Genomic DNA, 57,671 nt, shown 5'->3' on the forward strand with positions numbered 1-57,671 from the left:
CTGTTCATCACCTTATGCGATGGCGGGATTACTGGCGCTTAAAGATGACTACGATTTAGCATTTGGTAATGACCCAGATTATGACCGTCACGGTATTGTGACGCCAAAAGGCCTAATGAACCCGAACCACTATTTGGCTGTTTGTATCGACTATCTGTACCGTCATCGTAGTCAGTGGCGTGACGATGTGGCAGTAGGTAAGACGCTAGTATCGAGTGCGCTAATTGACCGTGTGGTTGCCGACCTTGGCCGCACACTGTGTGAAGTACCTGTGGGCTTTAAGTGGTTTGTAGATGGTCTGTATAACGGCGAGTTTGGCTTCGGTGGTGAAGAAAGTGCTGGTGCGTCCTTCTTACGTAAAGACGGAACGCCATGGTCAACGGACAAAGACGGTATCATCCTTTGCTTGCTAGCTGCTGAAATTACCGCGGTAACGGGTAAGAATCCACAAGAGTACTACGAAGAGCTGGCAGCGAAGCACGGTGAATCTAAGTACAACCGTATTCAAGCTGTTGCCAACACTGAACAAAAGAATGTACTTAAGAAACTGTCTCCAGAAATGGTAGCGGCAGAAACGTTAGCTGGTGATGCCATCACAGCTCGTTTGACGCACGCTCCAGGTAACGGTGCTGCAATCGGCGGTCTGAAAGTGACGACAGAAAACGGCTGGTTTGCGGCTCGTCCGTCAGGCACAGAGGACATCTATAAGATTTATTGTGAAAGCTTCAAAGGTGAAGAGCATTTGAAACTGATCGAGGCAGAAGCGCAAGAAATCGTCAATCAGGTGTTTGCCGCGGCAGGTCTGTAATCTTAATCTGACAGATTAACGATTAGTTCTACTATTAATAATATTGTAATAAGCGGTCGCAAATTGCGGCCGTTTTTTTATGCAATAGTTTCGAATAAAACGCAGATAAAAAAACACCGCCATTTAGGCGGTGTAAGAAAATTTGACAGACAGGTCAAAAATACAGGAAGTACACACATCGACTAGGGGATAACTAGCCAAAGTGTGGTGGTAGAATCTACCTAACTCGAAAATCGAGATTGCAAACACAACATCGCAAGCGCAAGTCAATTGATTCTACAGAGAATCAAGCCGTTCAGACTCGCGTTTGCGGGATGAAATATAGAATTTCTCTGGCTGTTCGGCAATGGACAATTTATAATGTTTCAGATTAAAAAAACTAATGCTTTAGAGAGTCGCTATGTCTAGACGTTTGCCTCCACTTAACTCGCTAAAAGTTTTCGAAGCTGCAGCGCGCCATTTGAGTTTTACTCGCGCAGCCGAAGAACTGTTTGTGACCCAAGCTGCGGTCAGTCATCAGATTAAAGCCCTTGAAGAATTCTTGGGATTAAAACTGTTTCGTCGCCGTAATCGTTCATTATTACTTACCGAAGAAGGGCAAGGGTATTTTCTTGATATCAAAGATATATTTACCTCTTTAGCCGAAGCGACAGATAAGGTGTTAGAGCGAAGCGAAAAAGGTGCGTTGACCATCAGCTTACCGCCGAGCTTTGCGATTCAGTGGTTGGTTCCTAGGCTTGCTGACTTTAATGAGCAAGAACCTGACATTGATGTGCGCATAAAGGCGGTGGACATGGATGAGGGTTCGCTAACGGATGACGTTGACGTAGCGATTTACTACGGTCGCGGCAATTGGCCTGGTTTACGTGCTGATAAGCTCTATCAGGAGTTTTTGGTGCCACTCTGCTCTCCAGCACTGTTACTTGGCAATAAGCCTTTAGATGCGCTATCCGATTTGTCAAAACACACCTTATTGCATGATACCTCTCGTAAAGACTGGAAGCAGTTTGCGAAACAAAACGAGATTGATGGCGTAAATGTGAATCATGGCCCGATATTCAGTCACTCGACTATGGTGCTGCAAGCTGCGGCACATGGGCAAGGGATTGCTTTAGGGAATAACGTATTAGCCCAACCCGAGCTTGATGCTGGGCGATTGATTGCTCCGTTTGATGAAGTGCTGGTCACCAAGAATGCGTTTTACGTCGTGTGCCATGATAAACAAGCAGATATGGGACGTATCGCGACCTTTAGAGATTGGATGTTAGCTAAGGCACAGAGTGAGCAAGAGGAACTTCTGGATGAATAATGTTGTGTTTGATGGCCCAGAAAATGGACCACTGTTCTTATTTGCTCATGGTGCGGGCGCTGGAATGGACCACGAGTTCATGCAAGATGTCACCACGCGTTTGGCTGAAAAAGGGGTTCGCGTTGCTCGTTTCAATTTTCCTTATATGGAAAAACGTGCAATAGATGGCAAAAAACGCCCACCTGATCGAGCGCCTAAACTGTTAGAGGCGATGACAGCAGTCATCGAGGAAGTTGCTGATGGTCAGCCGATAGTGATTGGTGGTAAGTCGATGGGAGGACGTATGGCATCCATGCTATCTAAACATCCCATGGTTCAATCCATTGCTTGTTTAGGTTTCCCATTCCATCCTCCTGGTAAACCAGAGAATTATAAAGGTGCACATTTAGCGACGATTGATAAACCGATTCTTATTATCCAAGGAGAGCGAGATACGTTTGGGAAATTTGAAGAATTCGAACAGTTCGAGTTTTCAGACCAGGTCTCAACCAGCTTTATCCCCGATGGTGATCATAGCTTTAAGCCTCGCAAGTCTTCGGGGTTCACGGAAGCCCAAAATAGACAGTTAGCCGTAGATCGTCTCGCGTTGTTTATCAAAGGGATCTCTGATGTCTAGCCGCTTTCTTGTCATAGTCGCTTCCATCTCAGGGCTGTTGAGTGTTGCGCTTGGGGCGTTTGCTGCCCACGGTTTGAAAAAGATACTGTCGCCTTATCTTATTGGCGTTTTCGAAACGGGCGTGACTTATCAGTTTATTCATACTTTAGCTATCCTACTGTGTGCTTTGTTGGCAACGATCGTTAGCAACCCTAATTCTCGAAAGGCATTTCATCGTGCTGCGATTTGCTTTATCATCGGCATCCTTTTCTTTAGCGGTAGTCTATACGCCTTAGCGCTAACAGGGGTGAAGTGGTTTGGACCTATCACTCCAATGGGCGGCGTGATGTTTATGGTAGGTTGGGTATTTCTCGCCTACGCTGGATATCAGATGACTGACGAAACAACCAAAGATGGAGTCAATCAGTGAAACAAGTAATGCTTTATTGCCGCTCTGGATTCGAGAAAGAGTGTGCAGGTGAGATTCAAGACAAAGCGAATGCCATTGAAGTATTCGGCTTCCCTAGAGTGAAGAATAACTCTGGCTATGTGAGATTTGAATGTTACCAAGCAGGCGATGCAGATAGATTGATTCGTGAGATCGATTTCCAATCACTGATTTTTGCTCGTCAAATGTTTGCCATCGCGAGTGAACTAGAGTCACTCCCAGCAGAAGACCGTATTACGCCGCTACTTGAATCATTGGAGTCCATTGAGCAATTTCCTCGCTGTGGGGATTTACGTATTGAAACTCCTGATACTAATGAAGCGAAAGAGCTTCTTAAGTTCTGTCGTAAGTTCACGGTGCCGGTTCGCCAAGCGATGCGTGGTAAAGGTTATCTGTTCAATAAAGAGCATAGTAAGAAGCCAGTGCTGCATATTTGCTTTATTCGTTCAGGACACTGCTTTGTTGGTTACTCCTATCCAGAAAATAGCTCAGCGTTTTTCATGGGTATCCCTCGTCTTAAGTTCCCGGCGGATGCGCCAAGTCGCTCAACATTAAAGCTTGAGGAAGCATTCCATGTCTTTATCCCTAAAGAAGAGTGGGATACTCGATTAGCATCAGGCATGTGGGGCGTTGATTTAGGTGCTTGTCCAGGCGGTTGGACGTATCAATTAGTGCGTCGTTCGATGTTTGTTCATGCTATCGATAATGGCATGATGGCAGACAGCTTAATGAATACTGGTCAAGTTAAGCATCATCAAGTCGATGGTTTTAAGTTTGAGCCACCACGTAAAAACGTTACTTGGTTGGTGTGTGATATGGTTGAGAAACCAGCTCGTGTTGCTCATCTGATGGGCGAGTGGTTGATTCGTGGTTGGGCGAAAGAGACTATCTTTAACCTGAAGTTGCCAATGAAAGGTCGCTATGACGAAGTTCTTCAGGATATTGAAAACCTTAAGGTATTCTTAATCGAGAACAAGGTGAAGTTTAAGCTTCAAGCTAAGCACTTGTATCACGACCGTGAAGAAATCACAGTGCACGTCCAAGTGCTATCCAACATCTCACCTCATTAAAGCGTATTGGGGGCTTAAGGCTGAGCGCTTGAGCCCTCGAATCTGATATCTTGTAAATTAAAGCCTAACTCAATGTCGGTTTTGAGTGCGGCAACCTGCTTACACTTTCTCGCCATTTCAATATGCTCATCTAACTTCTTACGGTATTTAGCTGCGAGGTCCTCTGAGGCATAAGCCGACTCGATATCGTCGAACTGATTAAGGATTTCCTTGGCCGCTTTAGGTCCTACCCCGGCAACCCCGGGTACTTGTGATGAGCTGATTCCGGTTAACCCCCAGTAGTCGGCAAGTTGCTCCGGTTTGACCCCAAATTCTTGCTCAACAAATGGTGCGTCTAGCCAACGGTGTTGGAAATAATCGCGAATTTGTAATGTTGGCGAAAGTATCTGGCAATAGCCTTTATCGGTAGAAATAATGGTGACTTTCTCGTTGTGACTGGCTACTTTTACCGCCAAGGTCGCGACCAAGTCATCAGCTTCATCACCTTCAGAAAGCAAGGAATCGATGCCTAATTGCCACCAAGCATCTTGTATTTTTTCCAAACCATTGAATAAAGGCTCAGGCATGGGTTTACGGTTTTGCTTGTATTCAGGAAGGATGTCAGCGCGCCAACCTCGATCCTGTTCATGATGGTCAAACACGGCAATGATATGCGTGGGTTTGGACTCGTCTAAAATGCGATGTAAGGTTCTCGACGTGGTTTGAATGGTTCTGTCGATATCTGTTGGGTCGGGTTGAACCGCATGTACTCGGCGGATGAGGTTGAGTGCATCAATGATAACGAGATGAATTGACATAAATTTAAGGCCACTTGAGAACGTGGCCTTATTGTAAATAATCTTCAGTTGAGTTTCAGTGTTTTATTCGCCGTTGGCGATTCGATAACATGGAACATACTCAGAACCCGGTAATTTCATGCGTTGTTGCGCCACGAAATCACCTAACAATCGGTCCATTTTCTTCATTAATGATTTATCACCGTCAATGATAAATGGTCCATGTTTCTCTATCTCTTTGATGCCTTCAGCTTTAACGTTACCAGCCACGATGCCGGAAAACGCTTGGCGCAGGGCGGCTGCTAGGTTTTCAGGTCTTTGGTTAAGATGTAAATCTAACCCTGCCATATTTTCATGAGTAGGGTCGAACGGAAGTTGGAACTCAGGTTCAATATGCAGTGACCAGTTGTAGCTGTATGCATCGCCCGTTTTTTTACGATGTTCTTTTACCGTTGGCATCGCCTGCTTCATGATTTGTGCAGCTTTCTCTGGATTATCAATAATGATCTGATAATACTTCGTCGCTTCTTCGCCAAGGGTCGAACGGACAAACTCGTCAATGGAGCGGAAGTAGGCTTCGCTCTCTTTCGGACCTGTCAGGACGATTGGCATTGGCTGGTCGGCATTATTCGGATGCATCATGATACCAAGGATATATAGCAGTTCTTCTGCTGTCCCTGGACCACCTGGGAAAATAATAATGCCGTGGGCAATTCGAACAAACGCCTCCAAGCGCTTTTCAATGTCAGGCATGATGACCAGTTCATTGACGATTGGGTTTGGTGGCTCGGCGGCAATAATTGATGGCTCGGTTAAACCAAGATAACGCTGCTCAGTATAACGCTGTTTGGCGTGACCAATCGCAGCTCCTTTCATTGGGCCCTCCATCGCGCCTGGACCACAACCAGTACAGATATTAAGTTCTCGTAGGCCAAGTTCGTTACCGACCTCTCGAGTGTACTGGTATTCTGTTGGGTTTATGGAGTGTCCGCCCCAACAGACAATCAAATTAGGCTCGATACCCGGAATCAATGTGCCCGCATTACGCAAGATACCAAACACTAAGTTAGTGATATGGGTAGAGTTGGTCAGGTTAAGTCGCTGACTATCGGCCAAGTGCATGTTGACGTATACGATGTCACGTAACACAGAGAAGAGGTGTTCTTGGATACCTTTGATAATATGACCATCCACGAATGCATGTTCTGGTGGATTGGCTAGTTCAAGTTTGATGCCGCGCTCACGACGCATGACATTAACATCAAAAGTCTGATACTTGTCGAGCAGCTCTTTTGAGTTGTCGGTGTGGCTGCCGGAATTGAGTACCGCTAAGGTACAGTTGCGATACAGTTGGTAAAGGTCACTAGATGCGGTTTTTTTAAGACGCTCTACTTCTAGCTGAGACAGCAGGTCCATACTCCCTGCTGGGCTAATATGCGTGATCATAAGCATTTCCTTTTCTAGAACCGAAAGCGATTCGTGTCTCGCTACTGTCTGTATTTATTGATTGAAAGCTTAAGAGTCAAATATCAGACAGTGAACCAATCGCCTTAGTCATTCGTGTTGTTATAGTTATTTGTGTTGCTATAGTTACTCGCGCTTTGCAGTTGGTCGCGTAGTTTTAGTTATTGGCTGTGGACTTAGCTCCAGCAATAGCTACGGTTAAGTACACAGATAACTATTAGATTAGCAAATGTGACACAAGTTTCTATAACTATTTGAAAAATAAAAGAGGACTAGGGCTTCCAAGCCAATTGGTTAGGACCGAGTTTTTGAGTGTGGGCGATCGTTTTGTGCAAACGCTCAAGCACTTCATCGGGGGTGTCATTGTGGCTAAAGGCTGTGCTTGCTGCTGATAGAGTGATTGTAATCAGTTGGTCACGGAATTTGAATGGTAAGTTGCTGATTTTAGTTTGTATTTCTCTAACTTTAGCTTGGCAGTGAGCTTCATTTTGTTCAGGCATAATCAGTACAAACTCTTCGCCAGAGAAGCGAGCAACGGTATCAGTATTTGAAACTGAACTTGAAATGGTTTTGGCAATGATTTTAAGAGCCTTGTCTCCAGCGCTATAGCCAAAGTTGTGGTTTATGCTCTTGAACTTATCAATATCAAAGATGATAACCCAGAGCGGATGCTGATTTTTAAGCCAGCGACGATATTCGATCTCAAGTTTATCCAGCAAAGCGGTACGATTGTAGACCTTAGTAAGAGGGTCTAACAGCATGCGTTTGGATTGATCCTCTAGGCGGCGTCGATAGTCTTGAGTGACATCGTAGAGTGACTCAAGTTGATTATTGCTATGCGTCATTCTTTCTAACAAGGCTTGTTCACGAGCTTCGGCATGTTGCAGGCGCTCGGTTAGGGAAGCTAGTTGAGCAAACAATGGATTCATGGTTCGCTTAGCATCTTCTAAGTCTTGCAAGTTGGCGATACTGTTTTGTCCCGTAGTCACTAAATCACTGAGTTCTTTACTCATGATTTGTCGCTGCTCAAAGTAGATTTGATTCTGATCGAGGTTTTGAGCATTGCTTTTTAGTGAGGATGAAAGTGACGTATTTACTCGTTCTAAAAATTGCTCTGAGGTGCGACGCTCATATTTGGTGGCATCAATAACCAAACGTAGTACTTGTAAGGTCAGCTCGAGCAAGTTATTGCCGGAGGCGTCAGTAAGCAGCTTAGAGCGAATTTCAAACAGCTGCTCCCCAGGCTCACCGTCAAAATCAAGTTCTGTAATCAGGTTCTGAAGCTCGTCACCTAAGGTTAACAGTAAAGCGGAATCCGCACTGATTTCTGGTTCTTTGGAGGTTAACGCAGAGTTTGAGGTAATAATCTTGATGGCACGTTCATAAATCGCCAGTAGCTTCACCGCGTTATCAGTGAGTTTTAGCGAATTGTTGTCGTTGTAAGCAAGAATAGAGCGCAGGTCACGCTTGATTTGAGCGGGTAGGCCGGCAACGCGCTGCAATGTTTCGCCACTGCGTCGAGTCTGCTCTTCCAATGAGCTTTGTTGTTTTTCCATGGCAACTGCCTTTTGACCGATAAGGCGCTCCAAAATAGCAAACTTTGGCACCAAACTACTGATGTCTTTGTTATGCTCTAACTCATGGCGTAATTCAATCAGTTTGTCATCAATTCGCGAGTGCGAACCAATATGGGCGTGACTTAAGGTACCAATAAAGCGTTTTAGAATAGTTTGCTCACGACGAGATTTCAGCGATGCATCTCGTTGAGCAACGCGTAATTGCTCCAACTGCATTCTAAGCTGATGGAGATTCTCCATTGTCTCGCTATCCTGTGAGCCCATAAATCCTATAAAAACAAACTAGTTGTCAAACTTATTGATGTATTGATTGATAATATCAAAAAACATCACAACGTCACGTAATCTTGCGTTCAAGTGCCGTATTTTTACTCACTAGTCAGTATTTTTTTGAACCCGTCCTCATTCTGAGAGGATGAGTGCACTTTTATTAGTCCTTGTTTTATAGCGGTTCGGCATGCTTGTCGGATATCTTCAGTCGCTAAACTTGCGGCAGGTGCATTATCTATTGCCTTCAAATAAACCCAATGACTTTTACTTTCTTTTATACTGACATCTCGCGCCATATGTGTAGCGATGAGTAATATGTCAAGCAGCTCTTTATCATTGATGGCGGTGTAGGCTCGCGGCAAGAATGGGTAGTTGGCCATGCCGACACGGACGATACGATTGATGTTTCGATTTGGCTCAAATTCGTCCACCCAACTTTGAATTTCTTCGAATAAGCTCTCTGCAGTTCGTGGCTTAATGCTCGGTTCAATATAGAGTAAGTTCGCGTCTGAGAAATGATAGATACGAGCAGGGCTTTCTATTTTGCTGCGGATAAATTCACCAAATGCACGTTCTAGTTCGAGACCCGATTTATAACCGTTTTGAAGGTACATATTTCTTAGGAACGGTACATCGATCATGACAAAACGAAGACGATCGCTTAAAGGCTCGTTAATAAGCTCACCAACCTGCCACTGTTCAAAGTAGCTTTGGGTGCGCTGCAACGAACTTGGTAAGTTAGCGTTTAATAAACGTAGGTTCGGCAAACCAGAGCGAGCATGGGTAAATAGCGTGTCATTAAGCTCTTTTAACTCGGCTTTGTTACGTCGATAAACATAGAACAATCTCAGTCCCATCAGCGCCATGACAGATAGGGCACAGAACAGACCAAAAGCGACTTTCTGGAACTTTTTCTGTTGCATCAGAGCATCTTTGAGCTCTTGTTTTTGTGTCTCGTAATGTAGGCCCTGCTCAACAAATTGCTTTTGCTGTCTAAAGGCATCTTCACTTATTTGGTTAAGCTGATCTTGCTGGTAAATGCGCAGCGAATTGGCCTTCTTAATTTCATCGAGTGCTTGTTGGTAGTGACCTTGCTGTTCATGGCCCAACGCTAACAACTGGTATGCTTGCTGTTCTAGTGACGTTTGATTCAGAGATTTACTTAGCTCAAGTGCCTTGGTGGCATGTTCAATGACTTTGTCATTTTCTTGCTGGTGGTAAGCCAGTCCTGCGTAAAGTAGTGATGCACGTGCCTTAAGCGCGGGATAATCTGCATAACTTAATAAGTTTTCTGCTCGAGTAAGATACTGCTCGGCAAGCGGATAGTTGTAGAGTTGCAAATACGTGGATGCCAAACTAATTCGAATATCGATGACTTTTTCGATATTTTTATCGGTTGCTTGGTGGTCAATAACATTAAAGTAATGCACTAAAGCCAAGTTGTATTTCCCTTGAAGGAAATAAATATCCCCCATGAGCTTTAACACATCCGCGAGGATGGGGGATTCAGGGTAATTGCCATAAAAATCGGCGGCTTGTGACAAGTGTTCAAGCGCTTTATCCAGTACCTGACGTTGCATGAATAACTGCGCTAGCAATTGGTTAATATGTGCCAGCTGATCACTACTGTTCAGCTCGATTGCGGTCCAATAAGCGAGCAAGAGCTCAGATAGCGCTTCATTATAGCGTCGGTAGCGAAGGAAGTGGGTACCATAAGCGGTATGGTATTCAACTTCCCATTTCGAAAGTTTATCTTGCGGTACGAATTCATTCGCCTTTTGATACATATGATTAGCGAGATCATATTCATTTTCCGCCGAGGCAATCTCTGCTTGTAAGATTTTGATGCGGTAGCTGGTGCGGTTAGCAATGCTTTGGCCTTTACGAATCGCCTCAAGGTCTTTTTCTATAGCCTTGAGCGCATCTAACGCTTTTGCCCCTTCGCTGTCTGTCAGCCACAGTAAACGTGTCTTGAGAATACGTACATCCAGCTCTAAGAACAGCAAGTGATATTGCTTGGTCATTGACTCGGCCTTATCCAAGCCTTGCAAAGCCTCGCGGACTCGCCCCAAGTTAAACTGGGCTTGAGAAGCGATGATTAACGCATTCACCGTACTTAATGGCGTTCGAATGCGTTGGTCGGTATCGTCACGAGATAGGTTTGGAAGGCGATCATCATTGGGCTCTGCAAAACTGCGGTTTGTCAGGTAGTCGGTCGCGATTTCTAGCGCTTTGCTTGGCTCAATTTCGACCAACTTATCCGCCTCAACCAAGAGGGGAGAAGTAAAAGACGACGTTGCATTCGCCATACTACTTAGAAGCGCTGCAAAAATCCCTAATACAACCCAAAATTTAGAGCCCATGAAAGTGTCCATTTCCTGATGTTTAAAGGTTACTGTCTTGCCATACGAGCATTGTGCTCAGGTGCTTGATATTGATTAGAACGGTATGGGTTGATGTCTAAACCACCGCGACGAGTGTATCTTGCATACACAGTTAACTTAGTTGGATTACAGTATTGCATCAAATCAGTGAAAATACGTTCGACACACTGTTCGTGGAATTCGTTGTGCTCGCGAAAGGACACTAAGTAACGAAGTAACGCTTCTCGATCTATCTTTGCGCCTTGATATTGTATTTCCACGCTGCCCCAATCTGGCTGATTAGTGATCAAGCAGTTTGATTTTAGCAGGTGGCTATGAAGCGCTTCCTCAACGATTTCATCACCCGCAGCGTCTTTAAGAAGCTCTGCATCAAATTCGTAGTTATCGATGGCAATATCCTGGTCATCAATACATTCGCCTGCCATACCTACGATTTTGGTATTTTCGAAATCCGCGACAGGGATCAGTTTGACACTGACCGTTTCGCCTGCGCAGTTAGACAGATCAGTTGCAATTGTGGACTGCACTTGCTCCCAAGTTGCAAATCGCGTTTGATTGTAGCTATTCAAATACAGTTTGAATGACTTCGACTCGATAAGGTTTGCACTCGTAGCTGGAATGGACACTTCACCGACCGCGACTTGAGGTAAACCTTTAGCATTGAGCCATGAGATTTCATATAGCGTCCAAATATCACACCCTTGGAATGGCAGAGTTTCCCCTAGTTCAAGGTCATCACGATTTAAGCTTCTCGGCACTGGTTGCAATAAAGTGGCATCGTAGTGATTGGCGTACTCGGTTTTTTGGCCGAGGGTGAGACCTGAAAGCTCTTTAGCGTTGGAATATTTGCTCATAATTGTGTGATATTTCGATTAGAATAAGCTGAATTTTACGAGATCCCTGAATAGCTGTCATCCTTTGTCGTGGTAAAACGCGTTGCAAGTGAAGGATAACTGGAGAGAATATGAATCAAAGTGTACAACAAGCTTTGGAGGCGTTTTCAAAACGCTATCAACAAGCATGGCAAGAAAAACATCAAACACTTCCTGCTAGTGAAGAATTGCATGGATTAGTTTCCCCATGTATTGATAGCAAAGACGAGCAACAGGTTTATTGGACACATTGTCTTCGCGATGCCCCTGAGACGCTCGAAAACATCGAGCAAGGTATTGAGTTGAGCCTTCACGATGACATTAAAGGTTTTTACGGCCATCAATATAGTGCTGATATGGAAGCAACTTGGCAGGGTAACGAACTGACCTTACTGCAAGTTTGGAGTGACGATGATTTTACTCGTTTGCAAGAAAATATCTTGGGCCACTTGGTGACACAAAGAAGGTTGAAGCTTAAGCCTACGGTATTTATCGCGGCAACCGATGCCGATATGGACGTGATTTCAATTTGCAACATCACTGGAAATGTCATTCTGGAGCGTTTGGGTACCGATAGAAGAGATGTGATTGCTGAAGATATCGTCACTTTCCTCGATGGATTGGAGCCTAACGTTTAATTATGTATGTTGTTGAGCTTCATTTTGAGTGTTTTGATAACACCACCATCAGCGCAGTAGAAAAAGGCATTAATGGCCTGATGGATGCGCTGCGATATAACGGTCAGGTATTAGGGCGTGAATTTCCCATAGTGATGGGAGAAGGGGAGTTTTTTGTACGAGCTGTGTGTCCTGAACAAGAAAGCCTGCATCCCAAACATCACTCTGATTTTGTGAAAGTCTGCCTTAAGCGCTTATCAGAGGCATGCCTGCTCGCACCTAAAGTAAGATTGTTGGGGCGCGATATTAACTCAGAGCAAGCGGCAGAAGATGAAGTGCCAAGTTGGCAGGTGCTTTATACCACCTATGTGCACACTTGTTCTCCACTTCGAAGTGGTGAGACATTATTGCCCATTCCGCTCTATCGAAACCCTCCGACTTTAAATGGAGACCATAAGTCGGTCATTAAATGGCAAACCGAATGGCAAGCTTGCGATGAGATTCAGATGGCAGGGGGATGTAAAGCGGAGCATGCCGCATTACGAGAACTATCGGACACTGGCAGTGATATTTTCCGTCGTGGTTGGGATATACGTGGCCGCATTGAGTACATTACACAAATTCCAACCTATTACTATCTCTACAAAGTTGGTGGTAAAGATCTAGCAGAAGAGAAAGCTCGCAAATGCCCTAAATGTGGTGGTGAGTGGCTACTTGATGAGCCTTTGCATGACATTTTCTACTTCAAATGCGATACCTGCCGAATAGTGTCGAATATTTCTTGGGATCATCTGAAGTAAAACAGTTTGAACGCAGGGTTTAGAACGTAAAAAAGGTTGAAGCGAGATGCTTCAACCTTTTTTGTATCTGAGTTAAAAGCGAGTCATTACCAGCCTTTAACAACACCACCTTGGAAGATATCAGAAGCGGCGTTGTAGACTTCGTCAGTTTGGTATGCTTTAACGAAGTTTTGTACATTTTCAGCGTTTACATTGTCTTCACGAGCCACGATAAGGTTTACGTATGGCGACTCTTTATCTTCAACAAATACGCCGTCTTTTTGAGGTGTTAGGTTGATAGAGCTAGCGTACGTAGTGTTAATGACTGACAGCGCAACATCGTCGAGTGAACGTGGAAGTTGAGCAGCGTCAAGCTCAACGATAGTGATGTTTTTCGGATTGCTCTCGATGTCACGAACGGTAGCCAGTAGACCAACGCCATCACGTAACGTGATCAGACCTTGTTGCTCAAGAAGCAGTAGAGAACGACCTAGGTTTGTTGGATCGTTTGGTACTGCAATGCGAGCACCATCTTGGATTTCATCCACAGACTTTACTTGCTTAGAGTAGCCTGCGATAGGGTAGACAAATGTGTTGCCTGCAACAGTCAGCTTATAGTTGCGGTCAGCAACTTGTTGATCCAAATATGGTTTATGTTGGAACGCGTTGATATCAATAGAGCCATCATCTAACGCTGCATTTGGCGTCACGTAATCTGTGAAGGTAACCAACTCAACATCAAGGTTGTATTTTTCTTTTGCCACTTTCGCTGCTACTTCTGCAACCTGTGCTTCTGCACCGGCCATAACACCAACTTTGATTTTGCTAGTATCGGCTTCTTTCTCACCACAACCGGCTAGAACGAGTGCAGACGCTGCTGCTGCGATTGCGAGTAAATTCTTAACGTTGAATTTCATGACTCTCTCCTTGTTATAAATCTAAAACTTCAATTATCTGTGGTCTACTCGGCGCACAATAGCGTCGCCAATAGACTGAATAATTTGTACTAATACGATGAGCATGACGACAGTAACTGCCATGATAACCACATCATATCGGTGGAATCCGTAACGTATCGCGACATCACCAAGACCACCGCCACCGACTGTGCCAGCCATTGCTGAGTAGCTTACAAGTGTCACTAATGTAATTGTCACTGAATTGACAATAGTAGGTAATGCTTCAGGAAGCAGCACTTTGGTAATAATTTGATAAGGGGTAGCACCCATTGACTGCGCCGCTTCCACTAAGCCCGTTGGAACTTCAAGCAAGGCGCCTTCAATTAAACGAGCGACAAATGGAATAGCCCCTACTGTTAATGGCACGATGGCTGCTGTTGTACCAATAAAGGTACCGATGAGCATTTTGGTCACTGGAATGATGGCGACCATTAATACTAAGAATGGTACAGAACGGCCTACGTTGACTACGGCACCTAGCACACTATTTAGGCGTGGATTTTCCAGCAAGCCACCTTTCTTCGTTGTATGGAGAATCACCCCTAGCGGAATACCTACTGCGAAGCCAACAATGCCAGCAACAGCGACCATGTAGAGCGTTTCCCATGTCGCGCCGAGCAGTAGATTGCTATTAAGTGATAGCCATTCAGAGACAGTATTAAAGGACATAGCCAAGTACCTCTACTTTTACATTGTGGTCACGAAGGTATTGGATTGCTGCATTATCATCGCTTTCATTACCGAAAAACTCAGCGACCATCATGCCAAATTTAACCCCACCGGCATAATCAAGATCTGAGCTGAGAATGCTCACATCAATGTTGTATTTGCGCGCAATTTGCGTCATTAGCGGTGCGTCAACGGTTGCTCCAGTGAACTCAAGGCGTACCAGTGGGTAACTGCCTTCAACTCGTTCGGTTTGCAAGCGAGCTTGATAATCTTCCGGAATAGAAAGATCCAGTGTGGAGCGAATAAATTCGTGCGCGAGCTCGGTTTTAGGATGAGCGAAGATTTCGCCCACAGTGCCTTTCTCTACAAGGTGACCATCACCAATGATTGCCACTTCATGGCAGATGCTTTTCACCACATCCATTTCATGAGTAATAAGTAACATGGTGATTTTAAGCTTACGGTTAATTTCTTTGAGCAGTTCAAGAATAGACTGAGTCGTCGCTGGGTCTAGTGCGCTCGTCGCTTCATCGCATAGCAGAACTTTAGGGTCAGAAGCTAAGGCTCGAGCAATGGCGACGCGCTGCTTTTGTCCGCCACTCAGGTTAGCCGGATAGGTGTCACGCTTGTCGGCAAGGCCTACTAATTTAAGCAGTTCAGAGACTTTGTTCTCGATATCAGAGCTCGCTTTACCTGCAAGTTCAAGTGGTAACGCGACATTCTCAAATACGGTACGAGATGAAAGCAGATTAAAGTGTTGGAAGATCATGCCAATATTGCGGCGCGTTTCGCTGAGCTCTGACTTGGACAGTTTAGTCAGGTCAATACCATCAACAATGACTGCTCCAGACGTCGGTGCTTCTAGCATGTTAACGCAACGAATCAGGGTACTTTTCCCTGCACCGGATGAGCCAATCACACCAAAGATGGTGCCTTCAGCAATATGGAGGTTAATATCAGACAAAGCGTTGATTTCCTTTGTCCCTTGATAAAACACTTTGTTTACCTGATTAATTTCGATCATCTAAGCAACCTAAACCCAATGAGTAGCATAAAAGTTTGAACTACATCTCAATTGATAGAAGATGCTATGGGTTTCACCGATTTGTGTCAATAGATATTTTTACGTCTAGACGTCTAAACGGCATTTTCATAGTGATGTGGATATAAAAGCATGTAATAATTCATGTCATTAGCACTTATCTAGAGCAAGAGAGTAACCTGTGGCAAAACCAGCTGTGTTTTTGGACCGTGATGGCGTAATCAATATCGACCATGGCTATGTAAGCGATGAACATGACTTCGAATATGTTGAAGGTGTATTTGAAGCGACTAAGAAATTACAAGATATGGGCTACATGCTCGTATTGGTAACGAACCAGTCTGGGATCGCTCGTGGTATGTTCTCAGAAGACCGCTTTTTGTCTCTAACTCAATGGATGGACTGGAACTTCTCAGATAATGGTATCGAATTTGATGGTATTTACTACTGCCCTCATCATCCAGAGCACGGAGTTGGTGACTACAAACAAGATTGTGACTGTCGTAAGCCAAAACCGGGGATGTTCATTTCGGCAAGAGATTTTCTCAAGATAGACATGGCTAAATCCGTTATGGTGGGTGACAAAGCTGAAGATATGATGGCGGCTGAAGCGGCTGGTGTGGGTACTAAGATTTTAGTTCGTACAGGTAAGCCTGTTACTGAGCGCGGTGAGTCCATTGCGACTACGGTTCTTGATAGCATCCGCGACGTACCAGCGTATCTTGCTAAATAGACACATACTGAATGGGTGTTGGCCTTAAAGAGGAGAAATGATGCTTTCAATTGCAAAAAAAACGTTGTTACCCGTTTTATTGGTGAGTGGATTGGCGGCATGCAGTAGTGGCGGACAAACGGAATCCGCAGCTGGTAATTATCATGTGCTCCAATATGAGTGTGATAGTCAAAATTTCCAGGTCACTCAACTTTCCAGTGAACAAATCCTTTTGCTGATAGATAAGACGGAATATCCGTTGCATCGAGTCCCCTCAGCTTCCGGCGTGCGCTATACCTTGGATGGTGAGTCGCAAACCGATTCTAATATTGAGTTGTTCAGTAAAGGCCGAGAAGGCATGCTGACAATGAATGGTGTCACTGATAAGTCCTGCCGTATGACCACACGTAGTATTCCTAAAGGCTAATGACTAAAAAACTGACCATACTTGATATCGCGAAACTATCGGGAGTCGGCAAATCGACCGTCTCTCGAGTGTTGACCAATGACCCTAAAGTTAAGCCTGAGACTCGCGAAAAGGTAGAGCAGGTGATCGCGGAGCATGGTTATGTTCCGTCAAAATCGGCTCAGTCTATGCGAGGTGGTGGAGCTCAGAACGTGATTGGTGTGATCATTTCTCGACTGGATTCCCCTTCTGAAAACAAAGCCGTCAGCAGCATGCTTAATGTACTCTATGCGGCAGGCTATGACGTTGTGATTATGGAAAGCCAGTTCGATCCGGTGAAAACTAATGAACATCTTAACGTGTTGCGAAAGCGAAATGTGGATGGGGTAATAGTTTTTGGTTTTACCGAGTTGGATCTGGATGCCGTGGCAGATTGGGATGAAAAGGTAGTTGTGATTGCGATGGATACCGATCGAGTGTCGTCGATCAATTACGACAATGCCGGTTTGATCCACGCGGTTCTCAATAAGCTTAAAGATCAAGGCGTGAGTGATCTGGCGTTTATTGGTGTAGATCCTGAAGATAAAACTACAGGCTTAGCTCGTTTAAACGCTTATCAAGTTTGGTGTGAAGAGCAGCAATTGCCGGCTCGGTTTCGTACCGGAGCACTTCATCATGAGAGTGCATACTCACTAGTGGATGATGTGGTGAGTGATTCCCTGCAAGCCATTGTCTGCGCGAGCGATACTCTAGCACTGGGCACCATTAAGCGCTTACAAGAGTTAGGAAGAGAGGACATTATTGTCACGGGTATTGGTGGCAATGAATTGTTGTCATTTTTATTCCCAAATATCTACAGTATTGATCCTGGCTATCATCAAGCAGGTGAAAAAGCAGCTAACCTATTGATTAAGCAGTTGAAAGGCGACGCTGTCGTCTCTCATCTCACACAAGAAGCTGTGTAAAAACGGCTTCTACTCTGTCTTCTCATCCTTTTCTTTTGATGCATTTCTCTACAATTATTGTGATCACTCTCAATTAATGGGAATGTTCCCATTTACGTTTTTTTCTCGTATGTCACACTGCATTTAGATTTTTGGGAATGTTCCCATTGGCGCATTGCGGTATTATTAATACAACGAGACACATGGACGTTTGTTATCCAACGTCTCTATATCAGTAAAAAGGTGTACATACGATGAGCAAGATAGCGAAGCAAGACATTGCAGCCATCATCGAAGGGGTAGGCGGAGCCGACAACATTGCCAGTGTGAGTCACTGCTTAACTCGTCTGAGATTTGTTCTTAACGACACAGAAAAAGCAGATAAATCAGCACTGGAAAGCTTAAAGGTTGTTAAGGGCTGTTTTACCAATGCTGGCCAATTCCAAGTCGTAATTGGTACTGAAGTCGATGAAGTATACAAGCTACTTATTGACATGGCGGGAAAGAAAGCTGCATCAAAAGATGATGCCAAACTGGCTGCTCGCCAAAATATGAATATTCTCGAGCGTGGTATTTCGCATTTAGCCGAAATTTTTGTTCCTCTTTTACCTGCGATTATCACTGGTGGTCTGATTCTTGGTTTTCGAAATGTCATTGGCGACATTCGCATGTTCGATGGCAAGACGCTGGTTGAAATCAGCCAGTTCTGGGCCACGGTTCACTCGTTCTTATGGTTAATTGGTGAAGCAATCTTCTTCTTCCTGCCTGTTGGTGTGTGTTGGTCGACAGTGAAAAAACTGGGAGGCACACCTATTCTGGGTATTACTCTGGGTGTGACCTTGGTGTCGCCACAACTAATGAATGCCTACTTAATCGGTAAGCAGGTTCCTGAAGTCTGGGACTTTGGTTTATTCGTGATAGAGAAAGTGGGCTATCAAGCTCAGGTCATTCCAGCGATGTTAGCCGGTGTTGCGTTGGCCTTTATCGAAACGAACCTTAAACGTATTGTTCCAAGTTACCTGTATCTGGTTGTGGTGCCTTTCGTTTCAATCATTCTATCTGTGATTTTAGCGCACGCACTTATTGGTCCTTTTGGTCGCGTGCTGGGTGACGGTGTTGCATTTGCAGCGAAAGCTGCGATGACGGGTGACTTCGCGGTTCTTGGTTCTATGGTATTTGGCTTTCTATACGCACCACTTGTGATAACGGGTATCCACCACACGACTAACGCCGTTGACTTACAGCTTATGCAAGACCTTGGCGGTACGCCAATCTGGCCTTTGATTGCTTTGTCAAACATTGCTCAAGCTTCTGCAGTTGTCGGTATCATCATTATTAGTAAGCGCGAAGGCGAACGAGATATTTCAGTTCCTGCTGCTATCTCTGCGTACTTAGGGGTAACAGAGCCTGCAATGTACGGTATTAACTTGAAATACAAATTCCCGATGTTGAGCGCCATGATTGGTAGTGCGCTTGCTGCAGCGATTTGTGGTAGTGCTGGTGTAATGGCGAATGGTATTGGTGTTGGTGGTCTACCGGGTATTCTTTCCATCCAACCTCAGTACTGGACGGTATATCTAATGGCGATGCTAGTAGCTATGGCGGTGCCAATTATCCTAACCCTGTTCCTGTATAAACGCGCTCAGTCAAAAGGTGATCTAGAGCTTGCAAGCGCGTAACTCCCCCATTAGTGGCTCAATTTGAGCCACTGTTTTCTTTTTGTTTCTTTTGTAATGGTAAGTGAGATTGAAATCGATGAGTCAACAAGCTCAACAAGACTGGTGGAAAACCGCCACTATTTATCAAATCTATCCGAAGAGTTTTTGTGATAGCGGCAACAAAGGTATGGGGGATATCAAAGGCATTACCTCAAAGCTAGATTACCTTGATCAGCTTGGTGTTGATGCTATCTGGTTAACACCAGTGTATGCCTCTCCAATGATTGATAACGGTTACGATATTGCTGACTATTACGCTATTAACCCTGATTTTGGCACCATGCAAGATTTTGATGAGCTACTAGAGCAAGCTCATCAAATGGGGATTCGTATTATCATGGATATCGTAGTGAACCATACGTCAACACAGCATGAATGGTTCCAGGCGGCTCTTGGTGATAAGCAAAGTCCTTATCGTGATTATTATATTTGGAAACCTGGTCGTGATGGGCAAGCCCCAAACAACTGGCAATCTAAATTTGGTGGCTCTGCATGGGCACTAGATGAAGCCACAAACGAATACTATTTGCATTTGTTTGCCAAAGAGCAGGCCGATCTGAACTGGGAGAACCCTGCTGTTCGAGACGACGTGAAACGTGTGATTGAGTTTTGGGCGCAAAAAGGAGTCGATGGATTTAGGTTAGACGTCATTAACCTGATTTCAAAGCAGCAAGATTTTGCAGATGATCATATTGGTGATGGCCGTCGCTTTTACACGGATGGCCCTAGAGTGCATGAATATCTACAAGAGATCAGCGAAGCGGTATTCCAAAAGTATGGTTCAGTGACGGTCGGTGAGATGTCTTCGACAACGCTAGAGCATTGCCTGCAATACAGCGCGTTAGATAGCAAAGAGCTGTCGATGGTGTTTAACTTTCATCACTTGAAAGTTGATTATCCAAATGGAGAGAAGTGGACTAAAGCGGATTTTGACTTTGCCCAGCTCAAGCAAATTTTCAACCATTGGCAAACGGGTCTGAATGGCAAAGGTTGGGGAGCACTGTTTTGGTGTAACCATGACCAGCCACGTATTGTGAGCCGCTTGGGGAATGATACCCGCTACCACAATAAGTCGGCGAAAATGCTCGCAGCATCCGTCCATTTATTGCAGGGAACGCCATACATATTCCAAGGCGAAGAGATTGGTATGACTAACCCAGGCTTTACTGAGCTTGCTCAGTATCGTGATGTGGAAAGTTTGAATATGTACAAACTAATGGTTGAAGAGGGCACAACGTCTCATGATGAGATGATGGCGATTTTGCAGCAAAAATCTCGTGATAACTCTCGTACGCCGATGCAGTGGGATGGCAGTGTTAATGCTGGCTTTACTTCAGGAACACCTTGGATTGGAGTCTCTGAAAACTACTCGCAGATCAATGCTCAGGCAGCACTTCAAGACGAACAATCCGTGTTCTACTTCTACAAGGAGCTTATCGCTCTTCGCAAAACGGTGCCTGTGATAACCGATGGTAGTTATACTGATTTGTTCCCGGAGCATGAACAGGTGCATGGATATCTGCGAGAAAACGCTGAAACCATGTTGCTATGCCTGAATAATTATTTTGGGCAGGAGACTCAGGTCACTCTACCTGAATCTTTCGTTGCGCTCACTGGACAACGAGTCTTGAGCAACTACGGCCTAGAACGCAAAGTAACGTTTGAGAAAAAAGTAGTCATGAAGCCGTATGAGACGGTAGCTATTTTGATTAATAAGTAACGAGCAATGCCCTTCGCCGAACTGAGAGTAAAGCGAAGGGCATTGGTATTAACCGTAGGTCACCACGTAGCGGGTAGGCTTATGGTTCATAGCTAGAACAAGGTTCAGCATCACTGCACCCAAGATGGAGATCATAATGACGCTCGGAGAGACAAAGAAGAATGAAGCGACTAGGATCGAGCAATCTATTGCCATTTGAGTTTTGCCAACTGAAATACCAAATTTATCTTGAATAAACAGGCAAAGCACATTGAACCCACCAAGACTTGAGCGATGTCTGAATAGAATCAGCATGCCGAGCCCCATCAGCAAGCCGCCAGCAATAGCACAATAAATATCGTTAATCTGATCCAGTGACACGACACGGTACATGTTATCTGTGATAACAGAGACCAACGCCCCCGAAATAGCACTACTCGCGGCAAAACGTTTACCAAAGCGTTTCCATGCTAACAGATAGAACGGGCTATTGAAGGCAAAATACAAGGTACCGAAAGAAACTGGCACAAACTGGCTTACAAGAAGCGCTAGACCTGTGGTACCGCCAGTTAATAGTTGAGCCGACTGAAGAAAGAAAATACCTTGGGCAACAATAAATGTACCAGTCAGTATTGCTATCCAATCTTCTCTACGTGAGTGTTTTTGCATCAGTTCAAAATTCTTCTTAGTAATAATCGCCGCAATAGTATTGAAAAGATGATCTTTTCGGTAGCTTGAAGGCGAAATTTGCGGTAAACCTATGTAATTCAAATTTTACACTGTGTAAATGGAATTATTGACACTTAGTGTACACATTGTCGTACTAATTCAGGCGCCCATGATGATACCTAAGGTTCACTATGAGAAAACTGCATGAGAAATTTCTAATTTTCTCTTTATGACCTAGATCAAATTATGTATGATGCAAGTCATCAAATGTGGTGACGAAAACGTTTGCTTTTGGTCATTGTGTGGTTTTTTTGAAACTTTCAGAACAATCTGAGTCAGGAGATACAGATGCTTAAGCGTGATATGAACATCGCTGATTACGATGCGGAGCTATTTGCAGCTATTCAAGAAGAAACCCTTCGTCAAGAAGAGCACATCGAGCTTATCGCTTCGGAAAACTACACCAGCCCTCGCGTAATGGAAGCGCAAGGCTCTCAGCTAACTAACAAATATGCTGAAGGTTATCCGGGCAAGCGCTACTACGGTGGTTGTGAATACGTCGATAAAGCGGAAGCACTAGCGATTGACCGTGCGTGTGAGCTATTTGGTTGTGAGTATGCGAACGTTCAGCCTCACTCTGGCTCTCAAGCGAACAGTGCCGTGTACATGGCTCTACTTAACCCAGGCGATACAGTATTAGGTATGAGCTTGGCTCATGGTGGTCACCTTACTCACGGTTCTCCAGTTAACTTCTCTGGTAAGCACTACAACGTAATTCCTTACGGTATCGATGAAGCTGGTCAAATCAACTATGACGAGATGGAACAGCTAGCACTTGAGCACAAGCCAAAAATGATCATTGGTGGTTTCTCTGCGTATAGCCAGATCGTAGACTGGGCTCGTATGCGTGAAATTGCGGATAAAGTCGACGCGTATCTGTTTGTTGATATGGCGCACGTTGCAGGTCTTATTGCAGCTGGTGTTTATCCAACGCCTGTTCCTCATGCACACGTTGTGACGACCACAACACACAAAACATTAGCGGGTCCTCGCGGTGGTCTAATCCTGTCTAATGCAGGTGAAGACATGTACAAGAAGCTAAACTCAGCTGTTTTCCCTGGTGGTCAAGGTGGTCCTTTGATGCATGTTATCGCTGGTAAAGCAGTAGCATTCAAAGAAGCAATGGAGCCTGAGTTTAAAGAGTACCAAGCTCGCGTAGTTAAGAACGCAAAAGCGATGGTTGCTCAGTTCCAAGAGCGCGGCTACAAGATTGTGTCTAACGGAACTGAGAACCACCTGTTCCTTGTTGACCTAATCGACAAAGATATTACAGGTAAAGAAGCGGATGCAGCCCTAGGTGCAGCGAACATTACTGTAAACAAAAACTCAGTACCTAATGACCCACGCAGCCCATTCGTAACGTCTGGTATCCGTGTTGGTTCTCCAGCGATTACCCGCCGTGGTTTTACTGAAGCAGAGGCGACTGAGCTTGCTAACTGGATGTGTGATGTTTTAGACAACATCAATGATGAATCAGTGATTGAAGCGACAAAAGCTAAAGTACTAGAGATCTGTAAGCGTCTACCTGTTTACGCTTAATAGGTTTATCTAAGAAATAATAAAAGCGAGCTATGAGCTCGCTTTTTTGATCTTGTATTCGTTTGAAAAGTAAACGCTGGCTACTTATTGATATTCAGTAAAGTTCCAGATTTACACTTGAACGAATAGTACTTGCGACTTTCACTAAATTGCCCCAAGCCTTCACCATTACAGTAATCAATATTAATGTCACGCATGATATCCAGCGTTTTCTCGCTGTTCAGTGCGAATTTAGCGCCGTCTTTACAAACGATACGAACTCGGCCATCGTCGCTCACCGAGTACAGATTTACCTCGGTATTACACAGTTCAAATGACGCCTCTAAGTAGTTGTCTTGTTGAGTATTCTGCGCACAACCACCAATAACAGTAGCGGCTAAAATAGGCAGACCAACTTTAAGTAACTTCATGCTACATCCTTGATTGAATAATATTTTTCTTTAAGCCTACCTAAATATAGCGAAAATGCGAGTATGAGAATGTCATCTTGGCGATTTTTCTTAAAAAAACACGGATGGCTCTTAGAGCGAATCCGTGTTTAATAAGAAACCACAAATGGAATTACTTAATTTCTACGCCTTGAGCCTGTAGGTCCGCATGATAAGAAGAACGAACAAATGGGCCACATGCCGCGTGAGTAAAGCCAAGTTCCAGCGCAATATCTTTTAGCTCATCAAACTCAGAAGGCGGAACGTAGCGTTCTACAGGTAAGTGGTGACGGCTTGGCGCAAGGTACTGGCCTAACGTTAGCATGGTAACGCCGTGCTCACGAAGGTCTTTCAATACCTCCACGATTTCTTCTTTCGTTTCACCCAAGCCCATCATTAAGCCCGACTTTGTTGGTACGTCAGGGTGCATCTCTTTAAACTTCTTAAGCAGTTGTAGCGACCACTTGTAGTTTGCACCTGGACGAGCTTTACGATATAGGCGAGGAGCGGTCTCTAGGTTGTGGTTGAAGACATCTGGTGGGTTGTCTTTCATTGCCTCAAGCGCAACATCCATACGGCCACGGAAATCTGGAACTAAGGTTTCAATACGGATTTCCGGGTTAAGTGCTCGGATTTCGCGGTTACAGTCAGCAAAGTGTGTCGCACCACCATCACGAAGATCATCGCGGTCAACAGAAGTCACTACAACATACTTCAGCTTCATGTCTTTGATTGTTTGCGCCAGCTTTTTAGGTTCACCGGCTTCTGGAGCGTTGGGGCGACCATGGGCAACATCGCAGAATGGGCAACGACGAGTACAGATTGCGCCAAGAATCATGAATGTTGCTGTACCGTGGTTGAAGCATTCAGCTAAGTTAGGACAGGATGCTTCTTCACAAACAGAGTGCAGGTCATTTTTACGCATTGCAGATTTGATATCTTGAATACGTTGGCTGTCTGCAGGGAGTTTGATCTTCATCCACTCTGGTTTACGAAGGATCTCTTTCTGCTCGGTAGGCATGTTCTTAACTGGAATCAATGCCATTTTGTCAGCGTCACGGTACTTAACGCCTTTTTCCATTTGGATAGGTTTGCTCATCGTCTTATGCTTCTTCGCTGAATTCTACTTGCTCGTAATCAAGTATTGTTATGAGTGCTTTGATTAATTGGTCTTCTACGACGGACACTTGCTGTGGACCGCCCAACTGGCTGACCTGAACCATTTCCATTCCGGCATAGCCGCAAGGATTAATTCTTAAAAAGGGAGTGAGATCCATATTGACGTTCAACGCCAGTCCATGGAAAGAGCATCCTTTTCTGATGCGTAAGCCCAATGAACATACTTTTTTATTGTCAACATAGACGCCAGGTGCGTCGGGTCTCGCAGCCGATTCGATATTGTATTCTTTTAGCGTTTGAATAACGAGGTCTTCGATATGAGTAACCAGTTCACGAACGCCCAGTTTTTTACGACGGAGATTGATTAAGAAATAGGCCACTAGCTGGCCTGGACCATGATAGGTGACTTGGCCACCACGGTCACTTTGTACAACGGGAATATCACCAGTGTTAAGTAGATGCTCGGCTTTGCCTGCTTGACCTTGCGTAAACACAGGGTTGTGTTCAACTAACCAAACTTCGTCGCGCGTTTGTTCTGTGCGATTATCAGTAAACTCATGCATCGCTTTCCAGACAGGCTCATAGTCCTTTCTACCAAGCTTTTTTACAACTAGTTGATTTTCCACCAATCACTCCGCTGCCACTTAATAAAGTATTCGCATTATAAACATGTTGGTGGTTTTGAACTACCAATAAATAACGAATTCTTAACGACTGAATCACTATTAAGTGCTAGGTTTTTGAAATATAAAAAGAAAGCAGCCTGAGCTGCTTTCAAAAAAAATTTAAAGTTTAAAATTTTTATAGAACCATGCGAACAATATCGATTTCACCAAGTTCTTTATACAAGGTCTCTACTTGCTCGATAGACGTTGCAGTGATGTTGATCGATACGGCATGGTAGTTGCCTTTTGCACTTGGTTTGATAGTTGGGCTGTAATCCCCTGGCGCGTGGCGCTGGATTACTTCCACTACCTTTTCAGGAAGTTCTGGCTTAGCGTAACCCATCACTTTGAATGTAAAAGAGCAAGGGAACTCTAGTAGGTCTTTGAGTTTTGCATCAGAGTTGATGGTCAACATATTAGGGACTCCAAAAATACCAATTCGTTATAACGATGCGAATAGTAATGCCTTATGTGGATGATCTCAAGCCAACAAAAAGTAAAGCCGCATTGTGCGGCTTTACGGAAACTTGATTACTTTTAATTCTAGAGTTCGATTATTAGAACAAGCTCTTGAAAAGTAATACGATGTAATCCCATAGACGACTGAATAGGCTACCTTCTTGAACATCTTCAAGTGCAAGTAGTGGGTATTCAGCAACATCTTCGCCGTCTAGTTGATAGTATAGCTTACCAACGACATCGCCTTTAGATATTGGTGCTTCAAGCTGTTTTTCAAGTACGAAACTAGCTTTTAGGTTTTTCGCTTGGCCGCGTGGGAGTGTGACGAAGGTATCTTGGTCAACACCTAGTGCTACAGCGTCTTTGTCACCCATCCAGACTTTTTCTTCTACGAAGGTTTCGTCGGCTTTATGTGGATTCACTGTTTCGAAGAAACGGAAGCCATAGCTCAACAGCTTTTTACTTTCAGATTTACGTGCATTGGCGCTCTTAGTGCCCATAACTACGGCAACTAAACGCATCTTACCTTCAGTTGCTGAGCTTACTAAGTTATAACCAGCTTGGCTTGTGTGGCCAGTTTTAATGCCATCAACGTTCATGCTCTTATCCCACAATAAGCCATTACGGTTATATTGGGTAATGCCGTTGTAGGTGAATTTTTTCTCTGAGTAAATACGGTACTCATCTGGAACGTCGCGGATCAGTGCACGACCAAGTAGCGCTAAATCGTAAGGCGTAGAATATAGGTTCGGGTTATCCAAGCCGTGAACGTTGGCGAAGTGTGAATTGTTCATGCCGATAGACTTAGCCCACGCATTCATTAGATCGACAAACGCGTCTTCTGAACCTGCGATATGCTCAGCCATTGCTACACATGCATCATTACCTGATTGAATAATGATGCCTTTGTTAAGCTCTTCAACGGTTACCTTTGTGCCAACTTCGATAAACATCTTCGATGAATCAGGGAAGTTCTTTGCCCAAGCGTTTTTACTGATGGTAACTTCATCTTCTGGAGTGATGTTGCCACGCTTCAGTTCTTGGCCGATAACGTAGCTGGTCATCATTTTTGTCAGGCTAGCCGGGTGAAGTTGAGTGTTCATCTCTTTTTCAGCTAGGACTTTACCTGAGTTGTAGTCCATCAAAACGAAGCCTTTCGCTGCGATTTGAGGTGCATCCGGCATAACAACAGGCGCCGCAGAAGCAGAAGTTGCTGCTAAAGTTGCGGTAAGAGCAATGGAAGTTAGAAGTTTCATAGAAGGTTTATTCTTATTCATTTGAATACAATTTTTGTTTGTTGTCCGTATATTAACAGAACGGTCTGGGCAAACTAGATAGCTTACACTAAGTAACAACCGTTATTTATGTCAATGATGTTTACATTTTTTTGACGAAAGCTGAGGAGTAGCCAATCTTTTTCACTTGTTCGAGAACATCTTGAGTCTGCTTGTAGTCTTTGAAAGGACCAAGCATTAGACGGTAGTTGCTATTTACAGGTGCTAGAAATGTGTCCACTGATAGCTTTTGACCGAGTTCTTTCGATAAAGTTTCGACGCGATCCTTATGTGGAGATGCGGCAACTTGAATGGTGTACTCTGGGTGTTTGTCTACTTTATGTTGGCTGGTGGAGCGTTCGACAATGATTACTTCAATCTCGACATTGGCGGTACCTGTCTTAATGACATCGAGTTTCTTTGCCGCCGCATAGCTCAAATCAATGATTCGCCCTTCGTGAAAAGGACCTCGATCATTGACGCGAACGATGGTTTCTTTGCCATTGTCTAAATTGGTGACCTTAACATAGCTTGGTAAAGGCAAGGTTTTATGGGCAGCTGACATAGAATACATGTCATACACTTCACCATTCGACGTCAGATGACCATGAAATTTTTTCCCATACCACGAAGCCTGTCCGCGCTCTTTAAATCCGGTTGGATCTTTAATCACCTTGTAGCTGTTTCCTCGCAAGGTGTAGTTCTTGTTACCGCCTAAGCTATAAGGTTCATATTTAGGTTGAGCACCTTCAATATGGTCAACAGAGATAGGACTTGAAGGAGCTACATCATCGCTTAACTCATAGCGACTGTCTGACGACGAACAACCAGCAAGAGCGACCAATCCCACAGTAAAGCAAAGCAATGTTTGGTAGTGACGGTGACGGATAGAAAATCGATTCATTACGTTGCCTTTGAAAATGCCTTTCTGTGCGTATGGATAGACATTAAGATGCCGAAACCAGCCATTAACGTCACCATGGAGGTGCCGCCATAACTGACAAGAGGTAGAGGTACGCCTACTACAGGTAATATACCGCTTACCATACCAATATTTACGAAAACGTAAACAAAAAAGCTAAGTACAATGCTGCCTGCCATCATTCTACCGAATGCGGTTTGTGCTGAACTGGCTAAATATAAGCCACGGCCAATAATAAACAGATAGAGGGCAAGCAATAATAAAATGCCTATCATGCCCCATTCTTCGGCGATAACTGCAAAAATAAAGTCAGTATGTCGTTCTGGAATAAATTCAAGCTGTGATTGAGTGCCTTGCATCCAGCCTTTGCCTGTAATCCCACCGGAACCAATGGCGATCTTACTTTGGATAATATGATAACCTGCACCGAGTGGATCTGATTCTGGGTCGAACAAGGTTCTGACACGGACTTTTTGGTACTCACGCATCAAAAAGAACCATAACACAGGGATAAAGGCTCCAAGTGCTACAACCGCACTAATAATGATTTTCCAACTGATACCGGCAAGGAAGATTACGAAAATACCAGAAGCGGCAATTAGTATGGATGTACCTAAGTCGGGTTGTTTCGCAATCAGAATGGTTGGTACAAATACCATTACTAAAGACATCACTAAAGTCTGGAAAGTGATGGGAAGTGAACGCTTACCTATGTATCGTGCGACCATTAAAGGCACGGCAAGTTTCAGAAGTTCTGAAGGTTGAAAGCGAACAAAACCTAAATTGAGCCACCTCTGCGCTCCCTTAGATGCTTCACCAAAAAACAATACTCCGAGTAGCAATAGTACCCCAACAAAGAACATGATTGGAGCAAGTGACTCGTAGGTTCTCGGGGAGAATTGTGCGAGCACAATCATAACAACGAGGGCGAGAACCATACGCATAGCTTGTCTGTCCATCATGGCCAAACTCTGCCCACTTGCACTGTACATAACGACTAGGCCAAAGGCCATTAAAGCCAGAATACCTAATAGCAGTGGCAAATCGATATGGAAGCGTTCGAATAGAACTCTATTTTGTCCTGTTGATGGATCAAATCTCATTCTTCTTCACTCTTTTCGTCTCGAAGGGCCAAATCAAACAGCTGACGTGCTACAGGTGCGCCATTAGAAGAACCACCGCCGGCGTTTTCTAGTACAACAGTCACAACTACCTTTGGATCTTTGAAAGGTGCAAACCCCGTGAATAGTGCGTGGTCTTTTAGGTGCTCTTCCAGTTCCTCAGCGTTGTACTCCTGGTCTTGAGCCAAGCTAAACACCTGTGCTGTACCGGACTTACCACCCGACTGATAAGGCATGTTCTTAAAGGCGCGGCGAGCAGTACCTTTGACGCCATGGTTAACCAATCGCATTCCTTCGAGTGCGATGTCCCAGTAGCTCTCTTTCACTCCGGTAATCGGCGGGCGAGAGTCAACTTCAGCCATTGTTTGGTGTTCAAAACTATCACCATTATCGATAGTGGCACGTAATAGGTGTGGAGATAAAACTTCTCCATGATTAACCAGTACGGAGGTAGCTTTGGCTATTTGCATTGGCGTTGCAGTCCAATAACCTTGTCCAATGCCTACAGGAATCGTATCACCTTGATACCATGGCGTGCGATGACGAGCCATTTTCCATTCCCGTGTCGGCATATTCGCTTTACTTTCTTCATAGATATCAATGCCGGTATAGTCACCAAAACCAAACATCATCATCCACTTAGATAGTCTATCAATGCCCATATCATAGGCGATTTGATAGAAGAAAGTATCCACGGATTCTTCAATGGCTTTAAGGATATTGACTTTACCGTGTCCCCAACGTAACCAATCACGGAAGGGACGCGTTTTCGAGTTTGGAATTCGCCAATACCCAGGGTCATTACGCGTGGTTTGAGGCGTAATGACGCCTTCTTGGAGTGCCCCAACCGCAATAAAAGGTTTTACCGTTGATGCTGGTGGATAAATACCAAGCGTTGCACGGTTCACCAGTGGACGGTTTTTATCTTCCAAAAGGGCTTTATAAGCTTTACTTGAAATACCATTTACAAAGGCGTTAGGGTCATAACTAGGGCTAGACACCATTGCGAGTACGCCATTGTCATTTGGATCTAGGACAATCGCAGAGCCGCGTCTTCCTGCTAACAGCTTATGAACTTTAAGTTGTAGTTTGATATCGAGGTTCAGCACGATATCTTTGCCCGGAATTGGCGGAACAAACTTTAAGGTACGCAGTACTCGACCACGACTGTTTACTTCAACTTCTTGATAACCTGCGGTGCCGTGTAGAATTTCTTCGTAGTAACGTTCGATGCCTAACTTACCAATGTCACGAGTAGCTTGGTAATTCGCGTCTCTTTCTTCTCTGACGAGACGACGCATATCACGATCGTTTATTCGTGATACGTAGCCAATAACATGCGTCAGTACATCGCCAAATGGGTAATAACGCTTCAGGTTTGCCGCTATTTCTACGCCAGGGAACTTATGTTGATTAACGGAGAAAACAGCAACTTGCTCTTCGGTTAATTGAGTAAGAAGAGGGATAGATTTGAATCGGCGAGTACGTTTTCGGTCTCGTTCAAATGCTTCAATACGTTCTTCGGGGATATCTAAAAACTTACGCAGCCCAGCAATAGTTTCATCCATGTTCTTCACCTTTTCAGGGGTGATTTCTAGGTTGAAGACCGGACGGTTCTCTGCCAGTAGGATGCCATTTCTGTCATAGATAAGGCCGCGATTTGGCGCGATTGGTACGACTTTAATGCGGTTATCATTAGAGCGAGTCTTGTAGTCTTGATACTGATTAACCTGAATATTATAAAGGTTTGCAACAAGTACTAGCATCATGGCAATGATAAATACGAATGCAACGACAGCACGGCTTTTGAACAGCCGCGCTTCTGCCTGATGGTCCCGTATCTGGCTACGTTTACGTCTCATAACTTGTTGGCTTACTCTCTATGGTAAGGATGGTTTGCAGTAATTGACCAAGCGCGATAGAGGCTTTCCGCCATGACAATTCTCACGAGAGGGTGGGGTAGCGTTAGCGCTGAAAGTGACCAGCTTTGATCAGCTGCGGCTTTACAAGCTGGTGCCAGACCTTCTGGACCACCAATCAAAATAGAGACGTCGCGCCCATCTAGCTTCCAGCTCTCGAGTTGCTCAGCAAGTTGAGGGGTATCCCATTTCTTACCTGGAATATCTAATGTCACAATACGGTTTCCTTTAGGAACCGCCGCTAACATCGCTTCGCCCTCTTTTTGTAAGATACGTGCAATATCAGCATTTTTGCCTCGCTTTCCCGCGACAATTTCCACCAGTTCAAGTGGCATATCATGAGGGAAACGACGCTTGTATTCTTGAAAGCCTTCTTCGACCCATTTCGGCATTTTTGTACCGACAGCGATGAGTTGGAGTTTCAATGTATTAGCTCCAAAGCTTTTCTAATTGGTAAAGGTCACGGTGCTGTTCCTGCATGACATGCAGCATGGTTGAACCCATATCGAGAACCACCCACTCACCTTCTTGCTCGCCGTCAACGCCGAGAGGTTCCATACCAGCTTTCTTCACTTCAGAAGCAACATGATCGGCAATTGAAATTACATGTCTTTTTGACGTACCCGTACAGACAATCATAAAATCAGTCACGCTAGACTTCCCTTCAACATCAATCGTTACGATGTCTTGTGCTTTCATATCGTCGGCTTTGTCGGCTAGAAATAGTTTCAATTCTTCGCGTTGCAAAAGTTTTTCCTCGTTGTTCTTAATTAAGTTGAGCCTCAGGCTCAATTGACCTGCAATTATACCACGAAATTATGGATGTAAAGACAGGCTGCTGTCAGTAGCACTCAGGTTGAGCGTTAGCTGGTGTAGAAAGGGCCACGGGCTCAACTCGTATTGGGTCTTTACTTGGACCTCGATTGAAGCGAGTAGTTGCATGGCTTGTTTAAGTCGTATTGCGGTAAGGCGCTGCAGAGCAGCGCTATAGAGTGGTTTTTTATTTTGCCACACTCTAAAGCTATCAAAGACTTGGTTAAGCGAAGATTGAGTCAACATCTGTTGCATTTTGATGAGCTGTTGAAGCTCTTTTTGAATCGAACGCAACAAAATAACGGCTTCTATTCCTTCTGCTTCAAGTTGTAAGAGAATTCGATTCGCTCGTTTTGGTTTACCTTCTAAGATCGCGTCTATCCAGTGGAACACTGTAAAATGGTTATGACGGCTTAGAGACTCTTGAACACGGAGCAGGTTGAGTTGGCCATCAGGATAGAGCAATGACAGCTTCTCTAAGCTTTGAGAAAGAGCAAACAGGTTTCCCTCATGCCACTGACATAGGAGCTGTATCGCTTCACCGTCAGGCTTAAGTCCTGAGGCATTGCATCGCCTCATTACCCATTGAGGGAGGTGTTTGACATCAGGGGCAGCGCAGCTCACCAAACAGCCATTTAGAGCCTTGAACCATTTTGCCGACTCTTGAGCCCTCGTCAGCTTAGCCCCAGTGATGATAACAACAATGTCTTCATGCAAGTGAGACGATATTTCTAACAACTGTTTGGCGATAGCAGCGTTAATACCAGACTCAGGGATAGATAGTTCTATAATTTGCTTAGATGAAAACAGGCTAAGTGCTTGTGTGCAATCATAGACATCATTCCAATCCAGTGAACTGTCCACGGAGAAACGGTGATGTTCTTCAAATCCTAATTGTCGAGTATGACGAATGATCGAGTCTCGACTTTCTTGGACAAATAGCGGTTCATTACCAAAAATAAGATAGCAGCCATACCACTGACGGTTCAGTGTTTCTGCAAGGCGGTCAGCAAATACTCTCACGCTAATTGGCCGTTATGATTGGGTGTTTTGGCTAGTTGATGCTGGCTCAGTAGTATTCAACATTTCTAACTCATGCTCCTCGATTTCAGCTTTGAGTCGTGCCATTTGACGCATCATTTGCTGAGCTGAGAACTCGCGCATTTCATCTTCAAGCAGCTTACGTTCGGCAGACTTTGCTAGTGCCGATAGCGGGTTATCCAAGTAGCTGCGTGTCATTGTTGCAGTAAAATCTTTGCTACCGACATCGGGAATTGAAACTCGATAATTAACATCATAGACAATTTCTTTTTCGGCCGCGCGAGTGTTTTGATAGAGGGATAATGTCCTGTCGGTGATTTGCTCACTGATTATGTGTAAGTTTGGAATGTCTTTACGAGGTTCAACCAATTCAATTTGACTGAGGCGTAACTGCTCTTTTACTAATCGAGTGATCTTACTGTATTGGTCAAAACTGGTGACAGACATTTCTTTTATATCTTCAGGGACAGTGTATTCGCCTCTGAGTTGGAAACCACATGCGCTGAGCAGAGTAGTGAGTAGGATTACGAAACTAATTTGTGAAAATTTGGTTTTAAATAGGCGCATAGTGCTCGCAGACTCTGTTAAAAAGGCTTATGTAAGTTTCATTAGGCAGTGAACTTAAATAAGACTTTTATGTGTGGCTGATAAAAGAGCCGCGAAGAATTCTTCGCGACTCTTGGTATCATAAAGACAACTAAATTAATTAGCTACAATATTCAGTAGTTTACCCGGTACGTAAATCACTTTACGGATGGTTTTTCCATCAGTGAATTTCGTCACGTTCTCGTCGTTAAGACCAAGTTCTTCTACTTGTTCTTTAGTTGCATCCGCAGCAACTGTCAGCTTAGCGCGTAGCTTGCCGTTAACTTGAACAACGATAAGTTTTTCATCTTCAACGAGGGCTTTTTCATCAAACGTTGGCCATACCGCATTGTCGATGTCTGCATTACCCAGTGCCGTCCACATCTCGAAACAGATATGCGGAGTGATAGGGTAAAGCATGGCAACGACGGCTTGTAGAGCTTCATCAAGAATCGCACGGTCCTGTGCTGTGTCTTGAGGTGCCTTAGCTAGTTTGTTCATTAGCTCCATAATGGCGGCAATCGCTGTATTGAATGTTTGGCGACGGTCAACATCATCGGTTACTTTTGCAATGGTCTTATGAACATCACGGCGCAGTGCTTTTTGGTCTGAAGATAGAGCCGAAACGTCAACGCTTTCCGCTGTACCTTTTTCTGTATGTTCTTTTACCAACTTCCAAACACGTTTAAGGAATCGGTTTGCACCTTCCACACCAGACTCTTGCCACTCTAATGTCATATCCGCAGGTGAGGCGAACATCATGAATAGACGTACAGTATCAGCACCGTATTTGTCTACCATCTCTTGCGGGTCAATACCGTTATTCTTCGACTTAGACATTTTGATCATGCCTGAGTGCTCTACGTCACGACCTTGGTTGTCTGTTGCAGAGGAAATGCGACCTTTACCGTCACGCTCAACTTTTACGTCTGTAGGAGCAATCCACTCTTTGGTGCCTTTTTCGTTAGTGTGGTAGAAAGCATCAGCAAGCACCATACCTTGACATAGGAGTTTCTTAAATGGTTCGTCGGAAGTCACATAGCCCGCATCACGAAGCAACTTATGGAAGAAGCGAGAGTACAGTAAGTGCATACATGCGTGCTCGATACCACCGATATATTGGTCTACAGGTAGCCAATAGTTCGCTTTTTCTGGTTCTAAAATATCATCAGCTTGCGGAGAGCAGTAACGTGCATAATACCAAGAAGACTCCATGAAGGTATCGAAGGTGTCTGTTTCACGTAGTGCTGGCTCACCGTTGAAGGTCGTTTTTGCCCACTCTTTATCAGCTTTGATTGGGCTAGTTACGCCATCCATAACAACATCTTCTGGAAGGATTACAGGAAGTTGCTCTGCTGGAACCGGGTGAACTTCACCATCTTCAGTCGTTACCATTGGAATTGGAGCACCCCAATAGCGTTGACGAGAAACACCCCAGTCACGTAGACGGAAGTTTACGGTCTTGTGACCTTTGCCTTCTGCTTCTAACTTAGCAGAGATAGCATCGAACGCGGCCTGGAACTCAAGTCCATCGAACTCGCCAGAGTTAAATAGTATGCCTTTCTCAGTGTAAGCTGCTTCTGAAATATCAAGCTCGCTGCCGTCAACCGGTTTGATTACAGGAAGAATATCTAGGTTGTATTTAGTAGCAAACTCAAAGTCACGTTGGTCATGACCAGGAACTGCCATAACTGCACCTGTTCCGTAATCCATCAAGACGAAGTTAGCAACGAATACTGGCACTTCACGACCATTCAATGGATGAATAGCAGTAAGGCCGGTTGCCATACCTTTTTTCTCCATTGTTGCTAGTTCAGCTTCTGCAACCTTGTTGTTCTTACACTCATCGATAAATGCAGCTAACTCAGGGTTGTTTTCAGCCGCAACAGCAGCAAGAGGGTGGCCTGCAGCGATACCCACGTATGTAACACCCATAAGAGTATCTGGACGCGTGGTATATACTTCAAGGTCTTGATGACCTTGTACTTCAAACTTCAGTTCAACACCTTCAGAGCGACCAATCCAGTTGCGCTGCATGGTTTTAACCATTTCAGGCCAACCTTCTAGGTTGTCTAAATCATCAAGAAGCTCTTGGGCGTATTCTGTGATTTTAATAAACCACTGTGGGATTTCTTTTTGTTCAACTGGAGTATCACAACGCCAGCAACAGCCATCTTCAACCTGTTCGTTTGCTAGAACAGTTAAGTCATTTGGGCACCAGTTAACAGAAGAGGTTTTTTTGTATACTAAGCCTTTTTCGTAAAGCTTAGTGAAGAACTCTTGCTCCCAACGGTAGTACTCTGGTGTGCACGTAGCAAACTCACGGTTCCAGTCGTAGCCAAAACCAAGCAACTTAAGTTGGTTTTTCATGTACTCAATATTTTCATAAGTCCATGGTGCTGGCGCTGTGTTGTTTTTTACTGCTGCGTTTTCAGCAGGTAGGCCAAACGCGTCCCAACCAATTGGTTGCATTACGTTTTTACCTTGTAGGCGTTGGAAACGAGATACCACATCACCGATGGTGTAGTTACGCACGTGACCCATGTGCAGTCGTCCACTTGGATAAGGGAACATAGACAGACAGTAGAATTTTTCTTTATTTGGGTCTTCACTTACAACAAAGGTCTTATTGTTGTCCCAGTGCTGTTGAACGTTACGTTCAATATCTTGCGGGTTATATTGTTCTTGCATCGATGATTTCCGGTTATCTTGGAATTTGTGAGTTCTGTTACCACAGAAACTATTAGATCGTCATAGAATACCTAAAGGAAGCCCGGTCAACAATAGTCAATATACCCTTCGTGGGAGAAGAGGTGATGCACGTTAATGGTAATCACATAGTGTTCTGCTACTTTGGTGAAAATAGGGGGATGTATGCCTAAGCGTAAAGCCAGTTATGAAGAAATGATTGAAGATGTGGTTGACAACCTAAAACACAGTCCTGAAGAGTTACAGCACGTGCTTGAAAAATCAGGACAAGTGGTTGAGGCCGCCAACGATATGACTAAGGACGAAATGGCGTTAATTTCTGCGTATGTGAAGTCTGATCTAAAGGAATTTGCCGAAAACTACGAAGAGAGTAAAAGCGGGCCCTTCTATCTCATGATTGCCAATTCAATTTGGCAAGGTCTGCTGGATATCACAGATAGAACAAAAGTCGAGTGGGTCGAGCTGTTCCAAGATCTTGAGCATCAGGGCGTTTATTCCTCAGGAGAAATGATAGGATTAGGTATTTTGGTGTGTGAACAGTGTGGGCATAAGACAGAATACAATCACCCAACTACCATTTCTGATTGTCCAAAATGTGGTCATAGTACATTTAGTCGACAACCACTAAAACCATAGAAGCTAGCGGTGCTAGAGACTGTATGGCTTGGGCTTGCCTACAGTCTCTTTAGATACTTCTAGATAGTGAGAAACAGCTACTTATATTGCTGTTTGAATTCTTGCACCCACATAGCTGTTGCGCCACATACTGATACTGGAACGATAAACAGGTTAAGTATTGGGATTGTTGTAAATACCGAGACAAGCATACCGAAGCTGTAGGCTTTTCCCTGTTTTTGCTTCATAGACATTCGCATGTCGTTAAATGGTACCTTGTGGTTATCAAATGGATAATCACAGTATTGAATTGCTAACATCCAAGCGGTAAAAATGAACCATAGAAAAGGTCCTATCGTTTGACCAAGCGCAGGGATAAGTAGCAGTAAGAATAAGCCGATAGCTTTAGGCAAGGTATACAATAGCTTTCGCCATTCCCGAGCCATAATTCTTGGAACGTCTTTGACAACGCTCATGATCCCGTCTTCTGAAACTTTTTGACCGGTTAGCATTTCTTCCACTTTCTCTGCTAAAAGGCCATTGAATGGAGCGGCGATAAAGTTAGCCAATGTGCTAAAGAAGTAAGAAAAGGTCGCCAATATAGTGATGGCGAGTAGCGGCCAAAGTACATAACTCAACCAAGAGAGAAATTCAGGCAAATAGCCTAGCCAGCCTTCAATCCACGCGTTGAGGTTGGAGAAAAGGTAGTACATTGCTGAACCAACTAACAAAATATTGGCAAGTAATGGTAGCAGTACATAACGACGGATACCCGGTGTAAAGGCGATTTGAAAACCTTGATGAAAGTAACCGAATCCGGTTTTGGCTTTGTTCAAAATATGCTTCCTTTTACCTTTTGCTACTGTTGTTTCTTAGCGACTATATCAAAAAAGACTTAAGGAAATCACAAACTTCTTATACTAAGGTGTTCTAATAGTCTATAGAGTTTTGGTAAAGTAGAGTGAGCTGAGGTGTATTCACCTCATTAAGGACTATTTTTTAACGTTGAGAGCAAACAATGCAGGAATTGCGATTCGTACTCATTATTGTCGGTGCCCTAGCTATCGCGGCGCTGCTGTTCCATGGCCTATGGTCTAGCAAAAAAGAAGGACAGAAGAAGTTCGGTGATAGGCCGTTAGGAAAGTTGGATGACAACGCTGAGCAAGAAGACCAATACGTTGCGCCAGAAGACGATTTCGAAATTGTAAGAAAAACGCGTAATGAACCTGACTTTGGTTTGAACCAACAACAGACTAATTATGATCCATTAGATGATGTCGCCAGCCATTCTGAACAGAGTTTCGAGCATGACGAACCGGTCCACCCCGAATCTGTAGAAGAACAATCAGAAAAGGCTCCGGTCTCTGCGCTGTCCGAAGAGATAGTTGAAGAAGAGCTACCATCATTTTCGGCTAAAACCGATGTCGAACCTGAAGAATTTGAAAAGCTTGAACCTCAGCTAGACCTGAACAAATTCGATGATGCTGATGAGGAATTAACAACAAAACCTCAGTCTCTTGAGGCACCAACCCTAACGTCGGCAAAGGAAACAAGTGCACCTATACAGGCTGAAAGTGAACCTGAAGAGCCTGAAATGCAGGTGATTGTGATGAACGTGCATTGTGCTGGTTCTGAAGATTTTGTAGGTACTCAGCTGTTTGATAGCATGCGCCAGAATGGTCTTATTTACGGTGAAATGGATATCTTCCACCGTCATGCCGATTTATCAGGCACAGGAAAAGTATTATTTAGTGTGGCAAATATGATGCAGCCAGGTACGCTTCAACATAATGATCCAGCCACTTTTACTACCAAGGGTATCTCGTTCTTTATGACTCTACCTTGTTTTGGCGAAGCCGAGCAGAACTTCAAGTTGATGCTAAGAACAGCGCAGCAAATTGCTGATGATCTTGGGGGCAACGTTCTTGACGACAAGCGTAACTTAATGACACCGACAAGACTTGATGCCTACCGTAAACAAATTCAAGACTTTAACGCAGCGAAAGTAAGCGCGTAATTGTTCCACTTATGCTAGAGAAAAGGCTCCTCGGGAGCCTTTTTTATCCGTACTACCAAGGTATACCATGTCGCAACAACGATTAAATGAACTGAAAGAGCAACTTCACTATCATGGCGTGAAGTACTATGTAGAAGACAGCCCAGAGATTCCGGATGTCGAGTACGACAGACTAATGCAAGAATTGCTCGCTATTGAAGCTGAGCATCCTGAATGGGTAACGGTAGATTCGCCAAGTCAACGAGTCGGAGGGTTACCACTTGACAGTTTTACCCAAGTGAAACATGAAATACCGATGTTGTCTTTGGATAATGCTTTCTCAGATGAAGATTTAGATAGTTTTAATAAGCGCATTTGTGATCGAGTAAATAGAACCGATATTGGCGCTTATTGTTGCGAAGTAAAACTCGATGGATTAGCAGTGAGTTTGCTTTATGAAAATGGTGTACTTGTTCAAGCTGCAACTCGTGGTGATGGTACTACGGGGGAGAACATCACAGAGAATGTTCGTACTATTAGTGCAATTCCACTGAAGCTGCAAGGCGACGACATTCCAGCGCGCATTGAAGTACGCGGTGAAGTATTTATGCCTAAAGCTGGGTTTGCAAAACTTAATGAGCTTGCCGAAAGAAAAGGCGAGAAAGTGTTTGTAAACCCAAGAAATGCGGCAGCAGGTAGCTTACGTCAATTAGACTCACGCATCACCGCAACTCGTCCTCTAAGCTTCTATGCCTATAGTCTGGGCATTGTTGAAGGTACCGAGTTACCAGCAAGTCATTATGATCGCTTTCTAAAACTCAAATCTTTAGGCTTTCCAATGGGGCCTGAAACCAAACGCGTTAACAATATCGAAGAAGTTAAAGCCTACCACAAAGCGATCCAAGATAAGCGTGATGAGCTTGAATATGAAATAGATGGCGTCGTGATTAAAGTTGACGACATTGCCCTACAAGAGCAGTTAGGTTTTGTGGCTCGAGCCCCTCGCTGGGCGATCGCCTATAAATTCCCCGCTCAAGAAGAAATTACGGTACTGAACTCTGTCGAGTTCCAGGTTGGACGTACCGGAGCCATTACCCCTGTTGCAAAGCTAGAGCCAGTTTTTGTTGGTGGCGTGACGGTGAGCAATGCTACCTTGCATAATGCCGATGAAATTGAGCGTCTCGGTGTGAAAGTTGGTGATAGTGTTATTATTCGCCGCGCAGGGGATGTTATTCCTCAAATTGTTTCTTATGTACCAGAGCGCCGACCTGCGGATGCAAAAGAAATCGTTTTTCCTTCTGAATGTCCGGTTTGTGCATCTCTGATTGAACGCATTGAAGGAGAAGCGGTAGCCCGTTGTACAGGTGGCTTAGTTTGCCAAGCACAGCGTAAAGAAGCACTAAAACACTTTGTTTCTCGTAAGGCTTTAGACGTTGATGGTCTTGGGGAGAAAGTAATAGAGCAGCTTGTAGACAAAGAAATGGTCGAGACACCAGCAGATTTGTTCAAGTTATCCGCGGGGCAACTCACTATTTTAGAGCGCATGGGACCTAAGTCCGCACAGAATGTCGTCAATGCCCTCAATGTGTCAAAAGAAACCACACTAGCAAGGTTTCTATATTCACTGGGGATTCGTGAAGTTGGTGAAGCCACCGCTGCGAATCTATCAACGCATTTTGAAACTTTAGAAAATGTGATGAACGCGACTCATGAACAGTTGATTGAAGTGCCTGATGTCGGTGAGATTGTTGCTAAGCATATTCGGTTCTTCTTCGCTGCTGAATCTAATCAAAAAGTAATTGAGGCATTGATTGCAGCAGGTATTCATTGGGCGGCAGTGGAAGCACCGGCGGAAGATACACCTCAACCACTTGCGGGCAAGACGGTGGTTTTAACCGGGTCGTTATCACAGCTAAACCGCAATGATGCCAAGGCAGCACTTCAGGCGCTAGGGGCAAAAGTGACGGGAAGTGTTTCTAAGAAAACCGATATTTTATTTGCTGGAGAGAATGCAGGTTCTAAATTGGCTAAAGCACAAGAGCTCAATATTGAGATTAGAACTGAGGACGACCTAATAGAATTAATCGTCTGACTTAAGAAATAGAATAAAGAGCTCCTAATATGGAGCTCTTTTTTTTGCGAGTGAGTTCAAATAATGTGAGTCCTACTACGTAATAAATAAAAAACAATCGTATAAATAGCGTTTTTTTATTTAATTAAATTAAATAAAAAATACATGCGAGCCATATCACGAATGGCAATGTTATTAATTGTTTAACTTGTTGAAATTAAAGGGTGTAAAGCATTTCATTGTAGCAATGATTGAAAAATAAGATCTTCATCAATAACCATGGCAAAAGTTTGTTGTGCGTCCTATTTTTTTTAGCTTAATTGATTTTGAAATTGATAATTTTCTCTGCGAAGTTAGTCTTGTGAATATGGATACACAAGGTGTAGACAGGAAAATTAACCAGTCTGTTTGGTTAAATAAATAAGGAAATATTTCACCCTTCGGCGGCCAACTTAAGAGTGAAATATAAAAAACAGCTATATCCATTTTTAGGAGTTATTCCATGGAAAAAATGTTTAAACGCACTCTTATCGGTGCAGCAGTGGCGTCTTTAACAATGGCGGGTGCAGTACAAGCGAAACCGGCAACAGATACAGTTGATCTTTATGGTCAAGTTGCATTGTCTGTATGGCAATATGGCGAAGATAAAATTGGTGGCGGTGATGCTCCACTGAAACTAGAAAATGAATCTCGCTTTGGTTTACGCGGTTCACATGAACTAGCACGTGGTCCTAAGTTTATTTGGCAATTGGAAGGCGGTAACGTCGGTGATGACGGTGCTGCTAGTGGCCTAGGTGTTCGTGATACCTACGGTGGTTTTGAGTTCGAAGATGCTGGTCGTGTACGTATTGGTCGTATGTTGACACCACTTTATGAAATTATCGACTGGCCATACTCAGGTCAACGTGCTGGTGCTATTTTTGACTGGGGTGGTGATGTTGTTGGTGGTGCTCGTTATGACCGTCAATCAAACATGGTTCGCTATGATTCTGCTAACCTAGGTGGTTTTACCTTCAACCTAGCGGCCGGTCGTGGTGACGAAAGCCAGTCGGACTCTAACTTCTATGGTCTAGGCGCCCATTATACTGTTGGCGTATTAACTCTACATGGTGGCTACGAGTACGGTAAAGATCGCAACATTGATGCCCTCAATACCGCATATAATAACTGGATCAAACAAAATCCGGGTCAGCCAGTAATCGGTGATAAAGATGAAGTATCTGGTCGCTCTGATACCCAAGCTGCATTATTAGGCTTTGAGCTTAACTTTGATACCTTTGCATTTAATGGCGCATTCAAATATGAAGAAGCTAAGTACAACGAAATAAAGCACACTCCTGTGGACTCAAACGACCCTGTACTTGACCTATCTGAGTTCGTTGGCTCTAAGTTATCACAAAATAGTTACTCTCTAGGTGCTGTGTATAGCGGAGTAGAAAACTGGCAGTTCAAAATGAACTACGCTGCTAACCTTGACCCTGAAATTGATGGTACTAAAGTTAGCGATTTAGCAGATTATATTGTTTCTGCGCAAGCACTTTACTTCTTGGACGACTCTGCAATCACATATGTTCGTCCGTATATGATTTCCAAAGATAACTCTTCTGCAGAGTTCGGCTGGGGTCTAGGCGTAGAGTACTACTTCTAAAATACAATCTGATACTGCCTTATACCTTCGGCTCCTAGTAATAGGGGCCGTTTTTTATTGTTGTAATTCACAGTAAGATTGAAAAATAACTGTTTTAACAAAAACACAGAAGATGGAATTAAATAACGTTGAGTTAAGGAAAGGAGAGCTAGCGATAAAGTAAAAATGTGCCCACGAGTGCGGGCACAGTAGGTTGAATTATTCTTCGAGGTTGCTGATTGCCCAAGTAAGAAACTTCTTTCTTTCTTCGTATGAGGCACTTTTGAAAGAGCGTTTTAAAGATTGGTACACATCACCATCAAGTTGGATGTCAGCGGTTTCTATTTTGGATTGTGAGTAGTGTGACAAGCTAGCAACAGCGTTGGTTTGATTGTAGTCTTTTACTTCTTGTGCCATATCCGCAGTTAGACTAAACGTTAAACCTAACTGATCTTTCTTCACGCCAACGAGGGGCTTTGAATCGCTAACAAGTTCAAAGGTAGGTTTACTATTGAACTCTACACCTTGTTGCAGTGTCTTAATGTTAGGCACGGATATAGAGATATCCTTATCTTTTGCATCAAATGTTGCAACTAAAGGTTGAGATTTAAATTTGGTTTTGTCTGAGCCCGTTTCCATAACTATTTTAGAAATTCTAAAAACCAGTTGGTTTACACCGTTATCGAGAACGATGTTGTCGTTACTATCGAAACCAAAGTTTGAGTAGCCAGCGTCTTTACCATTAACAGTGAGCAGTTGGATGCCAGACGGCACGTCAATGGTCACTGACGAGTAGGCTAGTGACGGTGCCAAAATTAGACTCGCAAGTAGTGTTTTTGTTAATTTCATTACCACTCCTTAGTACTTTGCCAATATGGCAATTCTCTTGTAGGGTCTGTTTCATCTTAGTTTTTTTACATCGCGAATAATAGCGTTGTTATGAAAGCAGAAAGCGTCTGTACAGAAATTTGCGAGTCACTTATCATTTGAATAATTGTGTAGGTTTGCCTAAGTGGAGTTCGATATGAACATCAGTGAAGTTGCGAAAAAGACCGGTCTAACAACGAAATCAATCCGACTGTATGAAGAAAAGAAAATCATCTCGTCACCGTTGAGAAGCGATAATGGCTATCGCATTTATTCGGCCAAGCATGTTGATGAACTAAGTGTTGTTGCTAAGGCCAAACGAGTCGGTTTTACGCTTGATGAGTGTCGCGATATGGTGTCGTTAGCCTTCAAAACTGACAGGACGAGTGCCGAAGTTAAACGTCGAACCAGCGAAAAACTTGCGGAAGTTAAACGCAAGATTTCAGAGTTGCAAGCTATTGAACAGCAACTGGAAGTCTGGCTTTCTCAGTGCCCGGGAGACACTAATTCGGCATGTCCAATCGTTGATGATTTGATGCAAGGCTGCAATACAAAAGTCCAAAACTGATGTTCGTACTATGCAGCCAAGGGCTTGATATATTAAAAGCGTTTTTGGCCACCTAAACGTTCGCAACGCTCAATCGGGGTATATGTTTGAGAGCCATCGCTTAGTTGGCAGTCGACATATGGACCTAATGCAGAACTGTTTGAGGCATGGGTGATTGGAGCAAGCGTCAGCATGATGCCGAAGATTAGTGCTGAGAAAATTTTCATAACGATCCCTTTCAATTATTCAATATTTTGAGGCATCTCACACTTCGAGATAATCCTAAGTATGAACAAGAGAGAATAAAGATCAAAAAAAAGAGTAAGAATTAAAAAATTTTTAATTCCAAAAAAGTGGAACTTATTAATTGTGTGAAATTAATAACTATATGATTTAGATGGTAAAAATAATCTATAGTTTTATCATGTAGTATGGGGGAATGCCGCTCAACTACTTAAATTAACTTACTTAGTTTCTAGAACAATCTATGGCAATGATGGTTAACTAGTTGGTAATTAAGGAATCTAAGGAAATCTGATTTGCGGTGACGTGCTCCCAGCTCAAAAAGAGCTCGTTTTCGATGTTTTGTTCTAACTAGCCGGTAAAATGAACGAATTTCGATAACAGTCAGTTGTCTTGACTGGAATCAGAGATCGAGCAATTTGCCTTGTTTGGTGTGGAAAGTAGGTTTATGGCATAACCTTGCTCTCCTAGCTGTTCAACAACACTGTGTTTTCCAACAAGGTGCAGAGCGCCCACAGCCACAAAATGGGTTCCTGCTTTGTATTCTTGTGATTGGCTTAATATCTCTACCCACTTTTCGTTCCGCTCGTAAATGAATGAATGATAGAAGTCATCATTATAGGCCTCTGCTTGTAACACTTCTTCAAGGTTCTTTTTATCCCCCATACGCCAAGACTCGACTAAACATTGGATGCTTGCTTCACTATTTGGCCACTCTTGGATTGTTTGTTTCAACATATCTAATCCGTCATCAGGCTGATTTGCGAGTAAATCGATTTGAAATTGTAAACTCTCTAATCCCTTTATTGGTAATTGATGAGTGTTTGCCCACTGAACAAACTGCATATCAATGCCGAACTGAGGTTGATAGTTAAGAGATTGGAATTGTAATTGTTGTAAGGTTAAGGCTGCTTGCCAAGGTGGTAAGTTCAATATTTTAGTTGGAGCTAGGGAGGTCTGTTTTAAGATTTTAACTAATGTAGCTAAGTGTTCTTCGTCTAACATTTGCTTAGTACTGTGTTGTGGTTCTTGCGGGAAACGAACTTTTTCATTTAGGCGTGTTTCGACAACCAGGCTATCAGAGCTATCTAAAGCTTCTGTCACTTTTCTAGAAAATGGATCGAGTTTGGTATCCCCAACGTGAATTGTCCCCATGAGATAGAGGCGCTGTTCACCTTTGTCTGCTTGCCATAACAACGGTTCTGCATGAGAAAAAAATGAGATTAACAACAGAAGGTTCATGAATGAAGGCCCCAAGTGAGCTCTTTTTATATAACTCGAAATATCTCTAAGCAATCTATCCACCACTTTCTGAACTACGGTTGAGTGTTCAGACTAACACAAGTTCGCTCCTCAAATGCCAAGGTTGAAGTAGAGAGTTACTCCTCTAGGTTGTTTTTCCTCGATAAAACTACTTTTTTAATGCGAATTAAATGCTGTTTTAAACCTAAAAGTACGTTTGATATCACGATTTTATAAGAGTTATTTTGGACGGGATGTGGTTTTTACGACATTTTTGTCATCAATATGGCGATATGAGTATGGTTTTTGTGACTTCCATCATAGGTAATTTTTCTTTGTGAATTTACGGTATTTTATATAACTTTTTTAAGTTGCTGTTTTTTATGTATTTATGTTTTTTGTCATTTTCTTGTTGTGATTTTGATCACTTTAGTGGGGTAATTATTTGTTAGCGCGAATTAAATCTAGTTATAGTGTGCTCAAGCCAGACGGCAGCATATCAAGGCAGCAACATAAGCTGCTCAAAACTAAAGCATATATAGGTGTTATAATGAAAAAAGTTCTCGCTCTTACCGCTCTTGCAGTTGCATCAACTAGCGCTTTCGCAGGCTCTTCTTACGTAACTGGTAACGTTCAATTTCACGATACGTACCTTCAAGGTTCTAAAGCAACGTCTACGCTAGAAGCCGGCCACACATTTGACTCTAACACTACGCTATTAGTTGAGTTTGATGCTATTCCACTGGGTAAAGTACAAGATGGTGCTAGTCCACTACCAGCGACTACTTTGGGTGTTGAACAGGTCTTTAACGCAACTGACCACCTTTGGTTTGCGGCAGGTTACCATCACTTGATTCAAGGCGGTGAAACAATTCAATATCGCCCACTTATCAAGATCGGTTATAACTTCGATAACGGTCTTTCTTTGAGCAACCGTACTCGTATGCACATTAATAATCAACTAGATGGCCAAGCACGCAAGTCAGATACAGATGTTCGTTTGGACAACAAAATTGCTTATCAATTCGCTGATCAGCCTATTGCTCTTTCTTATAACAACGTATACGTAGTAGCTGGCGACAAAGATGCGAACGGCGATGATAAAGTTAATACGATGGACCACGAGCTTCGTGCAACTTGGACTCGTGATGGCGTACAACCATACTTTGAGTTTCGTAGCCAAGCTCACGGCCTAAAGAATGCTGACGGAAGCAGTGCAGTAAACAACGCTGTTGTGTTCGGTGCTTCATACGGCTTCTAATCTATCCCCCAAGATTGTTCATATTTCCATATTTAGGGCTCCGTCAGGAGCCTTTTTTCTGTTCTAAGTTCGGATTTAGAATAGAGGTGCCTCGCAATTTCTTTTTATCTGTTCCTTATCTTAAGAGTGACACGATAAAATACGTGAACGACACTGAACGAATACTCAAGTCATGGCGTACTAAACTTCTTGTTTTCAGTAATGACTTAAAAGGATGATGAGATGAACATTAAATTTCTTGTATCTAGCTTAATCACAGTTGTATTTATGAGTGGTTGTACACAGACAGCTTTTCCAACAGATGGGACGAGTGATTCATGGCAGACATTTGGTTATGAGCAGTCAAAAAAAGGCTACATGAAAAAAACACCTGAAGAATTAAGCGTCAATGATGCGGCTTTAGAAACGGCTTACTCTGAAGGGTATGAAAAAGGCCGAACTGAATACTGCGCGCAAGATGCCTACAGGTTAGGGATTATGGGGAAAAGCTATCTGGGGATTTGTGACGACCTCGATTGGCGATTCCGAATGAAGTATAACGATGGACGTTCAAATCAAAGTCTTGGTCGCTTATAGAGTAACTGAGGCGGTACGCTGATATAAATCTGAACGTTTAGTTTGTTTTAATAAATTTGCGGTTTACTGAGCAACTTTTACTTATCCTTACTGAGGTCGACTATTGGTCGTCCTTTGTCGTTTTTCTGTCCAGAAAATATGTCTTTCAGACGGTTTATTTACATAGCGAAGTTAGGATTAAGCTAGTTGATTGAATTTCCAGTATTTATCTGATTTTTTGACAATTTGTGTCTTGCAGAGTCATGACTTTGTTAGAATTTGCCACAAGGTAAATCGAGCGTGAAGATGCGTTTTTTTTTGACTAAGTTAGGACTAACGTCTTGCGTAAAATTACATTCTTGGCACTCGCATTTAGCTCGAGCAGCGCATTTGCTGCATCGTCATATATTGAAGGTAACATCCAGTTCAATAGCAGTTATCTCTATGATTCCAAAACCACAGCTAAGATGGCGGCAGGCCATACTTTTGATACGGATACAACGATTAAGTTCAAAATAGAAGATATTGCGATTGGTGCAACGCCTCACAGTGATGGTCACCATCACCACCATAACATGTACTATGGACACCGCGTGAGAGCTCCTTTGGTAACGCTAGGGGTAGAGCAGCGTTTTCAAATGTCGGACAACTTCTGGCTAGGGGCTGGATATGAACACCTAATGCAAGTGGGTGAAACCATGCAGTATCGTCCACTCTTTAAAATCGGCTATGACTTTGAGCAAGGTCTCTCTTTGAGTCATCGCACTCGAATCGAAGTTTATGCACAACATGACCGTTGGGGGTATAAGCCGGATACAGATTATCGATTTGATAACAAGATTGCCTATACGTTCCAAACGCACCCAGTGAAAATCCACTATAACAATGTGTACCATGCCATAGGAGCTTATGGGCCATACTACCCATACACGGACAGCACCATGGACCATGAGTTTAGGTTGACGTTAACGAAATACGCTTTTCAGCCGTATTTTGAGTACAAGAGTCAAGGGGATGTCAAAGTATCACGTTATGGCCATGGTGTAGCGAATAGTGCATTTCTTATAGGTGGGATTTATAACTTTTAGCCAGATAAACGCCACAGCGATTGCTGTGGCGTTTATCTAGTATCAGTGCTTCACGTTACATATTGTAAGCACGGAAACTGTAGACTTGACCTTTCTCATTGTAAGCATAGACATGATAAGGGTCTTTCTTGTCGCCATATTCCATACCTGGAGAACCAACGGGCATGCCTGGAACAGCGAGTCCCTTAGCGTTCTTAGGTGGGTTCTCTAGGAAAGCCTTGATGTCATCGGCTGGAATATGGCCTTCGAAAACATAGTCACCGATAACCGCCGTATGACACGATGCGAGTTCGGGCTTTATACCTAGTTTTTCTTTTATTGGGTTCATATTCTTATGCTCTTCAACCTTAACGTTAAATCCAGCATCTTCCATATGCTTCACCCATTCTTTACAGCAGCCACAGTAAGGTGACTTATACGTGAGCATATCCGTGGCAAACGCTGAACCTGTTACCATCGCAAACGACAGTGTTGCTAGTTTGAATAGACGTGTTTGCTTTGACATATTGAATCCTTTTAACAAGTAATTATTGGCTATATCGTTATCGGTTAACCAACTCGATTAGCGTTTATATTGAAAGTTTCTGAGTCTATTTGCGTTGCTGACAACGGTAATAGAGGACAGTGCCATAGCTGCTCCAGCAAAAACAGGGCTGAGCAGAAAACCAAAAATCGGGTAAAGAATCCCTGCTGCAATCGGGATTCCTAACGAGTTATAGATAAATGCACCAAATAGGTTTTGTTTTATGTTCTTCACTGTCGCCTTAGACAGTGAAATAGCGTATGCCACAGTCGCAGGGTTACTATTAAGCAATGTCATTGGCGCACTTTCGATGGCCACGTCACTCCCTGAGCCCATGGCAATACCGACATCAGCAAGTGCTAAAGCAGGTGCGTCATTGATGCCATCACCAACCATAGCGACAGGCCCAAACTTAGCCTTGAGTGACTCTACATGAGCGGATTTCTCATCTGGTAATACCTCAGAAACCACCTCGTCGATACCAAGCTTCTTAGCGATTACGTTAGCAACATGTCGGTTGTCACCCGTTAGCATCACAGTATGAATGCCTTGCTGCTTCAATGATGCCACTGCAGACGCGGCTTCTGGCTTAAGCTCATCGGCGATAGCAATCACAGCTACCGCTGAATTATCGATAACCACGACCACTGGTGTCGCAGCCATATTTGCTGCTTCATCGAGGCCATCTTGAATCGGCGTTGTATCAATGTTCAAACTTTGTACGTGATTGAGCGATGCAATGGTTATTTGCTTACCGTCAACTATCCCTTTAACCCCTTTGCCTTTAAGATTCTCAAATTGTTGGGGCTCACTTGTGTCAGTGGCCGACCAATATCGAGTGACCGCTTTTGCTAAAGGATGTTCTGAACGTTTTTCTAATGGCAATACCAATTTGGCCAGCTCATGTTCTGTCAGCTCATGTGCTGATAGGTTCGATGTAAATACTCGCTGTACGGTTGGCTGACCCATGGTCAGTGTGCCGGTTTTATCGAATACGACGACTTTTACTTTACTTAGTTTTTGTAAGGCGTCGGCATCTTTAATTAATACGCCGGCTTGGGCAGCTTTGCCTATACCAACAGTAATAGACAGTGGTGTTGCCAAACCTAATGCGCATGGGCAGGCGATGATAAGTACTGTTGTCGTCACAACAAGCATATAACTGGCTCTAGGCTCTGGTCCGACAAAGAACCAAACTGCCGCGGCTAATAAAGCGATCGCTACAACGACGGGAACAAATACTGCTGAGATAGAGTCTGCTAATTTAGCAATGGCAGGTTTACTGCTTTGCGCTTCTCTTACTAGGTTAATTATACGCGACAACATAGTATCTGCGCCCACACCTGTTGCTTTGATAACCAAGCTACCATCGGTGTTTAATGTGCCTGCAGACACCGTGTCATTAATATCTTTTGCTGCGGCCACAGGTTCACCCGTCAACATGGATTCATCAATATAGCTGTGTCCCTCAAGTACTAGTCCATCAACAGGAACTTTTTCACCTGGCTTTATTCTAAGCAGCATCCCGAGACGAATATCGGACACTGCCATAGGCTGATCTTGACCATCAATAATGGCAGTCGCATATTGTGGTTGAAGGTTCATTAGCGCTTGAAGCGACTGATTGGTTTTAGACTTTGCTTTGGCTTCGATGTAGTGCCCGAGAGATATTAATCCCACAATCATCGCGCTTGCCTCAAAATAAACATGTCTAGATTGATGTGGGAACCAACTAGGCTTAACCACCACTAACATAGAGTAAAACCATGCTGCGCCCGTGCCTAACGCGACGAGGGTATCCATCGTTGCTCGTTTGTGTGTTAGTGCTTTATAAGCATTTACATAGAAGTCGCGCCCGGCAGTAGCGAGTAGCCATAAACAGATGACTCCAATTAGCCCCCAGGTCATTTGGTCTAGAGGGTTGCGGATCATCATATTGCCACCTAATACTCCCCAAAGCATGAGCGGAGCACCAATGGCTAAGGCAACAATAGTGTGTTTTTTTTGAGTCGCTTGATGGTCTAAAAGTGCTTGCTGTTGCTGACTTTGGCTTGTGGCTAAGTCTTGAACTAGCTCCCCTTGATAGCCAGCACTCGAAACCGCAGCGAGCAAAGCGTCATTGATGCTTTCTACATCTTTGGAAGCTACTACTAAAGCACTTTGTTCAGCAAGGTTAACACGAGCGTTCTCGACGCCATCAACACTGGTTAGTGCTTTCTCTACCGAGCTCACACAGCTTGCACAAGTCATTCCATGAATCAGGTAATGAAGTCTGTAGCCTTCTTGTGTTAACAGCAGTTCGTCATTTGACTCGTTTAGCAACGAGATATCAGGAGAAATAGGCTCAATACTCTCGCTTTGCGTAGACGTATCAAGGTCATTGCCGCTGGTAGAATTAGCCTCTTGCTTTGCTTGATATCCGACAGCTTCTACGCTACCGATAATAGTTAGCGGATTGTCTAATGTTGCAATGGTCAACTCTGATTTACTCAATGAGAGAATTTCGCAATCTTCCAATGATTCAAGTTGAGTGCGCAATTTCGCTACACATTTTCCGCAGTTCAGGCCTGAAAGTGCAAAGTGCCATACGGGAATGGCATGGTAGTTAAGGGATTGGACTATGGAAATAATGTCTTGGACATCCGACGAACTCTCCGCGATAAGTTGTTCAGTGGTGAGTGTTTTGATATCCATCGATAGCGGGGAGGCATCGAGTGCTTTTTGCAGCTTATTCACGCACCCCATGCAGGAGAGTCCTGATAGATTTAGCGTATATTGATTCATAAAACACCTCGAAGAAATATTGAACTGTGACTAACGATAAACCTTACCGCAAGGGTAAGGTCAAGCTATTGATTGTAGATTTAGCTTAAGGTGATAAAATAGCGCCCAAATTTGCAACGCACGATGAAGCGCATCGTGCGACGTTGACAACAAGGTACATTCGATGACGGTTAAAACACGTTTTGCTCCTAGCCCTACAGGCTATCTTCATGTCGGTGGTGCACGTACTGCACTGTATTCTTGGCTATTTGCTAAAAACCAAGGCGGCGAATTCGTTCTTCGTATCGAAGACACCGATCTAGAGCGTAACTCGCAACAAGCAGTGGATGCGATCTTGGAAGGCATGCAGTGGATGGGTTTGGAATGGGACGAGGGTCCTTATTACCAATCTAAGCGTTTTGAACGATACAATGAAATGGTTGATAAGCTACTTGCGGAAGACAAAGCATATAAATGTTATGCGCCGAAAGAGTTGCTAGAAGAGATTCGTGCAGAGCAAGAAGCGAACAAAGAAATTCCTCGCTATGATGCGAACCATCCTAAAATTGTTGCAGCGAACGCAGCAGCAAAAGAAGGTGACCCGTGTGTTATTCGCTTCCGCAATCCGAAAGAGGGTAGCGTGGTGTTTGATGACCAAATCCGTGGTCGCATTGAAATCTCAAACAGCCAAATGGACGACCTGATTATTCGTCGTACCGATGGCGCGCCAACATATAACTTTGTGGTAGTGGTTGATGATTGGGATATGGGTATTACACATGTTGTTCGTGGTGAAGATCACATCAACAACACGCCTCGTCAAATCAACATCTATGAAGCTCTAGGTGCTCCAGTACCTACATTTGCACACTGTGCAATGATTCTGGGTGATGATGGTGCGAAACTGTCTAAGCGCCACGGCGCGGTTTCTGTGATGCAGTATCGTGATGAAGGCTACCTTCCGAATGCTTTGAACAACTACTTGGTGCGTCTAGGTTGGTCTCATGGTGACCAAGAAATCTTCTCACAAGAAGAGATGATCGAACTGTTCTCTTTGAATGCTATTTCAAAATCAGCATCTGCGTTCAATACTGACAAACTAAACTGGTTGAACAACCATTACATCAAGACATCTGAGCCAGAGTATGTGGCAAAGTATTTACAATGGCACCTTGATGAGCAAAAGCTAAACACAGAGAATGGTCCTGCTATCACAGAAGTCATTAAGCTAGTTGGTGAGCGTTGCAATACATTGGTTGAACTTGCACAGCAAATCCGTTACTTCTACGAAGATTTCTCTGAGTTCGAAGCTGGTGCTGCGAAGAAACATCTACGCGGTGTAGCTAAAGCGCCTTTAGAAGCTGCGCTAGCGAAAGTAGAAGCGTTGGAAGAGTGGACAACAGTAAATATTAAAGAGCAAGTCATTGCCGCGGTCTGTGAAGAATTAGAAATTGGTATGGGTAAAATCGGTATGCCACTTCGCGTAGCAGTAACAGGCGGTGGTCAATCTCCATCGGTTGATGCAGTTATGGAACTGGTTGGCAAAGAGCGTGTTATTGCTCGCATTAAGATGGCTTTAGCATTTATTGCTGAGCGTGAAGCGAACGCTTAATTACTCCTAATCTAAGATATTGAAAAGGCCGCAATAAATATTGCGGCCTTTTTTTCATAAAAACAAAAAAGCGACTCACAAGCCGCTTTTCATATGGAAGTAAGATTACTTCTCTAGATAGTCTCGAATGGATTTTTCTATACCCACCGCATCCAGTCCAAGCTCTGCGTGCAACTCATCTTGAGTGCCTTGAGCGACAAACCTGTCAGGAAGTCCTAGGTTTAGGACGGGCTTCATTAGTTTCTCACTCATCATGAACTCAATTACGCCAGCGCCAGCACCACCTGCAATAGCGTTTTCTTCTAGAGTAACTATGACGTCGTGACTATTGCAAAGCTCTCTAATTAGCGCTTCATCAAGCGGTTTGACAAAACGCATATCAGCGACGGTAGCATTGATGTTCTCCGCCGCGATAAGCGCATTATCTAAGAAAGTACCGAAGGATAATATCGCTACTTTTTCGCCTTCACGTACGATGCGACCTTTGCCGATTTCTAGAGCGGTAAATTCAGCTTCTGGTGTTGTTCCATTGCCCCCACCACGTGGGTAGCGTACGGCACTTGGACCATTGTGCATGTGACCAGTGTAGAGCATCTGGCGACATTCATTTTCATCACTTGGTGCCATGATGACCATGTTAGGGATGCAGCGCATAAAGCTTAAGTCGAAGGCACCTTGGTGAGTTTGACCATCAGCGCCGACTAATCCTGCTCGGTCGATAGCAAACATTACAGGCAAATCCATAATAGCAACATCGTGGATCAGTTGGTCATAGCCGCGCTGTAAGAACGTAGAGTAAATGGCAACGATTGGGCGGTTACCAGCAATAGCCATACCAGTGGCTAATGTCACGGCGTGTTGCTCTGCAATCGCGACATCGAAATATTGGCTCGGATACTCTTTCGAGAAACGTACCATGCCAGAGCCTTCACGCATGGCAGGAGTAATTGCCATTAATGAAGGGTCTTTGGCTGCCATATCACATAGGAAATCACCAAAGATCTTTGAATAGGTTGGTTTGCTTGAGCTGCTTTTTGGCAGACAGGAGTGAGAAGGATCGAACTTAGGTACGCCATGGTAACCGATTGGATCTTTCTCAGCTGGTTCGTATCCTTTACCTTTCTTGGTCATAATGTGCAGGAACTGCGGGCCTTTAAGCTCACGCATGTTCTTCAACGTTTTAACCAGTTCATTGACATCATGACCATCAACAGGGCCGATGTAGTTGAAGCCTAGCTCCTCAAATAGCGTGCCCGGAACGATCATACCTTTTAAATGTTCTTCTGTACGACGAACTAGCTCTTTAATTGGTGGCAAACCAGATAGTGCTTTCTTACCGCCTTCACGAATCGAAGTGTATAAACTACCAGATAAGACCTGAGCGAGGTGGTTGTTTAGAGCGCCAACGTTTTCTGAGATCGACATTTCGTTATCATTGAGGATTACGAGCATATCAGGATGAACATCACCAGCGTGGTTGAGTGCTTCAAATGCCATTCCTGCAGTAATGGCGCCGTCGCCAATAACGCTGACCACTTTACGGTCTTTGCCTTCTTTAGCCGCAGAGATGGCAATACCAAGTCCCGCACTGATAGATGTGGATGAGTGGCCAACGGATAAAACGTCGTACTCACTTTCTTCACGCCAAGGGAAAGGGTGAAGCCCATCTTTTTGTCGGATTGTCGACATCTTCTCGCGTCGACCCGTCAAAATTTTGTGTGGATAAGCCTGATGGCCCACATCCCAAATCAATTGGTCGAAAGGCGTGTTGTATACGTAATGTAGGGCGACAGTTAATTCAACCGTCCCTAAGCCAGAAGCTAGGTGTCCGCTTGATTGGCTCACAGAGTTTAACAAATACGTTCTTAGCTCCTCACAAAGCTTCGGAAGTGACTCTTTTGGCATCAAGCGAAGTTCTTCCGGTGTATTTGCTAATGTCAGTGTTGGATATTTTGAAATATCAAGTGTCATAGTGTTAGCGCTTTAATTCTGTTTAGTTGTTGCGCTCGATGACATATCGGGCGAAATCTTCGAGTAATTGAGTATTGTAGGGTATAGCCTCTAAAGCACAAAGTGCTTCTTCAAAAAGCTGCGCTGCTTTTTGCTGAGCCCCTTCTAATCCTAGCAAAGCAGGGTAGGTACTTTTGTTAAGTTCGACGTCTGAACCCTGAGGTTTACCTAAGGTTTCCGTGTCACCGACAATATCTAGAATATCGTCTTGCACCTGAAACGCGAGTCCAATTGCATCAGCGTAATTTTCCAACTGAGGTAGGTATTGAACCCCTTTATCCCCAGCTGCCAAAGCACCTAACTGAACAGCGCACTTAATCAGTGCCCCTGTTTTATGACGATGTATACGCTCAAGCTCTTCCAGCGTCACATTGCGGTTCTCTGCTTCTAGATCGAGTGCTTGCCCAATGCACATACCAGCAGCACCTGAAGCGTGAGCAAGCTTTTGTACCATAGTAATACGTTGCTCATTGGCAAAGGATGCCAATTCACCTTCAGATAAAATGGTAAAGGCCAGTGTTTGCAGAGCATCACCAGTTAGAATAGCAGTCGCTTCATCGAATTGAATATGGCAAGTCGCTTGACCTCGACGGAGTTCGTCATCATCCATTGCAGGAAGATCATCGTGGATCAATGAATAGGCATGGATACACTCAATAGCAGCGGCCGGAGTATCTAATTGTTCATTGGTGCAACCAAAAATCTGTCCGGTAGCATAAACAAGGAAAGGGCGAGCACGTTTACCGCCAAGTAGCAATGCATATCGCATTGCTTCTATTAATCTTTGTTCTTGGAAAGGATAGTGGTCGAGCCAAGCGTCCAGTTGCTCGTTATTACGTTGTTGATAAGACTTTAAAGCCTCAATCATGGGGATACTCACTTTTGTTTCTATTCCGCTGACTGGGAGAAGTCATCAAGTTCTGCATCGTCATCTTTGGCTAGCAGGATGCTGACTTTTTGTTCTGCTTCTGTAAGCTTATGTTGCCCAGCACGAGCTAAAGCGATACCACGTTCAAACTTCTTCAAAGCGTCGTCCAATGCAAGGTCACCATTTTCTAATTGTTCGACAAGCATATCTAGCTCATCCACTGTCGCTTCAAACGACATGTTCTCTGGTTTTTTCGTCGCCATAACTTACTTGTTTTATCAGAAATGTTCGAACGTTACATTAGCCTTAACGGATGGTCAAACTAATGGTGCCAAAAATGTAACCAAGATGCTTTCCACTTTTTGTTTCTGCTACAAATTTGTTCAACAGGATGGATATAGAAACTGGGGAAGGTGTTGTTTTACGGCGATTTCTCGAATTGACTCCGGCTAAAAGAAGAGGGAACAGGGAATTTTGTGATTTTCAGGTCATAAATTACTTAAAGATATGGGCATGTGGTCGATAACCTGAATATAACGCGATAGACTCGTGCGGATATTCAGGTTCGTCAATGTCGATTGATGGCAATTATTTATGGAGTGTTGAGTGGATTTAGCAACGCTGATAGGCCTAATTGGTGGGGCCGCTTCGATCATTATGGCGATGGTGCTGGGTGGCAGCATCATGACTTACTACGATACCACGTCGGTATTCATCGTAATCGGTGGTTCGACATTTGTGGTGTTGATGAAGTTCACTCTGAGCCAGTTCTTTAGTGCAACGAAGATTGCTGGCAAAGCGTTCATGTTCAAAACCGATGAACCTGAAGACTTAATCGCGAAAATCGTCGAAATGGCGGATGCGGCACGTAAAGGTGGTTTCCTAGCTTTAGAGGAAATGGATATTCAGAACAGCTTTATGCAAAAAGGCATCGATCTATTGGTTGATGGTCACGATGCAGAAGTTGTGCGTAACGCGATGCAAAAAGACATCGCATTAACCGATGAACGCCATGTGAAAGGAGCGGGCGTTTTTAAGGCATTTGGTGATGTTTCTCCTGCAATGGGAATGATCGGTACCCTCATTGGTCTGGTTGCGATGCTTTCTAACATGGACGATCCGAAGTCGATTGGTCCTGCAATGGCGGTGGCACTTTTAACAACCTTGTATGGGGCGATTCTTTCCAACATGCTTTTCTTCCCGATTGCTGACAAGCTTACGTTGCGTCGCGAGCAAGAAAAACTCAATCGTCGTTTGATCATGGATGGTGTATTGGCGATTCAAGATGGTCAAAACCCTCGAGTGATTGATGGCTATTTGAAAAACTACCTCAATGAGAGCA

54 protein-coding genes (2 of these 54 cut by a window edge) are annotated in these 57,671 nt (G+C 43.9%); 23 read left to right on the forward strand and 31 right to left on the reverse strand.

Annotation, left to right across the window (positions count from 1 at the left end; translation table 11 throughout):
- The 5 genes from pgm to rlmM form a co-directional block, all read left to right on the forward strand.
- A protein-coding gene (pgm, locus tag MMA19_RS14845) for a phosphoglucomutase (alpha-D-glucose-1,6-bisphosphate-dependent) (protein ID WP_240206540.1) crosses the window boundary here: on the forward strand, positions 1–808 show its final stretch. The gene continues 839 nt to the left of window position 1, outside the view; 808 of the gene's 1,647 nt are visible here — the last part of the coding sequence; the start codon falls outside the window, past its left edge; its stop codon occupies positions 806–808.
- A gap of 400 nt (positions 809–1,208) precedes the next feature.
- On the forward strand, positions 1,209–2,117 hold the full coding sequence (locus tag MMA19_RS14850; RefSeq protein WP_038225434.1) for a transcriptional regulator GcvA: 909 nt from the start codon (positions 1,209–1,211) through the stop codon (positions 2,115–2,117).
- Positions 2,110–2,733 (forward strand): alpha/beta family hydrolase, encoded by a 624-nt coding sequence (locus MMA19_RS14855; protein ID WP_062456925.1) that lies wholly within the window; start codon positions 2,110–2,112, stop codon positions 2,731–2,733. The genes MMA19_RS14850 and MMA19_RS14855 overlap by 8 nt, the downstream gene beginning before the upstream one ends.
- Positions 2,726–3,142 (forward strand): DUF423 domain-containing protein, encoded by a 417-nt coding sequence (locus MMA19_RS14860; protein WP_031493794.1) that lies wholly within the window; start codon positions 2,726–2,728, stop codon positions 3,140–3,142. Before MMA19_RS14855 ends, MMA19_RS14860 begins: the two co-directional genes overlap by 8 nt.
- Positions 3,139–4,230 (forward strand): 23S rRNA (cytidine(2498)-2'-O)-methyltransferase RlmM, encoded by a 1,092-nt coding sequence (gene rlmM / locus MMA19_RS14865; protein ID WP_240206541.1) that lies wholly within the window; start codon positions 3,139–3,141, stop codon positions 4,228–4,230. Before MMA19_RS14860 ends, rlmM begins: the two co-directional genes overlap by 4 nt.
- Before the next feature lie 14 nt (positions 4,231–4,244).
- Here the strand turns inward: rlmM and xni are convergent, their stop codons facing one another.
- From xni to queF, 5 genes are all read right to left on the reverse strand, one after another.
- On the reverse strand, positions 4,245–5,027 hold the full coding sequence (xni, locus tag MMA19_RS14870) for a flap endonuclease Xni (protein WP_240206542.1): 783 nt from the start codon (positions 5,025–5,027) through the stop codon (positions 4,245–4,247).
- Between the two features lie 63 nt (positions 5,028–5,090).
- A complete protein-coding gene (ppnN, locus tag MMA19_RS14875) occupies positions 5,091–6,452 on the reverse strand; it encodes a nucleotide 5'-monophosphate nucleosidase PpnN (protein WP_171389023.1) in 1,362 nt (453 codons plus the stop codon).
- Positions 6,453–6,742: 290 nt separating this feature from the next.
- Positions 6,743–8,311 carry a GGDEF domain-containing protein gene (locus MMA19_RS14880; RefSeq protein ID WP_038225428.1) on the reverse strand — a complete coding sequence of 523 codons (1,569 nt, stop codon included), beginning with the start codon at positions 8,309–8,311 and terminating at the stop codon, positions 6,743–6,745.
- A 104-nt stretch (positions 8,312–8,415) separates the two neighbouring features.
- Complete coding sequence (locus tag MMA19_RS14885; RefSeq protein WP_240206543.1) at positions 8,416–10,680, reverse strand: tetratricopeptide repeat protein; 2,265 nt, start codon at positions 10,678–10,680, stop codon at positions 8,416–8,418.
- A gap of 29 nt (positions 10,681–10,709) precedes the next feature.
- A complete protein-coding gene (gene queF, locus MMA19_RS14890; RefSeq protein ID WP_240206544.1) occupies positions 10,710–11,555 on the reverse strand; it encodes an NADPH-dependent 7-cyano-7-deazaguanine reductase QueF in 846 nt (281 codons plus the stop codon).
- A 110-nt stretch (positions 11,556–11,665) separates the two neighbouring features.
- On the opposite strand from queF, the gene syd reads away from it, so the two are divergent.
- Positions 11,666–12,211, forward strand: coding sequence for a SecY-interacting protein (gene syd, locus MMA19_RS14895; RefSeq protein WP_062456947.1), 546 nt, complete (start codon positions 11,666–11,668; stop codon positions 12,209–12,211).
- Between the two features lie 2 nt (positions 12,212–12,213).
- Positions 12,214–12,990, forward strand: coding sequence for a Zn-ribbon-containing protein (locus MMA19_RS14900; RefSeq protein WP_062456949.1), 777 nt, complete (start codon positions 12,214–12,216; stop codon positions 12,988–12,990).
- 86 nt (positions 12,991–13,076) lie between these two features.
- Here MMA19_RS14900 and MMA19_RS14905 read toward each other — a convergent pair whose 3' ends face one another.
- Genes MMA19_RS14905 through metN form a run of 3 tightly spaced genes read right to left on the reverse strand, consistent with a single transcriptional unit; the run spans position 13,077 to position 15,621 of the window.
- Entirely contained in the window at positions 13,077–13,886 is an 810-nt protein-coding gene (locus MMA19_RS14905) for a MetQ/NlpA family lipoprotein (RefSeq protein ID WP_062456951.1), read from the reverse strand.
- A gap of 33 nt (positions 13,887–13,919) precedes the next feature.
- Positions 13,920–14,597, reverse strand: coding sequence for a methionine ABC transporter permease (locus MMA19_RS14910; RefSeq protein WP_038225423.1), 678 nt, complete (start codon positions 14,595–14,597; stop codon positions 13,920–13,922).
- Positions 14,587–15,621 carry a methionine ABC transporter ATP-binding protein MetN gene (metN, locus tag MMA19_RS14915; protein ID WP_240206545.1) on the reverse strand — a complete coding sequence of 345 codons (1,035 nt, stop codon included), beginning with the start codon at positions 15,619–15,621 and terminating at the stop codon, positions 14,587–14,589. The genes MMA19_RS14910 and metN overlap by 11 nt, the downstream gene beginning before the upstream one ends.
- Before the next feature lie 199 nt (positions 15,622–15,820).
- Here metN and gmhB point away from each other — a divergent pair, with 199 nt between their 5' ends.
- The 5 genes from gmhB to treC all read left to right on the forward strand — a co-directional run bounded on the left by gmhB (position 15,821) and on the right by treC (position 21,139).
- Complete coding sequence (gene gmhB, locus MMA19_RS14920) at positions 15,821–16,372, forward strand: D-glycero-beta-D-manno-heptose 1,7-bisphosphate 7-phosphatase (protein ID WP_240206546.1); 552 nt, start codon at positions 15,821–15,823, stop codon at positions 16,370–16,372.
- Positions 16,373–16,409: 37 nt separating this feature from the next.
- Positions 16,410–16,778 (forward strand): MliC family protein, encoded by a 369-nt coding sequence (locus tag MMA19_RS14925; protein ID WP_051867818.1) that lies wholly within the window; start codon positions 16,410–16,412, stop codon positions 16,776–16,778.
- Positions 16,778–17,722 (forward strand): trehalose operon repressor TreR, encoded by a 945-nt coding sequence (treR, locus tag MMA19_RS14930; protein ID WP_062456959.1) that lies wholly within the window; start codon positions 16,778–16,780, stop codon positions 17,720–17,722. Before MMA19_RS14925 ends, treR begins: the two co-directional genes overlap by 1 nt.
- Positions 17,723–17,955: 233 nt before the next feature.
- On the forward strand, positions 17,956–19,380 hold the full coding sequence (gene treB, locus MMA19_RS14935; protein ID WP_240206547.1) for a PTS trehalose transporter subunit IIBC: 1,425 nt from the start codon (positions 17,956–17,958) through the stop codon (positions 19,378–19,380).
- Positions 19,381–19,456: 76 nt separating this feature from the next.
- Positions 19,457–21,139, forward strand: a complete 1,683-nt coding sequence (gene treC, locus MMA19_RS14940; RefSeq protein WP_240206548.1) for an alpha,alpha-phosphotrehalase — start codon at positions 19,457–19,459, stop codon at positions 21,137–21,139.
- 48 nt (positions 21,140–21,187) lie between these two features.
- Here the strand turns inward: treC and MMA19_RS14945 are convergent, their stop codons facing one another.
- Positions 21,188–21,787, reverse strand: coding sequence for a YitT family protein (locus tag MMA19_RS14945; RefSeq protein WP_006075748.1), 600 nt, complete (start codon positions 21,785–21,787; stop codon positions 21,188–21,190).
- 348 nt (positions 21,788–22,135) lie between these two features.
- Between MMA19_RS14945 and glyA the strand changes: the two genes are divergently transcribed.
- Complete coding sequence (gene glyA / locus MMA19_RS14950) at positions 22,136–23,386, forward strand: serine hydroxymethyltransferase (RefSeq protein WP_240206549.1); 1,251 nt, start codon at positions 22,136–22,138, stop codon at positions 23,384–23,386.
- An 80-nt stretch (positions 23,387–23,466) separates the two neighbouring features.
- Here glyA and MMA19_RS14955 read toward each other — a convergent pair whose 3' ends face one another.
- The 13 genes from MMA19_RS14955 to leuS all read right to left on the reverse strand — a co-directional run bounded on the left by MMA19_RS14955 (position 23,467) and on the right by leuS (position 36,423).
- Positions 23,467–23,796, reverse strand: a complete 330-nt coding sequence (locus MMA19_RS14955; protein ID WP_031493179.1) for a hypothetical protein — start codon at positions 23,794–23,796, stop codon at positions 23,467–23,469.
- A 151-nt stretch (positions 23,797–23,947) separates the two neighbouring features.
- Positions 23,948–24,913: a lipoyl synthase gene (gene lipA / locus MMA19_RS14960; protein ID WP_062456972.1), complete on the reverse strand. Its 966-nt coding sequence runs from the start codon at positions 24,911–24,913 to the stop codon at positions 23,948–23,950.
- A gap of 4 nt (positions 24,914–24,917) precedes the next feature.
- Positions 24,918–25,559 carry a lipoyl(octanoyl) transferase LipB gene (lipB, locus tag MMA19_RS14965; protein WP_031493180.1) on the reverse strand — a complete coding sequence of 214 codons (642 nt, stop codon included), beginning with the start codon at positions 25,557–25,559 and terminating at the stop codon, positions 24,918–24,920.
- 175 nt (positions 25,560–25,734) lie between these two features.
- Positions 25,735–26,013 (reverse strand): DUF493 family protein YbeD, encoded by a 279-nt coding sequence (gene ybeD / locus MMA19_RS14970; protein WP_031493181.1) that lies wholly within the window; start codon positions 26,011–26,013, stop codon positions 25,735–25,737.
- A gap of 142 nt (positions 26,014–26,155) precedes the next feature.
- Positions 26,156–27,334: a serine hydrolase gene (locus MMA19_RS14975; RefSeq protein ID WP_031493182.1), complete on the reverse strand. Its 1,179-nt coding sequence runs from the start codon at positions 27,332–27,334 to the stop codon at positions 26,156–26,158.
- Between the two features lie 100 nt (positions 27,335–27,434).
- Positions 27,435–28,235: a septal ring lytic transglycosylase RlpA family protein gene (locus MMA19_RS14980; RefSeq protein ID WP_038225413.1), complete on the reverse strand. Its 801-nt coding sequence runs from the start codon at positions 28,233–28,235 to the stop codon at positions 27,435–27,437.
- The gene (gene rodA, locus MMA19_RS14985) at positions 28,235–29,356 is read right to left on the reverse strand and encodes a rod shape-determining protein RodA (protein WP_062456979.1); all 1,122 of its coding nucleotides are present in this window, start codon (positions 29,354–29,356) and stop codon (positions 28,235–28,237) included. Before rodA ends, MMA19_RS14980 begins: the two co-directional genes overlap by 1 nt.
- On the reverse strand, positions 29,353–31,236 hold the full coding sequence (mrdA, locus tag MMA19_RS14990; protein WP_006075609.1) for a penicillin-binding protein 2: 1,884 nt from the start codon (positions 31,234–31,236) through the stop codon (positions 29,353–29,355). The genes rodA and mrdA overlap by 4 nt, the downstream gene beginning before the upstream one ends.
- A gap of 11 nt (positions 31,237–31,247) precedes the next feature.
- Entirely contained in the window at positions 31,248–31,718 is a 471-nt protein-coding gene (gene rlmH / locus MMA19_RS14995) for a 23S rRNA (pseudouridine(1915)-N(3))-methyltransferase RlmH (RefSeq protein WP_006075610.1), read from the reverse strand.
- Between the two features lie 4 nt (positions 31,719–31,722).
- Positions 31,723–32,040, reverse strand: a complete 318-nt coding sequence (gene rsfS, locus MMA19_RS15000; protein ID WP_006075611.1) for a ribosome silencing factor — start codon at positions 32,038–32,040, stop codon at positions 31,723–31,725.
- 69 nt (positions 32,041–32,109) lie between these two features.
- Positions 32,110–33,129, reverse strand: a complete 1,020-nt coding sequence (gene holA / locus MMA19_RS15005; protein WP_240206550.1) for a DNA polymerase III subunit delta — start codon at positions 33,127–33,129, stop codon at positions 32,110–32,112.
- Between the two features lie 12 nt (positions 33,130–33,141).
- The gene (gene lptE / locus MMA19_RS15010; RefSeq protein ID WP_038225409.1) at positions 33,142–33,714 is read right to left on the reverse strand and encodes an LPS assembly lipoprotein LptE; all 573 of its coding nucleotides are present in this window, start codon (positions 33,712–33,714) and stop codon (positions 33,142–33,144) included.
- A 135-nt stretch (positions 33,715–33,849) separates the two neighbouring features.
- Entirely contained in the window at positions 33,850–36,423 is a 2,574-nt protein-coding gene (leuS, locus tag MMA19_RS15015; protein WP_240206551.1) for a leucine--tRNA ligase, read from the reverse strand.
- Positions 36,424–36,606: 183 nt separating this feature from the next.
- On the opposite strand from leuS, the gene MMA19_RS15020 reads away from it, so the two are divergent.
- The gene (locus tag MMA19_RS15020; protein WP_006075222.1) at positions 36,607–37,077 is read left to right on the forward strand and encodes a zinc ribbon-containing protein; all 471 of its coding nucleotides are present in this window, start codon (positions 36,607–36,609) and stop codon (positions 37,075–37,077) included.
- Between the two features lie 77 nt (positions 37,078–37,154).
- Here MMA19_RS15020 and cysZ read toward each other — a convergent pair whose 3' ends face one another.
- Complete coding sequence (gene cysZ, locus MMA19_RS15025) at positions 37,155–37,892, reverse strand: sulfate transporter CysZ (protein WP_031495762.1); 738 nt, start codon at positions 37,890–37,892, stop codon at positions 37,155–37,157.
- A gap of 182 nt (positions 37,893–38,074) precedes the next feature.
- On the opposite strand from cysZ, the gene zipA reads away from it, so the two are divergent.
- The 3 genes from zipA (at position 38,075) to MMA19_RS15040 (ending at position 42,771) form a co-directional block, all read left to right on the forward strand.
- Entirely contained in the window at positions 38,075–39,073 is a 999-nt protein-coding gene (gene zipA, locus MMA19_RS15030; RefSeq protein WP_240206552.1) for a cell division protein ZipA, read from the forward strand.
- A gap of 67 nt (positions 39,074–39,140) precedes the next feature.
- Positions 39,141–41,144 (forward strand): NAD-dependent DNA ligase LigA, encoded by a 2,004-nt coding sequence (ligA, locus tag MMA19_RS15035; protein ID WP_240206553.1) that lies wholly within the window; start codon positions 39,141–39,143, stop codon positions 41,142–41,144.
- 481 nt (positions 41,145–41,625) lie between these two features.
- The gene (locus tag MMA19_RS15040; RefSeq protein WP_171392458.1) at positions 41,626–42,771 is read left to right on the forward strand and encodes a porin; all 1,146 of its coding nucleotides are present in this window, start codon (positions 41,626–41,628) and stop codon (positions 42,769–42,771) included.
- Positions 42,772–42,969: 198 nt separating this feature from the next.
- Here the strand turns inward: MMA19_RS15040 and MMA19_RS15045 are convergent, their stop codons facing one another.
- Positions 42,970–43,599, reverse strand: a complete 630-nt coding sequence (locus tag MMA19_RS15045) for a DUF2057 domain-containing protein (protein WP_198557409.1) — start codon at positions 43,597–43,599, stop codon at positions 42,970–42,972.
- 175 nt (positions 43,600–43,774) lie between these two features.
- Between MMA19_RS15045 and cueR the strand changes: the two genes are divergently transcribed.
- Positions 43,775–44,185, forward strand: a complete 411-nt coding sequence (gene cueR, locus MMA19_RS15050) for a Cu(I)-responsive transcriptional regulator (RefSeq protein ID WP_006075228.1) — start codon at positions 43,775–43,777, stop codon at positions 44,183–44,185.
- Between the two features lie 32 nt (positions 44,186–44,217).
- Here the strand turns inward: cueR and MMA19_RS15055 are convergent, their stop codons facing one another.
- Positions 44,218–44,391: a hypothetical protein gene (locus MMA19_RS15055; protein WP_006075229.1), complete on the reverse strand. Its 174-nt coding sequence runs from the start codon at positions 44,389–44,391 to the stop codon at positions 44,218–44,220.
- 400 nt (positions 44,392–44,791) lie between these two features.
- Positions 44,792–45,649: a TraB/GumN family protein gene (locus MMA19_RS15060; RefSeq protein WP_240206554.1), complete on the reverse strand. Its 858-nt coding sequence runs from the start codon at positions 45,647–45,649 to the stop codon at positions 44,792–44,794.
- Positions 45,650–46,199: 550 nt separating this feature from the next.
- On the opposite strand from MMA19_RS15060, the gene MMA19_RS15065 reads away from it, so the two are divergent.
- The 3 genes from MMA19_RS15065 to MMA19_RS15075 all read left to right on the forward strand — a co-directional run bounded on the left by MMA19_RS15065 (position 46,200) and on the right by MMA19_RS15075 (position 48,553).
- Complete coding sequence (locus MMA19_RS15065) at positions 46,200–46,910, forward strand: oligogalacturonate-specific porin KdgM family protein (RefSeq protein ID WP_062457002.1); 711 nt, start codon at positions 46,200–46,202, stop codon at positions 46,908–46,910.
- Between the two features lie 222 nt (positions 46,911–47,132).
- Positions 47,133–47,486, forward strand: a complete 354-nt coding sequence (locus MMA19_RS15070; RefSeq protein ID WP_240206555.1) for a DUF2799 domain-containing protein — start codon at positions 47,133–47,135, stop codon at positions 47,484–47,486.
- A 320-nt stretch (positions 47,487–47,806) separates the two neighbouring features.
- Positions 47,807–48,553 carry a porin gene (locus tag MMA19_RS15075; RefSeq protein WP_240206556.1) on the forward strand — a complete coding sequence of 249 codons (747 nt, stop codon included), beginning with the start codon at positions 47,807–47,809 and terminating at the stop codon, positions 48,551–48,553.
- A 55-nt stretch (positions 48,554–48,608) separates the two neighbouring features.
- Here the strand turns inward: MMA19_RS15075 and MMA19_RS15080 are convergent, their stop codons facing one another.
- On the reverse strand, positions 48,609–49,058 hold the full coding sequence (locus tag MMA19_RS15080) for a DUF411 domain-containing protein (protein WP_240206557.1): 450 nt from the start codon (positions 49,056–49,058) through the stop codon (positions 48,609–48,611).
- 57 nt (positions 49,059–49,115) lie between these two features.
- The gene (locus MMA19_RS15085; protein WP_240206558.1) at positions 49,116–51,860 is read right to left on the reverse strand and encodes a heavy metal translocating P-type ATPase; all 2,745 of its coding nucleotides are present in this window, start codon (positions 51,858–51,860) and stop codon (positions 49,116–49,118) included.
- A 163-nt stretch (positions 51,861–52,023) separates the two neighbouring features.
- On the opposite strand from MMA19_RS15085, the gene gltX reads away from it, so the two are divergent.
- Positions 52,024–53,451, forward strand: coding sequence for a glutamate--tRNA ligase (gene gltX / locus MMA19_RS15090; protein WP_240206559.1), 1,428 nt, complete (start codon positions 52,024–52,026; stop codon positions 53,449–53,451).
- 105 nt (positions 53,452–53,556) lie between these two features.
- Here the strand turns inward: gltX and dxs are convergent, their stop codons facing one another.
- Genes dxs through xseB form a run of 3 tightly spaced genes read right to left on the reverse strand, consistent with a single transcriptional unit; the run spans position 53,557 to position 56,592 of the window.
- Positions 53,557–55,422, reverse strand: a complete 1,866-nt coding sequence (dxs, locus tag MMA19_RS15095) for a 1-deoxy-D-xylulose-5-phosphate synthase (RefSeq protein ID WP_006074252.1) — start codon at positions 55,420–55,422, stop codon at positions 53,557–53,559.
- A gap of 22 nt (positions 55,423–55,444) precedes the next feature.
- The gene (gene ispA, locus MMA19_RS15100) at positions 55,445–56,329 is read right to left on the reverse strand and encodes a (2E,6E)-farnesyl diphosphate synthase (protein WP_006074253.1); all 885 of its coding nucleotides are present in this window, start codon (positions 56,327–56,329) and stop codon (positions 55,445–55,447) included.
- Between the two features lie 20 nt (positions 56,330–56,349).
- Complete coding sequence (xseB, locus tag MMA19_RS15105) at positions 56,350–56,592, reverse strand: exodeoxyribonuclease VII small subunit (protein ID WP_006074254.1); 243 nt, start codon at positions 56,590–56,592, stop codon at positions 56,350–56,352.
- A gap of 343 nt (positions 56,593–56,935) precedes the next feature.
- Here xseB and pomA point away from each other — a divergent pair, with 343 nt between their 5' ends.
- On the forward strand, positions 56,936–57,671 hold the 5' portion of the coding sequence (gene pomA, locus MMA19_RS15110; RefSeq protein ID WP_031493735.1) for a flagellar motor protein PomA. Its footprint extends 29 nt past the window's final position; the window shows 736 of its 765 coding nt (coding positions 1–736); the start codon lies at positions 56,936–56,938; its stop codon lies off the right edge, out of view.

The sequence above is a fragment of the Vibrio sp. CyArs1 genome (assembly GCF_022432925.1).
Taxonomy (GTDB): Bacteria; Pseudomonadota; Gammaproteobacteria; order Enterobacterales; family Vibrionaceae; genus Vibrio; species Vibrio mediterranei.

Coding starts and splice junctions, on each gene's coding strand:
- treR (WP_062456959.1), top strand. CDS start 16,778: ATGACTAAAAAACTGACCATACTTGATATCGCGAAACTATCGGGAGTC.
- MMA19_RS14905 (WP_062456951.1), bottom strand. CDS start 13,886: ATGAAATTCAACGTTAAGAATTTACTCGCAATCGCAGCAGCAGCGTCT.
- lptE (WP_038225409.1), bottom strand. CDS start 33,714: ATGCGCCTATTTAAAACCAAATTTTCACAAATTAGTTTCGTAATCCTA.
- MMA19_RS15055 (WP_006075229.1), bottom strand. CDS start 44,391: ATGAAAATTTTCTCAGCACTAATCTTCGGCATCATGCTGACGCTTGCT.
- mrdA (WP_006075609.1), bottom strand. CDS start 31,236: ATGAGACGTAAACGTAGCCAGATACGGGACCATCAGGCAGAAGCGCGG.
- MMA19_RS14855 (WP_062456925.1), top strand. CDS start 2,110: ATGAATAATGTTGTGTTTGATGGCCCAGAAAATGGACCACTGTTCTTA.
- dxs (WP_006074252.1), bottom strand. CDS start 55,422: ATGACACTTGATATTTCAAAATATCCAACACTGACATTAGCAAATACA.
- MMA19_RS14850 (WP_038225434.1), top strand. CDS start 1,209: ATGTCTAGACGTTTGCCTCCACTTAACTCGCTAAAAGTTTTCGAAGCT.
- syd (WP_062456947.1), top strand. CDS start 11,666: ATGAATCAAAGTGTACAACAAGCTTTGGAGGCGTTTTCAAAACGCTAT.
- MMA19_RS14925 (WP_051867818.1), top strand. CDS start 16,410: ATGATGCTTTCAATTGCAAAAAAAACGTTGTTACCCGTTTTATTGGTG.
- ybeD (WP_031493181.1), bottom strand. CDS start 26,013: ATGTTGACCATCAACTCTGATGCAAAACTCAAAGACCTACTAGAGTTC.
- leuS (WP_240206551.1), bottom strand. CDS start 36,423: ATGCAAGAACAATATAACCCGCAAGATATTGAACGTAACGTTCAACAG.
- xseB (WP_006074254.1), bottom strand. CDS start 56,592: ATGGCGACGAAAAAACCAGAGAACATGTCGTTTGAAGCGACAGTGGAT.
- MMA19_RS14885 (WP_240206543.1), bottom strand. CDS start 10,680: ATGGGCTCTAAATTTTGGGTTGTATTAGGGATTTTTGCAGCGCTTCTA.
- queF (WP_240206544.1), bottom strand. CDS start 11,555: ATGAGCAAATATTCCAACGCTAAAGAGCTTTCAGGTCTCACCCTCGGC.
- MMA19_RS14975 (WP_031493182.1), bottom strand. CDS start 27,334: ATGAATAAGAATAAACCTTCTATGAAACTTCTAACTTCCATTGCTCTT.
- MMA19_RS15060 (WP_240206554.1), bottom strand. CDS start 45,649: ATGAACCTTCTGTTGTTAATCTCATTTTTTTCTCATGCAGAACCGTTG.
- ppnN (WP_171389023.1), bottom strand. CDS start 6,452: ATGATCACGCATATTAGCCCAGCAGGGAGTATGGACCTGCTGTCTCAG.
- xni (WP_240206542.1), bottom strand. CDS start 5,027: ATGTCAATTCATCTCGTTATCATTGATGCACTCAACCTCATCCGCCGA.
- MMA19_RS14980 (WP_038225413.1), bottom strand. CDS start 28,235: ATGAATCGATTTTCTATCCGTCACCGTCACTACCAAACATTGCTTTGC.
- MMA19_RS15080 (WP_240206557.1), bottom strand. CDS start 49,058: ATGTCAAAGCAAACACGTCTATTCAAACTAGCAACACTGTCGTTTGCG.
- rodA (WP_062456979.1), bottom strand. CDS start 29,356: ATGAGATTTGATCCATCAACAGGACAAAATAGAGTTCTATTCGAACGC.
- MMA19_RS14900 (WP_062456949.1), top strand. CDS start 12,214: ATGTATGTTGTTGAGCTTCATTTTGAGTGTTTTGATAACACCACCATC.
- MMA19_RS14910 (WP_038225423.1), bottom strand. CDS start 14,597: ATGTCCTTTAATACTGTCTCTGAATGGCTATCACTTAATAGCAATCTA.
- MMA19_RS14955 (WP_031493179.1), bottom strand. CDS start 23,796: ATGAAGTTACTTAAAGTTGGTCTGCCTATTTTAGCCGCTACTGTTATT.
- metN (WP_240206545.1), bottom strand. CDS start 15,621: ATGATCGAAATTAATCAGGTAAACAAAGTGTTTTATCAAGGGACAAAG.
- zipA (WP_240206552.1), top strand. CDS start 38,075: ATGCAGGAATTGCGATTCGTACTCATTATTGTCGGTGCCCTAGCTATC.
- ligA (WP_240206553.1), top strand. CDS start 39,141: ATGTCGCAACAACGATTAAATGAACTGAAAGAGCAACTTCACTATCAT.
- lipA (WP_062456972.1), bottom strand. CDS start 24,913: ATGAGCAAACCTATCCAAATGGAAAAAGGCGTTAAGTACCGTGACGCT.
- gltX (WP_240206559.1), top strand. CDS start 52,024: ATGACGGTTAAAACACGTTTTGCTCCTAGCCCTACAGGCTATCTTCAT.
- cueR (WP_006075228.1), top strand. CDS start 43,775: ATGAACATCAGTGAAGTTGCGAAAAAGACCGGTCTAACAACGAAATCA.
- glyA (WP_240206549.1), top strand. CDS start 22,136: ATGCTTAAGCGTGATATGAACATCGCTGATTACGATGCGGAGCTATTT.
- MMA19_RS15020 (WP_006075222.1), top strand. CDS start 36,607: ATGCCTAAGCGTAAAGCCAGTTATGAAGAAATGATTGAAGATGTGGTT.
- MMA19_RS15040 (WP_171392458.1), top strand. CDS start 41,626: ATGGAAAAAATGTTTAAACGCACTCTTATCGGTGCAGCAGTGGCGTCT.
- treB (WP_240206547.1), top strand. CDS start 17,956: ATGAGCAAGATAGCGAAGCAAGACATTGCAGCCATCATCGAAGGGGTA.
- MMA19_RS15045 (WP_198557409.1), bottom strand. CDS start 43,599: ATGAAATTAACAAAAACACTACTTGCGAGTCTAATTTTGGCACCGTCA.
- treC (WP_240206548.1), top strand. CDS start 19,457: ATGAGTCAACAAGCTCAACAAGACTGGTGGAAAACCGCCACTATTTAT.
- MMA19_RS15065 (WP_062457002.1), top strand. CDS start 46,200: ATGAAAAAAGTTCTCGCTCTTACCGCTCTTGCAGTTGCATCAACTAGC.
- MMA19_RS14880 (WP_038225428.1), bottom strand. CDS start 8,311: ATGGGCTCACAGGATAGCGAGACAATGGAGAATCTCCATCAGCTTAGA.
- ispA (WP_006074253.1), bottom strand. CDS start 56,329: ATGATTGAGGCTTTAAAGTCTTATCAACAACGTAATAACGAGCAACTG.
- MMA19_RS15085 (WP_240206558.1), bottom strand. CDS start 51,860: ATGAATCAATATACGCTAAATCTATCAGGACTCTCCTGCATGGGGTGC.
- MMA19_RS14945 (WP_006075748.1), bottom strand. CDS start 21,787: ATGCAAAAACACTCACGTAGAGAAGATTGGATAGCAATACTGACTGGT.
- MMA19_RS15070 (WP_240206555.1), top strand. CDS start 47,133: ATGAACATTAAATTTCTTGTATCTAGCTTAATCACAGTTGTATTTATG.
- MMA19_RS14860 (WP_031493794.1), top strand. CDS start 2,726: ATGTCTAGCCGCTTTCTTGTCATAGTCGCTTCCATCTCAGGGCTGTTG.